The sequence below is a fragment of the Mesorhizobium alhagi CCNWXJ12-2 genome (assembly GCF_000236565.1).
Classification (GTDB): domain Bacteria; phylum Pseudomonadota; class Alphaproteobacteria; order Rhizobiales; family Rhizobiaceae; genus Allomesorhizobium; species Allomesorhizobium alhagi.
Genome location: NZ_AHAM01000073.1, coordinates 1 through 43,063 on the forward strand (window position 1 = coordinate 1; position 43,063 = coordinate 43,063).

The 43,063-nt window shown below is 64.1% G+C and carries 44 protein-coding genes and 1 tRNA gene; 23 read left to right on the forward strand and 22 right to left on the reverse strand.

Annotated features, from left to right (window positions below; all coding sequences use genetic code 11):
- Together ypfJ and MAXJ12_RS10010 are read left to right on the forward strand one after the other, a co-directional pair.
- Positions 1-826 (forward strand): KPN_02809 family neutral zinc metallopeptidase (gene ypfJ, locus MAXJ12_RS10005; protein WP_008835714.1); only part of this gene is annotated, 826 nt, incomplete at its 5' end.
- A gap of 259 nt (positions 827-1,085) precedes the next feature.
- A complete protein-coding gene (locus tag MAXJ12_RS10010) occupies positions 1,086-1,577 on the forward strand; it encodes a LysM peptidoglycan-binding domain-containing protein (protein WP_008835715.1) in 492 nt (163 codons plus the stop codon).
- A gap of 48 nt (positions 1,578-1,625) precedes the next feature.
- On the opposite strand, the gene MAXJ12_RS10015 is transcribed toward MAXJ12_RS10010, so the two are convergent.
- Together MAXJ12_RS10015 and carA are read right to left on the reverse strand one after the other, a co-directional pair.
- On the reverse strand, positions 1,626-2,426 hold the full coding sequence (locus tag MAXJ12_RS10015; RefSeq protein WP_008835716.1) for an SH3 domain-containing protein: 801 nt from the start codon (positions 2,424-2,426) through the stop codon (positions 1,626-1,628).
- Between the two features lie 114 nt (positions 2,427-2,540).
- Positions 2,541-3,743, reverse strand: a complete 1,203-nt coding sequence (carA, locus tag MAXJ12_RS10020; protein ID WP_008835717.1) for a glutamine-hydrolyzing carbamoyl-phosphate synthase small subunit — start codon at positions 3,741-3,743, stop codon at positions 2,541-2,543.
- 297 nt (positions 3,744-4,040) lie between these two features.
- Between carA and MAXJ12_RS10025 the strand changes: the two genes are divergently transcribed.
- Positions 4,041-4,490, forward strand: coding sequence for a GatB/YqeY domain-containing protein (locus MAXJ12_RS10025; protein WP_008835718.1), 450 nt, complete (start codon positions 4,041-4,043; stop codon positions 4,488-4,490).
- A gap of 106 nt (positions 4,491-4,596) precedes the next feature.
- Here the strand turns inward: MAXJ12_RS10025 and MAXJ12_RS10030 are convergent, their stop codons facing one another.
- Positions 4,597-5,460 carry a DMT family transporter gene (locus MAXJ12_RS10030; protein WP_008835719.1) on the reverse strand — a complete coding sequence of 288 codons (864 nt, stop codon included), beginning with the start codon at positions 5,458-5,460 and terminating at the stop codon, positions 4,597-4,599.
- Positions 5,461-5,568: 108 nt separating this feature from the next.
- Here MAXJ12_RS10030 and MAXJ12_RS10035 point away from each other — a divergent pair, with 108 nt between their 5' ends.
- The 3 genes from MAXJ12_RS10035 to MAXJ12_RS10045 all read left to right on the forward strand — a co-directional run bounded on the left by MAXJ12_RS10035 (position 5,569) and on the right by MAXJ12_RS10045 (position 8,211).
- Complete coding sequence (locus MAXJ12_RS10035; RefSeq protein WP_008835720.1) at positions 5,569-6,978, forward strand: aminotransferase-like domain-containing protein; 1,410 nt, start codon at positions 5,569-5,571, stop codon at positions 6,976-6,978.
- Between the two features lie 137 nt (positions 6,979-7,115).
- Positions 7,116-7,694, forward strand: coding sequence for an HPF/RaiA family ribosome-associated protein (locus tag MAXJ12_RS10040; protein WP_008835721.1), 579 nt, complete (start codon positions 7,116-7,118; stop codon positions 7,692-7,694).
- Between the two features lie 76 nt (positions 7,695-7,770).
- The gene (locus MAXJ12_RS10045; RefSeq protein WP_008835722.1) at positions 7,771-8,211 is read left to right on the forward strand and encodes a DUF2267 domain-containing protein; all 441 of its coding nucleotides are present in this window, start codon (positions 7,771-7,773) and stop codon (positions 8,209-8,211) included.
- A gap of 15 nt (positions 8,212-8,226) precedes the next feature.
- Here the strand turns inward: MAXJ12_RS10045 and MAXJ12_RS10050 are convergent, their stop codons facing one another.
- Genes MAXJ12_RS10050 through MAXJ12_RS10070 form a run of 5 tightly spaced genes read right to left on the reverse strand, consistent with a single transcriptional unit; the run spans position 8,227 to position 15,006 of the window.
- Complete coding sequence (locus MAXJ12_RS10050) at positions 8,227-9,702, reverse strand: FAD-dependent oxidoreductase (RefSeq protein ID WP_008835723.1); 1,476 nt, start codon at positions 9,700-9,702, stop codon at positions 8,227-8,229.
- On the reverse strand, positions 9,699-10,274 hold the full coding sequence (locus tag MAXJ12_RS10055; protein ID WP_008835724.1) for a hypothetical protein: 576 nt from the start codon (positions 10,272-10,274) through the stop codon (positions 9,699-9,701). The genes MAXJ12_RS10050 and MAXJ12_RS10055 overlap by 4 nt, the downstream gene beginning before the upstream one ends.
- A gap of 55 nt (positions 10,275-10,329) precedes the next feature.
- A complete protein-coding gene (locus MAXJ12_RS10060; RefSeq protein ID WP_008835725.1) occupies positions 10,330-11,232 on the reverse strand; it encodes a glycoside hydrolase family protein in 903 nt (300 codons plus the stop codon).
- A gap of 2 nt (positions 11,233-11,234) precedes the next feature.
- Positions 11,235-13,229, reverse strand: coding sequence for a protein-L-isoaspartate(D-aspartate) O-methyltransferase (locus MAXJ12_RS10065; protein WP_008835726.1), 1,995 nt, complete (start codon positions 13,227-13,229; stop codon positions 11,235-11,237).
- A gap of 16 nt (positions 13,230-13,245) precedes the next feature.
- Positions 13,246-15,006 carry a thiamine pyrophosphate-dependent enzyme gene (locus MAXJ12_RS10070; RefSeq protein WP_008835727.1) on the reverse strand — a complete coding sequence of 587 codons (1,761 nt, stop codon included), beginning with the start codon at positions 15,004-15,006 and terminating at the stop codon, positions 13,246-13,248.
- Between the two features lie 223 nt (positions 15,007-15,229).
- Between MAXJ12_RS10070 and MAXJ12_RS10075 the strand changes: the two genes are divergently transcribed.
- Positions 15,230-15,418: a hypothetical protein gene (locus tag MAXJ12_RS10075; protein ID WP_244421475.1), complete on the forward strand. Its 189-nt coding sequence runs from the start codon at positions 15,230-15,232 to the stop codon at positions 15,416-15,418.
- A gap of 14 nt (positions 15,419-15,432) precedes the next feature.
- Here MAXJ12_RS10075 and MAXJ12_RS10080 read toward each other — a convergent pair whose 3' ends face one another.
- From MAXJ12_RS10080 to MAXJ12_RS10095, 4 genes are all read right to left on the reverse strand, one after another.
- Positions 15,433-17,097 carry a Na/Pi cotransporter family protein gene (locus MAXJ12_RS10080; RefSeq protein WP_008835729.1) on the reverse strand — a complete coding sequence of 555 codons (1,665 nt, stop codon included), beginning with the start codon at positions 17,095-17,097 and terminating at the stop codon, positions 15,433-15,435.
- A gap of 177 nt (positions 17,098-17,274) precedes the next feature.
- Positions 17,275-17,559, reverse strand: a complete 285-nt coding sequence (locus MAXJ12_RS39985) for a type II toxin-antitoxin system RelE/ParE family toxin (RefSeq protein WP_008835730.1) — start codon at positions 17,557-17,559, stop codon at positions 17,275-17,277.
- Positions 17,556-17,783: a hypothetical protein gene (locus tag MAXJ12_RS10090; protein WP_008835731.1), complete on the reverse strand. Its 228-nt coding sequence runs from the start codon at positions 17,781-17,783 to the stop codon at positions 17,556-17,558. Before MAXJ12_RS10090 ends, MAXJ12_RS39985 begins: the two co-directional genes overlap by 4 nt.
- Positions 17,784-17,865: 82 nt before the next feature.
- A complete protein-coding gene (locus tag MAXJ12_RS10095; protein WP_008835732.1) occupies positions 17,866-19,050 on the reverse strand; it encodes an MFS transporter in 1,185 nt (394 codons plus the stop codon).
- Between the two features lie 195 nt (positions 19,051-19,245).
- Between MAXJ12_RS10095 and dnaG the strand changes: the two genes are divergently transcribed.
- From dnaG to MAXJ12_RS10130, 7 genes are all read left to right on the forward strand, one after another.
- The gene (gene dnaG, locus MAXJ12_RS10100; RefSeq protein WP_008835733.1) at positions 19,246-21,186 is read left to right on the forward strand and encodes a DNA primase; all 1,941 of its coding nucleotides are present in this window, start codon (positions 19,246-19,248) and stop codon (positions 21,184-21,186) included.
- 419 nt (positions 21,187-21,605) lie between these two features.
- Positions 21,606-23,642 carry an RNA polymerase sigma factor RpoD gene (gene rpoD / locus MAXJ12_RS10105; RefSeq protein WP_008835734.1) on the forward strand — a complete coding sequence of 679 codons (2,037 nt, stop codon included), beginning with the start codon at positions 21,606-21,608 and terminating at the stop codon, positions 23,640-23,642.
- Positions 23,643-23,760: 118 nt separating this feature from the next.
- On the forward strand, positions 23,761-24,150 hold the full coding sequence (locus MAXJ12_RS10110) for a thiol-disulfide oxidoreductase DCC family protein (protein ID WP_008835735.1): 390 nt from the start codon (positions 23,761-23,763) through the stop codon (positions 24,148-24,150).
- 31 nt (positions 24,151-24,181) lie between these two features.
- Positions 24,182-24,790, forward strand: coding sequence for a Uma2 family endonuclease (locus MAXJ12_RS10115; protein ID WP_008835736.1), 609 nt, complete (start codon positions 24,182-24,184; stop codon positions 24,788-24,790).
- A gap of 13 nt (positions 24,791-24,803) precedes the next feature.
- Entirely contained in the window at positions 24,804-25,226 is a 423-nt protein-coding gene (locus MAXJ12_RS10120) for a secondary thiamine-phosphate synthase enzyme YjbQ (RefSeq protein WP_008835737.1), read from the forward strand.
- A gap of 139 nt (positions 25,227-25,365) precedes the next feature.
- Positions 25,366-25,659, forward strand: coding sequence for a GYD domain-containing protein (locus MAXJ12_RS10125; RefSeq protein ID WP_008835738.1), 294 nt, complete (start codon positions 25,366-25,368; stop codon positions 25,657-25,659).
- 91 nt (positions 25,660-25,750) lie between these two features.
- Complete coding sequence (locus MAXJ12_RS10130; protein WP_008835739.1) at positions 25,751-26,041, forward strand: HlyU family transcriptional regulator; 291 nt, start codon at positions 25,751-25,753, stop codon at positions 26,039-26,041.
- Positions 26,042-26,062: 21 nt separating this feature from the next.
- On the opposite strand, the gene MAXJ12_RS10135 is transcribed toward MAXJ12_RS10130, so the two are convergent.
- A complete protein-coding gene (locus tag MAXJ12_RS10135) occupies positions 26,063-26,707 on the reverse strand; it encodes a TetR/AcrR family transcriptional regulator (RefSeq protein ID WP_008835740.1) in 645 nt (214 codons plus the stop codon).
- A gap of 68 nt (positions 26,708-26,775) precedes the next feature.
- On the opposite strand from MAXJ12_RS10135, the gene MAXJ12_RS10140 reads away from it, so the two are divergent.
- The 3 genes from MAXJ12_RS10140 to MAXJ12_RS10150 all read left to right on the forward strand — a co-directional run bounded on the left by MAXJ12_RS10140 (position 26,776) and on the right by MAXJ12_RS10150 (position 28,404).
- Complete coding sequence (locus MAXJ12_RS10140; protein ID WP_008835741.1) at positions 26,776-27,198, forward strand: VOC family protein; 423 nt, start codon at positions 26,776-26,778, stop codon at positions 27,196-27,198.
- A 105-nt stretch (positions 27,199-27,303) separates the two neighbouring features.
- Positions 27,304-27,507: a hypothetical protein gene (locus MAXJ12_RS10145; protein WP_139043852.1), complete on the forward strand. Its 204-nt coding sequence runs from the start codon at positions 27,304-27,306 to the stop codon at positions 27,505-27,507.
- A gap of 27 nt (positions 27,508-27,534) precedes the next feature.
- Complete coding sequence (locus tag MAXJ12_RS10150; RefSeq protein ID WP_008835743.1) at positions 27,535-28,404, forward strand: SDR family oxidoreductase; 870 nt, start codon at positions 27,535-27,537, stop codon at positions 28,402-28,404.
- 7 nt (positions 28,405-28,411) lie between these two features.
- Here the strand turns inward: MAXJ12_RS10150 and MAXJ12_RS10155 are convergent, their stop codons facing one another.
- A complete protein-coding gene (locus tag MAXJ12_RS10155) occupies positions 28,412-30,523 on the reverse strand; it encodes a DUF294 nucleotidyltransferase-like domain-containing protein (protein WP_008835744.1) in 2,112 nt (703 codons plus the stop codon).
- 230 nt (positions 30,524-30,753) lie between these two features.
- Entirely contained in the window at positions 30,754-31,896 is a 1,143-nt protein-coding gene (locus MAXJ12_RS39835) for an OmpA family protein (protein WP_008835745.1), read from the reverse strand.
- Positions 31,897-32,025: 129 nt separating this feature from the next.
- On the opposite strand from MAXJ12_RS39835, the gene MAXJ12_RS39840 reads away from it, so the two are divergent.
- The 3 genes from MAXJ12_RS39840 (at position 32,026) to MAXJ12_RS10170 (ending at position 33,882) form a co-directional block, all read left to right on the forward strand.
- Positions 32,026-32,640, forward strand: a complete 615-nt coding sequence (locus MAXJ12_RS39840; RefSeq protein WP_008835746.1) for a hypothetical protein — start codon at positions 32,026-32,028, stop codon at positions 32,638-32,640.
- Between the two features lie 206 nt (positions 32,641-32,846).
- Positions 32,847-33,293, forward strand: coding sequence for a YcgN family cysteine cluster protein (locus MAXJ12_RS10165; protein ID WP_040585680.1), 447 nt, complete (start codon positions 32,847-32,849; stop codon positions 33,291-33,293).
- Positions 33,294-33,483: 190 nt separating this feature from the next.
- Positions 33,484-33,882 (forward strand): hypothetical protein, encoded by a 399-nt coding sequence (locus tag MAXJ12_RS10170; protein ID WP_008835748.1) that lies wholly within the window; start codon positions 33,484-33,486, stop codon positions 33,880-33,882.
- A 68-nt stretch (positions 33,883-33,950) separates the two neighbouring features.
- On the opposite strand, the gene MAXJ12_RS10175 is transcribed toward MAXJ12_RS10170, so the two are convergent.
- Positions 33,951-34,661 carry an SIMPL domain-containing protein gene (locus MAXJ12_RS10175; protein WP_008835749.1) on the reverse strand — a complete coding sequence of 237 codons (711 nt, stop codon included), beginning with the start codon at positions 34,659-34,661 and terminating at the stop codon, positions 33,951-33,953.
- 136 nt (positions 34,662-34,797) lie between these two features.
- On the opposite strand from MAXJ12_RS10175, the gene MAXJ12_RS10180 reads away from it, so the two are divergent.
- A tRNA-Ile gene (locus MAXJ12_RS10180) sits at positions 34,798-34,873 on the forward strand.
- A 4-nt stretch (positions 34,874-34,877) separates the two neighbouring features.
- Here the strand turns inward: MAXJ12_RS10180 and MAXJ12_RS10185 are convergent.
- Together MAXJ12_RS10185 and MAXJ12_RS10190 are read right to left on the reverse strand one after the other, a co-directional pair.
- On the reverse strand, positions 34,878-36,119 hold the full coding sequence (locus MAXJ12_RS10185) for a tyrosine-type recombinase/integrase (protein ID WP_139043853.1): 1,242 nt from the start codon (positions 36,117-36,119) through the stop codon (positions 34,878-34,880).
- 674 nt (positions 36,120-36,793) lie between these two features.
- Positions 36,794-38,020: a tyrosine-type recombinase/integrase gene (locus tag MAXJ12_RS10190; protein WP_008835753.1), complete on the reverse strand. Its 1,227-nt coding sequence runs from the start codon at positions 38,018-38,020 to the stop codon at positions 36,794-36,796.
- A 182-nt stretch (positions 38,021-38,202) separates the two neighbouring features.
- On the opposite strand from MAXJ12_RS10190, the gene MAXJ12_RS10195 reads away from it, so the two are divergent.
- On the forward strand, positions 38,203-38,727 hold the full coding sequence (locus tag MAXJ12_RS10195) for a hypothetical protein (RefSeq protein WP_008835754.1): 525 nt from the start codon (positions 38,203-38,205) through the stop codon (positions 38,725-38,727).
- Here the strand turns inward: MAXJ12_RS10195 and MAXJ12_RS10200 are convergent.
- The 4 genes from MAXJ12_RS10200 to ppk2 form a co-directional block, all read right to left on the reverse strand.
- Complete coding sequence (locus tag MAXJ12_RS10200) at positions 38,699-39,130, reverse strand: VOC family protein (RefSeq protein WP_008835755.1); 432 nt, start codon at positions 39,128-39,130, stop codon at positions 38,699-38,701. The genes MAXJ12_RS10195 and MAXJ12_RS10200 overlap by 29 nt on opposite strands.
- Positions 39,131-39,228: 98 nt before the next feature.
- Positions 39,229-40,500, reverse strand: coding sequence for an RNA polymerase sigma factor (locus MAXJ12_RS10205; protein ID WP_162097486.1), 1,272 nt, complete (start codon positions 40,498-40,500; stop codon positions 39,229-39,231).
- Between the two features lie 5 nt (positions 40,501-40,505).
- The gene (locus MAXJ12_RS10210; protein ID WP_008835757.1) at positions 40,506-40,871 is read right to left on the reverse strand and encodes a YciI family protein; all 366 of its coding nucleotides are present in this window, start codon (positions 40,869-40,871) and stop codon (positions 40,506-40,508) included.
- Positions 40,872-40,943: 72 nt separating this feature from the next.
- Complete coding sequence (gene ppk2 / locus MAXJ12_RS10215) at positions 40,944-41,870, reverse strand: polyphosphate kinase 2 (RefSeq protein WP_008835758.1); 927 nt, start codon at positions 41,868-41,870, stop codon at positions 40,944-40,946.
- Positions 41,871-41,954: 84 nt separating this feature from the next.
- Here ppk2 and MAXJ12_RS10220 point away from each other — a divergent pair.
- A partial coding sequence (locus MAXJ12_RS10220) for a sensor histidine kinase (protein WP_040585665.1) occupies positions 41,955-43,063 on the forward strand: 1,109 nt, incomplete at its 3' end.

The window sequence follows — 43,063 nt, forward strand, 5'->3', positions numbered from 1 at the left end:
CGGCGGCGGATTGCGCATCCCGATCGGCCGCGGCGCCGGCGGCGGCGGCATTTCGGGCATAATCATCCTCATCGTGCTGTTTTTCGCGCTGCGCGCCTGTGGCATCGACCCACTCGAAATGCTTGCCGGCGGACCGCAGGGGCCGGGTGGCGGAGGCGGGCAGATCACAGAGACAAACACCCAGGCAAGCGACGAGATGACCCAGTTCGTCTCGACGGTGCTCGCCGAGACGGAGGATGTGTGGAACGGCATCTTCCAGGCGGAGGGGCTCGACTATACCGAGCCGACGCTGGTGCTGTTTTCGGGACAGGTGCGCTCGGCCTGCGGCTATGCCTCGGCGGCGTCCGGCCCGTTCTACTGTCCGGGCGACCGCAAGGTCTATATCGACCTCGCCTTCTATGACCAACTCGAGCGCCAGTTCGAGGCCGCCGGCGACTTCGCGCAGGCCTATGTGCTGGCGCACGAGGTCGGCCACCACATCCAGAACCTGACCGGCATACTGCCGAAGTTCAACGAGATGCGGCAGTCGATGAGCCAGGCCGAGGCCAACCAGATGTCGACGCGGGTGGAATTGCAGGCCGATTGCTTCGCCGGCATATGGGGGCACTATACCAACCAGAAGGGGTTGCTCGAACAGGGCGATCTCGAAGAGGCGCTGAACGCCGCCACGCAGATCGGCGACGACACGCTGCAGCGCCGCACACAGGGCTATGTCGTGCCCGAGAGCTTCAACCATGGCACGTCGGAGCAACGCGCGACCTGGTTCAATCGCGGCTTCCAGAGCGGCAAGCTGGCGGATTGCGACACATTCAACAACCCGATCTGAGGGTTTGGCGCAACGCCGAGGCTTCTCTCCTCTCCCGCTTTCCTACGGGAAGAAATCCGAGGCGGTGAGGGGCAGCACGAACTGTCCAATGCCGGCTCAGCCCCTCATCCGTCACTTCGTGACACCTTCTCCCCGTGAACGGGGAGAAGGAAGAGTGCGCCCACCGCCTTTTCTCGCGCCAATGTGATCTGCTTCACCGACATCGCTGCCCGCCCCTTGCATTCTATGCTCCCGCAGTCCCCGCAAGGAGCACACCGCCATGCCCAATGAAATCCAGCAGCCGAAACCGTTCGACCTCGTCGGCGATCCCGTACTGATATCCGGCATCGGCCAGGGGTTCGAGGCGACGCTCAACTGGCGCGTCCATGACGGGCATGACGAGCGCACCGGCTTCTTCACTGTCGGCGGCGGCACTGGCGAGCACGGCCAGTTCCAGGTTCAAGCGGCGATCGGCGCGGCTGCCTTCCAGCTCGACCGGCTGTTCGTCGAGGTATTCGAGGAGAGTGCGCAGGACGGTTCGGAGATCAACAAGGTGATCGTGCCGGTGATCTACGGTCCGCGCATCGTCCAAAACTATATCGGCTTCCGCATCCATGTGGTGAAGCCGGGCGATACGCTGTCGAAGATCTCCGAGGAGCACTATGGCAGCACGACCCAGTTCCAGCGCATCGTGCGCGCCAATCCGCTGGTGATCGACAATCCGAACCTGATCTTCCCGGGCCAGCAGCTGAAAGTGCCGATCGGCGCGTGACAGGCCTTTGCCGCGGATGGAATCCCCGCCGGCCCTCGGGCCGGGCCGTCAGGACTCGCGGATGAAGCGCTTGTAGATCCAGCCCTTCTTGCCGTCGAACACGACTTCGCACCAGGCCTTGCAGTCGAGAACGCTGACCGACGCCTTGGCCGGCACCACGGCGACGACCCTGGACTCGTCATTGGGACCGGAGCGCAGATTGACATATTTTGTCACGCGCGCCTCGCGACCCTCCTCGGCCTCTTCTTCCGCTTTGCCGGCTTCCTCGTCGCGGGGCTCGGGGAATGGAGCGGAGGCGGGGAGGGGAACCGTCGCGATCGCGGTCTCGTCGGCTGGGTCGTCATTCTCCGAGGCCGAGCCGTCGAACTGCCGCCCGGTCGCGTCGCCTTGTTCGGCGTAGGCCATTGCGGGCGCGGCTGACGGCGTCTTTTCCTGGCCCGGGAATTTCGGCGCGGATGTTGCCGCCGGTTTCAACGCGACCGTCGCGGCGCGCTGCGCCGGAGCGGCGGCTTGCAGGCCGGCAGGCGCGGCCTTGGCTTGAGCGGTGTCGTGCCGGAGCGGCGTGGCAGACTTTGGGGCGGCCTTCGCCGCCGCGAGCGCCGCCTCGGCCTTGTCGGCGGCGGCAGCCCTGATGGTTTCACGCACCGTGGCGGGGGCTTCCGCGGCGGCGCGCATCACGGCGCGTTCGGCAAGGTGGTCGACGAACATTGCGCTCAACGTACCGGCCGCGACCACGGAGGACACGGCGGCGGCGACGCCCGCCATTCTGCGGGCTTTGCGCCAATCCAGGCGCACCCGAAACAGCCGTTTCGGTACGCCGGCGGCGCCGAGTTTACGGAAATTTTTCACACTGAACCCTCTACGCATGCCCCCGCATGCCGAATCATGGCCTGCAAATGTGGCCAGTTCGGGTCAGAATTGTGCCTATCCCCTTGAAAGGGTGCGGGGTTTCGGCGCAGCCGCTCAACGTTCGGCCAGCGCCGGCTCGCCCTTCCTCTCGCGGATCAGATTGGCGAAGCGACGGAACAGGTAGTGCGAATCCTGCGGGCCGGGCGAGGCCTCGGGGTGATGCTGCACCGAGAACACCGGCTTGCCGGCAAGCGAGATGCCGCAATTGGAGCCGTCGAACAGCGAGACGTGGGTTTCCTCGACGCCTTCGGGCAGCGACTTCGAATCGACCGAGAAGCCGTGATTCATCGACACGATCTCGACCTTTCCGGTGGTATGGTCTTTCACCGGGTGATTGGCGCCGTGATGGCCCTGGTGCATCTTTTCGGTCGTGCCGCCGAGCGCCAGCGCCAGCATCTGGTGGCCTAGGCAGATGCCGAACACCGGCAGTTCGGTCTTCAGCAGATCCTTGATCACCGGCACGGCGTATTCGCCGGTGGCGGCCGGGTCGCCGGGACCGTTGGAGAGAAAGACGCCGTCCGGTTTCATGGCGAGGATCTCGTCGGCGCCGGTCCTGGCCGGCACGACGGTGACCTTGGCGCCAAGGCCGGCAAGCAGCCTCAGTATGTTGCGCTTGATGCCGTAGTCTATGGCGACGACGTGCATGGAAGGCTCGACCTGCTCGCCATAGCCTTCATCCCAGACCCAGGGCGTTTCCCGCCAGACCGACGACTGGCCGGAGGTGACTTCCTTCGCCAGGTCGAGGCCGACAAGGCCGGACCACGCCTTTGCCCTGGCCTTCAGGTCGTCGATGTCAAACCTGCCGTCGGGCGCGTGCGCGATGACGGCGTTGGGCGCACCCTTCTCCCGGATCAGCGCGGTCAGCGCGCGGGTGTCAACGCCCGAGATGGCGATGACGCCGCGCCGCTTCAGCCACTGGTCGAGATGGCCGGAGGCGCGGTAGCTCGACGGGTTGGTGACGTCGGCCTTGAACACGGCGCCGACAGCGCCGGCGCGCGCCGCCGGGTTCAGGTCCTCGATATCCTCGTCATTGGCGCCGATATTGCCGATATGCGGGAAGGTGAAGGTGACGATCTGGCCGGCATAGGACGGGTCGGTGAGGATTTCCTGATAGCCGGTAAGCGCCGTGTTGAAGCACACTTCAGCCACAGCGCTGCCCGTCGCGCCGAGCCCGCGCCCTTCGATGACGGTGCCGTCGGCGAGCACCAGAAGGGCGGTCGGCATTTCGGTTGCCCAGGGGGCGGTGGCGGCGGCCATAGCGGTGCTCCGTGTCGATCGGGTCAGGCAGGCTGCGCCCTTGAAAAGCGGCCCGCAAAAGGCCATATGGCGCAACGAAAAGCACGGGACGCCGCGATGGTCGCGAACTCCCCGTGCACGGCAAAACAGTTCATGCAAGGCGCGGAGAATAAGCGAAGCAGCCCGACCGGTCAATGACCACGGACGCGGTGAAGCCAAATAATTTCCTTTGGAAAACAGGAACTTGGCGGCTCACATTGCGTTTGCGTTGATCGGTCGCGGGCGTTATTGTCGCTCGCCGGTAAAGGAGATTCCGCCATGCGCGAGCAAATCGCCCAGGCACTCAAATCGTCGCTCAAAGCCCAGGACAAGCGGTCGACGTCGACGCTGCGCCTGATCAACGCGGCAATCCAGGATCGCGACATCGCCAATCGCGGCGCGGGCAAGGACCCCGTCAGCGACGAGGAGATCATGCAGATCCTGGCCAAGATGGTGAAGCAGCGCGAGGAATCGGCCAAGGCCTTCGAGGAAGGCAACAGGCTGGAACTCGCGGCGCAGGAGCGCGACGAGATCGCGATCATCCGCGGCTTCATGCCCAAGCAGCTCGGCGAGGACGCCGTGAAGCAGGCCTGCCAGCAGGTCATTCACGAGGTCGGCGCCGACGGCCTGCGGGACATGGGCCGCTGCATGAACGCGCTCAAGGAGAAGTTCCCGGGCAAGATGGACTTCGGCAAGGCCAGCGGCATCGTCAAGACGATGCTGCAGTAGGCGAGAGCCGACGGCCAGTGATGGTCATGTGAAGCCGGCCTGCAAGGGCCGGCTTTTTTTGCGTTTTCCGTCCGGTTGCTGCAAGCGCCGTTCCGGTCGCCGAACGTTACCTTGCGAACTTCCGCGCCCCGGCTACGCACAGGATAACGCCGACGGTGACCGCGAGCATGAGTCCGCTTACGGGTTCATGGAGCAGCGTCGCCGCCAAAGCGAGACCAAAGAACGGTTGAAGCAACTGCAACTGCCCCACGGCAGCGATGCCGCCCTGCGCCAGTCCGCGATACCAGAACACGAAGCCGATAAGCATGCTGAACAAGGATACGTAGGCAAGGCTGATCCAGGTCGGCGTACCCACGCCCGCAAATGACGGCGGTATCAGAAACCATGTGAGCGGCATCATGACGGGCAGCGACAGGACAAGCGCCCATGAGATGACCTGCCAACCTCCCAGCGAGCGCGACAATCTTGCGCCTTCGGCATAGCCGAGCCCGCAGGCAATGATGGCGGCAAGCATCAAGGCATCGCCTTGGGGTGAGGCTGACAGGCCCTGCATCAGCGCGAAGCCGACCACCAGCGAGCTGCCCAGCAGCGAGAACATCCAGAAAGCCGGGCGGGGATGTTCGCCGCCGCGTATCACGCCGAAGATAGCCGTCGCCAGCGGCAGCAATCCGATAAAGACGATGGAATGCGCCGAAGTGACGTATTGGAGCGCAAGCGCGGTAAGGAGCGGAAAGCCCACCACAACGCCCAATGCGACGATCATCAGTGGAACATGGTCGCCGCGAGCCGGGCGCTTCTCCTTGAAGGCAAGCAGCAGGAGGACGGCCAGGAGGCCGGCGATGGCGGCGCGGGCGACGGTGAGGAACACGGGGTCGAGTTCCATAACAGCAACCCGCGTCGCCGGCAGGGAGCCGCTGAAGATCAGGACGCCGATTAACCCGTTGATCCAACCTGCCGCTGTCCTGTCCATGCCCCGACCCTTCGATTTGCCGGCCCCTTATCTGCTCCGGCGGCTGGCGCAGCCAGTAACGGTTCGGTACAATTTAGCCGAACTGTTATGCTGAAAGGGGCAGTACGGATGGACGAACAGACGGCAGGAGGCACTCGTGTCGACATGGTCATGGCTACGATCCGGCAACGCATTGCCGGACGCAGCCTGACGCCGGGCGCAAGGCTGCCGTCGATCCGGAAATCCGCTTCGGCGCTGAAGGTTTCGCCTTCAACAGTCGTGGATGCTTACGAGCGGCTGGTTGCGGAGGGAGCGATCCGCTCACGTCCAGGCTCTGGATTCTACGTCGCCAACCAGACGGCTCCGCTGTCGCTCTCCGAGATCGGCCCCAAGGTCGACCGCGCCGTCGATCCTTTCTGGGTCTCGCGGCAATCGCTGGAATCAAGCGACGGCGTCTTGAAGCCCGGCTGCGGCTGGCTTCCTCCGTCATGGCTGCCGGAGGACAGCATCAGGAGGGCGCTTCGTGCACTCGCGCGCGCTGACGGTGCCGTGCTTGCCGACTACGGCTCCCCTTTGGGCCTGCCGGCACTGCGCCAGTTCCTGGCGCGGCGCATGGCCGAACGAGGCATCGAGTCTTCGCCCGACCAGATCATGCTGACGGAATCCGGCACGCAGGCAATGGATCTGCTGTGTCGCCTCTTGCTTGAGCCCGGCGACACCGTGCTCGTCGACGATCCTTGCTACTTCAACTTCCAGGCCCTGCTTCGCGCCCACCGCGCCAAGATCGTCAGCGTGCCTTATACGCCCGTCGGTCCGGACATCGAGCTATATGGACAGGCGCTCAACGAGCATCGTCCGCGGCTCTACATCACGAATTCCGCGATCCACAATCCAACCGGCGCGATCCTGTCTCCGGTTGTGGCTCACAAGGTGCTCAAGCTCGCGGATCAATTCGGGCTGACCATCATCGAAGATGATCTTTTCGCCGACTTCGAGCGCCTGCCGGCGCCGCGTCTTTCAGCCTTCGACGGGCTCGACCGCGTCGTCCTGATCGGCAGCTTCTCCAAGACGATTTCAGCGTCGGTGCGATGCGGGTTCGTGGCCGCGCGCCCGGAATGGATCGAAGGGCTCATCGATCTTAAGATCGCCACCTCGTTCGGCGGCGGGCGGCTGGGCGCCGAACTGGTTCTGGCCGTGCTCAGCGATGGCCGCTACCGAAAGCATATGGAGACCCTGCGCAGCCGTCTCGGCAGCGCCATGTCCGATGTTGCGGCCAGGTTGAAAGCCATCGCGATTGAACCCTGGCTGATGCCGGAGGCAGGCATGTTGCTGTGGTGCCGTCTTCCCGGTGACGTCGATGCAGCAGACCTTGCCCGGGCGGCGGTTGCCGAAAACGTGGTTCTGGCGCCGGGGAATGCATTCAGCGTGTCGCAGTCCGCCGGCAATTTCATGCGTTTCAACGTTTCTCAAACGCTGGACGACCGCATATTCGAGGTGTTGCGGCGGTCCCTCGATCGCGCCCGCAAATCCGGCTCGTGAGCGAAAGCCGCAGCGCAACGTCGGCTTCTGAAGCATTCGGACCGAACGGTCCAGCCCCCGAAAATTGCCGGAACGATCGTTCGGCAGGGACGTTGGCAGGTTGCCGCCCGCGCGGCCAGACAATAGCGAGAAAACCGATGCAAATCCCTCTCGAAATCGCCTTCCACAGAATAGACAAATCCGACGCCGCCGAAAGCGAGATCCGCGCCCGCGTGGACAAACTGGAAAAGCTCTATGGCGGGCTGGTGGGCTGTCGCGTGCGGGTCGACCAGCGCGCCGACAAGAACCGGACGCCGCCGGTGGTCCATATCGAGATGAGTGTGCCCGGCCACAAGGATCTGGTCGTCGCCTATGAACCCGAACGCCTGATGCAGAAGTTCCAGAACCCGGATCTGCGCAACGCCATCTCCGACGCCTTCGACGCCGCCGAACGGCAGATCGTCGAATTCAAGCGGCAGCGCGAGGGCGGCGCGACCGCGGATTATCATGACGGGACGAACCAGTTCCTCGGCCAGGTGGCCGAGATGCATCCCGAAGAGGACCACGGTTTCCTGATGACCAAGGAGGGCGGGCTGCTCTACTTCCACCGCAATAGTCTGCTCAGCGGCGATTTCGACAAGCTGAAGCGCGGCGACGAAGTCCATTACGTCGAGGATATGGGCGATACCGGGCCGACCGCCGCCAAGGTGCGTCCGGTGGAAACGCCTGAATCGTGATCGATTTTTGGGAACCATGGCCGTTCGGCCCTGTTTTTCAGGCACACAGGCAAGCGCAGGAAAACAGGAGGTAGCGATGAGCGCCACCGGATTGGACGTATTCGACAAGACGCTGCAGACCACGAATATCTGGCTCGACGAGATCATGGAGGAGATGGGCCCCGACCGCCAGCTTGCATGGCATATGCTCGGCTCGGTTCTCCGGGCAGTGCGGGACAGGGTCCAGCCCGACCTCGCGGCGCATCTGGGTTCGCAATTGCCGCTGCTCGTGCGCGGCGCCTATTTCGACCGCTACAAGCCATCTACGACGCCCGACAAGATCCGCTCGCTCGACGAGTTCCTCGGCAAGATCAAGGAAGACATGCAGTTCACCCGGCCGGTGGATTCGGAGGACGCGCTGCGCGTCGTCTGCCGGGTCATGGCCAAACATGTCGGGGAAGGGCAGGCCGCCAAGATATTCGAGGCGCTGCCGGCCGACATCAGGCGCGTGGCCGAGCCGCGCGAGAACGTGCACTGACAGCGCGGCGGCGGATCAGAGTTGCGCCGGCGGCAGCGGCTTGCGGGCGGGGCCGTGGATGACGGACCCGTCGGCGGCGAAGATCGAGCCGTGGCACGGGCAGTCCCAGCTCCGCTCGGCATTGTTCCAGGTCACGGTGCAGCCCTTGTGGGTGCAGGCCGCCGAAACGGCATGAAGCTCTCCTCTTTCGTCGCGCCAGGCGGCGATCTTTTCCTCGCCCCTGACGATCACGCCGCCTTCGCCGGGCGCGATATCTTCCACGCCTGCCACGATTGACTGGCTGTCGCCGTTCCGGTGGAAATCCTCAGGGTAAGGCCGTGTCGGGTCGTAGAGCTTTTGCCAATGGCTCGACCGGCCACGGATGAGTTCCGCGATCATCATGCCGGCGGCGGTGCCGTTGCTGATGCCCCAAGCGTTGAAGCCGGCGGCGATGTGGAAGCCGGGCGCTTTTTCGGGGTCCGGCGTGCCGGCATAAGGCACGCGGTCGGGCGTGTCGTAATCCTCGTTGCACCAGCGCCAGACGGCTTCGCCGACGGGGAGATTCGCCTTGGCCCAGTTGTCCAGTTCGACGAAACGCCTCGCAACATCGCCATCCTGGCCGGTGTTGAATTTCGGGCCGAGCGCCACAAGAAATGGGCCTTCGGCGTCGCGGCCCATGCGGATCGAGCGCGTCGGGTCGTCGATGCCGATGAACATGCCGTCGACGGCCAGCGGATCGTCTACGCGGAAGGCCATTGCGACATGGCTGCGCGGCTGGGTCCGGTTGGCCATGCCGACCGGGCTCTTGACGGTCATGTTGGTGGCTACGACCACGTGCTCGGCATGGACCGTGCCGTTGTCGGTGACGGCGCGCCAGCGGCTCGCCTCGCCGATATGCCGGACGCGGCTCCGCTCGAAGATGCGGCCGCCGCGGGCGGTGACGGCCTCGGCCAGGCCGGTCAGGTACATGGCCGGGTTGAACTGCGCCTGGTCGGGAAAGAGCAGCGCGCCGGCGGTGTCGAAGGGCAGCGGCGCGCGGTCGAGAATATCGGCGTCCAGGCCCAGCCGGCGCGCAGCCTCGGCTTCCGCCTCGATCTCGCCGCGTCGCGCGGGGCTCTGCGTATAGGTATAGGCAGACTTCTCTTCGAGGTCGCAGGCGATGTCGAAGGCGAGCGCCCATTCCCGGATCTGGGTGGCGCCGGCGCGGTTGGCGTCGGCATAATCCTGCGCGAGGTCGAAGCCGAGCGTGTCGATCAGGTGTCGGTAGATCAGCGCGTGCTGCGTCGTGATCTTGGCGGTCGAGCGGCCCGTCACCTGGCCGCCGACGCGAAGTCCTTCCAGCACCACGACCTCGCGGCCTTCCTCGCAAAGGCGAAGCGCCGTCGTGAGGCCGACGATGCCTGCCCCGACCACCAACGTTTCGGCATGGATGGAGCCTTCAAGCGCGGGATAGGCGGTTGGACGCGCTGTCGCCGTCCAGCAGCTTCCGGACTTGCCGGGGAGCTGGATCATGATGCCGCCCGGTTGTGCGCCTCGCCCTCGCGCTTCGCTTGTTCGAGATCCTCGTCGGACAGTACCCGCACGTCCGGGTCGGTCGAATCGTCGGCAGCGGGCGTGAAGCGAAGCTTTTCCATGTAGGGCGTGGGCTTCTTGCGCCGGAAATCCGCGAACTCCTTGGCGTAATAGTCCCGCGCCTGCTGCACGGATTTTGCGCCGGTCACGATGTCGTGCATCAGGTTTAGCGCAAGGAAATTCGCCTGCTCGTCGTGGCAGCGGGCCGACACCTCGCCGGCGGTGCGCTCGGCGATGATGCTGCCGTCGAATTCGGCGAGTTCGTCGAATTTTTCCGGCGGCACCCGGTAGTCGATGACGGATTCGACGGAATCGATGTGCGGCGCCGGAAAGTTGTGCTCGTAGAACGCTCTCGAGGCGACGATCCGCTTCCACGGGCCGGGCTTGTGCCAGGTCAGTTGCGTATCGGTGGCCTCGTCGGGCTCGCCATACTTGTCGATGACGAGTTGTGCCGCCTCACGGGATTCCTCGGGCCAGCCTGCGATGAGTTGCGAGGTTTGGTTTGCGGGCATGGGGCATCTCCCTGAACTGCCCGACCAACTGCGGCGGCTCCGGAATGTTCCGCCGTCAACCGGCGTTCGCCGAGATGAATGCGCCCGGCAGATGCGCCGTGCAGGTCATCACCCAGGTAATAGCCTCCCGGTCGTATTCGTCGCCAGAATGCCAATCCTCGAAGAAGGCGTGCAGGCGCTCGATACGCTCCGGCCAGACGCCGGTCGCCTGCAGGCCGAGCGAGACGCCGTAATTGGTGAAGGCGATCTTCGTGGCGCGCAGCCAGGGCGCGCGGCAGAAGTAGCCTGGCGGATCGACCCACATCGTGTCGAGCATTCCCAGCGACTGCTCCGTCTGCCCTTTGGCCCATGGCTCGCCGGGAAAAAAATGGGCGAGCCAGAGCATCATGCCGAGGCCGAGGTCCTGCTCGATTTCCAGCGTACGCCAGTCGCGCTCCATCAGGCCCTTCATATCGGCGATCTCCGGCGCGAGCGCGTCCTCGTCCAGCATGCGGTAGGAGATATAGCCGTCATAGGCGTCCATCGCGCCGAGCCCGTAGCCGGGATAGGGGCCGCTGAGATCCTCCTGCATCTTCCAGATCACGCCGCGGCCGGGGATCACGAATGCCGGGTGGATCTCGCGCGCCAGCGCGATGCCGCGCTGCCGGTATTCGGGCTTGATGTCGCCAAGCCGCGCCAGCGCGAACAGCCACATTGCGAGATAGTGAAAATACTGGCCGTCGCGGTCCGCCGCCTCGCCGATGCGCAGCCCGCGCGGACGGCCGAGGACGCGTTCGACATCTGCCGCCAGCCGCTCGGCCTCCTCGAGCCAGCGCTCCTCGCCGGTTTCATGGTAGAGCGAGATGTAGAGAACGACGCCGAAGGCGTCGGTCCAGAGATAGCGCAGGCCGTTCGGCCAGATGCGCTCGGCCCGCATCCAGTCAAGCTTGGCGAGGACGTAGTCGACGTCGCGCAGCATACCTAGAGGCCGAACGGATAGGTGTCGGGAACGCCGGGCTTGACGTGCTCCGGCCCGAGCGGCGTCACCGCCTGGGTTTCGTCGAACCAGACGAAGGCGTCGAACTGCTGCGGCAGCGAGGCGTCGGCATAATGGCTCATCAGCTCGGAATCGGGCCTGTAGATAACGCCGATGAAGCGCTCCAGCCGCGGTTCCAAAAGCCGTCGGCGCAGCGCCTCGTCACGGCCGAGATCGAGCAGGAAGCGCGCCACGCCGGCATCGTGGCAGAGCCGCTCGTAGCTGTCGCGGTGCGAGGGCCGGACCCGCTTAACCTCCATGTCGCCGTCCCAATCAGTGGCGGCGGCGACAGTGCCGGTGTGGGTGCCGAAGCCGATCAGCGCCGCCTGGTCGCCAAAGCGTTCGCGGCAGAGCTGGCCGATGTTCAACTCATCGCGCATCGCGCCCATGTCGGTATAGCGGGCGTCGCCGATGTGGGAGTTGTGCGCCCAGACCACTGCCTTGGACTGCGGCCCGCGAGCCTCGAGCAGGTGTTCCAGCGTCTCGAACATATGGGTATCGCGCAGGTTCCAGGATTCCGCGCCGCCATAATACATGATGCGGTAGTAGCGTTCGGCCGAGGCGACGAGACGCGCATTCTGCGCAGCGTCGAGGAAGCTCTCGCCGTCCTGCAAGGTGTATTCGAGCCGGCTTGCCAGAAGCTCCCGGCACTGGTCGATGACCGCCTGCTCGCATTTGCGGTAGCCGGCGGTGAGCACCGCGCGCCCGTAGGTGGACGGCTCCCTCTGCCAGGGCGTGAGGCAGCCGTAGCGCTCGCGGGCGACCGCGGCAGCTTCCGGATCGACCTTGTCGAGATAGGCCAGCACCGCGGCAATCGAGCCGCGCATATTGTAGATGTCGAGGCCGTAAAAGCCGGCCTGGCGCTCGGGGTCGGCCACGCCCTCATTGTGCTGGCGCATCCAGTCGGTGAAGGCTGCGACATCGGTGTTGCGCCACATCCAGGTGGGGAAGCGCTGGAAGGGGAGTTCGGCGCGCTCCCTGGCCGGCCGGTGGCGCACATAGCCGTCCACAGCGGCGGCGTCGGGCCAGTCCGCCTCGACGGCGACGATGGTGAAGCCGTGCTTCTCGATCAGATGGCGGGTGATGGCCGCGCGGGCGCGGTAGAATTCCGAGGTGCCGTGGCTCGCCTCGCCGAGCAGAACGACACGGCGATCGGCAAAGCGGTCGAAGAGCCGGCCGAAGGCCGGGTCGTCGAAGCCGGGCAGGCGTTCGGCTGCCGCCGCGATCATCTCCGGCAGGCTGCGCCCGGCGACATGGCCGGGCAGATGGTTGGTGGCGGAGCGGCTGCCGTTTTCCGCCCAGCCCTGTTCGCCGACGAGCGGTACGAACATGACCGCGCCGAGGTCCTCCTCCTCGAAGGTAGTGCCGCCGGTGCGGGTGATCTTCAGCAGTCGCTGGTTGCGCGGCTCCTCGCCGACCGGAATAATCAGCCTGCCGCCGACATCGAGCTGGTCCTTGAGCGCCTGCGGCGTCGAGGGGCCGGCGGCCGCGACCAGTATGGCGTCGAAGGGCGCGGCCTCGAGCCAACCCTTGGTGCCGTCGCCGACCCGCAGCTCGATATTGGCATAGCCCAGCCTGTCGAACCGCTGTGTCGCGGCTTCGGCAAGTGCGGCATGGCGCTCGATGGCGTGGACACTTTTGGCGATGCGGCTCATCACGGCGGCGGCGTAGCCGGAGCCGGCGCCGACTTCGAGCACCCTATCTCCAGGTTTCACTTCCGCCGCCTCGATCATCAGCGCGACGATGTAGGGCTGAGAGATGGTCTGGCCTTCGCCGATCGGCAGAGCCCCATCCTCATAGGCGAATTCCTCGAAGCCGGGTTCGACGAATTTTTCGCGCGGCACCTCGCGCATGGCGGCGAGCACGTTGCGGTCGCGCACGCCGCGACGGGCCAAGTGGACATCGACCATGCGGTCGCGCGCCTTCGACAGGTCAAGCATGGCTGCCTCCTCGAATTTACGAGCTTCCGGCCATCATCGAGCTAAGCGGCTCGTGACTGACGTTCTCTTCGATCTGTTCGTGCCCCGGCGTCTGGGGCAGCGCCTTGCGGAAGTTCTTTGCGTAGTCCGGCGGCATTTTCGGCGGCATCATCGGCTCGTAAGCGTCGACAACCGCCTCGATCACCACCGGGCCATCGGCCGCGAAGGCGGCGTCGAGTACGCCCTCAATCTCGTCCGGGCGGGTAACGCTGAGCCCGATCCCGCCCATCGCCTCGGCGGCCATCGCAAAGTCGATGGGCTGCAATTCGCAGCCGAACTGGGGATTGCCGAGGAACATCATCTGCTCCCAGGCGATCTGGTTGAGCATGCCGTTTTTCAGCACCAGCAACTTGAGCGGAATGCCGTAGCGCACGGCGGTCGAGAATTCGCCGAGCTGCATGGCGAAGCCGCCATCGCCCACGACGGAGAATATCGGTCTACCGGGAAATGCGATGCCGGCGGCAATCGCGTAGGGCAGACCGCAGGCCATCGAGGCCAGCGCTCCGGAGACGCCGAACTCCTGGCCGGCCCTCAGGTCGATGTGGCGGGCGGCGAGTTCGGTGTTCTGGCCGGAATCGGTCGTCAGGATCGCGTTGTCGGGCATGCGGCGCCCCAACGCCTTGACTATGACTTGGGGCTTCATCGGAACGTCGGTCCGGCTTTCCGACAGCGCCATCATTTCGCGCCAGCGCGCCATGCCGGCCTGCGCCTTTTCCAGGAAGCCGCGATCGGCCTTCTGTGTGAGCCTTTCGTTGAGGAGGCGCAGCGTCTGGGCCGCGTCGCCGACCAACCCGGCTTCCACGGGACAACGCAGACCGATGCGTTGCGCGTCGCGGTCGATCTGCACTATGCGCGCCTTGCCCGGCTCGGGGTAATATTCGATGTAGGGGAAGGTCGAGCCGACGATGAGCAGCGCGTCGCACTCCTTCAGCGCTTCCTGCGAGGGCAGGGTGCCGAGGATGCCGATGCCACCGGTGGTGTGCGGATGATCGTCCGGCAGCACCGCCTTGCCGAGCAGCGCCTTGGCGACCGGGGCGGCGAGCAGGTCGGCGGCGCGCTCCAGCTCCTGCCTGGCGCTCCGTGCGCCCTGTCCGGCGAGGATGGCGACCTTCTTCGCCGCATTGAGTATCTTCGCAGCGTTCTCAACCTGCCGTGCATCAGGCAGCCTGTCGCCCTCAAACCACTGGTCCGGCGTGTGCGACGGGCGGTTGCGCTTCGAGCGCCGGGATTCGTCGAGCGCCAGTTCCTGCACATCGCTGGCGATCGACAAATGCGCGACACCTCGCTCGGCCAACGCCGAACGGCAGGCAAGGCCGGCGAGGTTTTCCATATGCACCGCGTCGGAGACCTGCGCGTTGAAGACGGTCACGTCGTTGAAGACCCGCGTCAGATCTACATCCTGCTGGGTGAAGGTTTCGATCAGATCGTGGAACTGCATGCCGGTGACGGCGAGAACCGGCGCCTGGTCCAGCCTGGCGTCGTAAAGGCCGGTGAGCAGATGGGTTCCGCCAGGCCCGGAGGTCGCCAGGCATACTCCCAGCCTGCCGGTCCACTTGGCGTAGGCGCAGGCCATGAAGGCGGCGGATTCCTCATGCCGCACCTGGATAAAGCGGATGCGGTCCTGACGCGTCCGCAGCGCCTCCATGATGCCGTTTATGCCGTCTCCGGGAAGGCCGAAGACCACTTCGACATTCCATTTTATCAGGGTCTCAATGAGAATATCGGCAGCGTTCGGCATGACAGGATCCTTCGTGGATTGCGACGCGGAGGCTGCGCGCAAACGGGTTCTGCAATGGATCGCCGCCGCTGGTCGCCATGAGCTTGAATGCGGCAAAGGGCGAGAGGTTCACAAAATGGGAGAAAAACCGGCGACCGGCAGGTCCGTCGGCCCCCAGAATCGCGACGCTATCGTCGGAACGCTTTCGCGCTCCAGAGGTTTTGCGGGAAAGATGGAGGCTCAGATGCCAGACCGCGAAAAGCCGATCTCGAACAAGCGCGCCAGCGGCAGCGACAAGGCCGTTCACCCGAGCAAGGAGGGCGGCAGCCAACAGCAGAAGGCGCAGGAATGGGGCGGCGGCTCCAAGGCTTCCAAAGGCAAGGTCACGAGCGCCGACAAGCGCAACGAAAATTCGAGCGCCAAGGGCCGCTGATCGGGAATTTGAAGTCAGCCGGCCTTCAGCCGCGAGCCGCTGAGCAATCCCCGTTCTTCGAGCACGGGATAGGCCATCGAAGCCAGCAGCGAATTGATCTGCTTCAGGTCGCGTATGGTATCGAGATGGATCGAGCTGGTCTCGACGCTCTTTGCCGTGCCTTCGCGCAGGCGTTCGAAATGGCTCTGGCTGGAGCGCTTTTCGAGGTCACGCAGCCGGTCCTTCTCCCGCACCAACTGCCGCGCGGTTTCCGAATCGCGCGACACCAGCACGTTGAAGGCCAGCTTGGCATTGGCCACCACGGAGGTGTGGAAGGCGGTCAGCTCGCGCCAGCCCTGTTCGGTGAACTCCAGCCCGCGGTCGAACTTCTTCTGCACATGGACCAGCATGTTGCGCACGATAATGTCGCCGACCTGCTCGAGCTTGACACAGGCGCCGATAAGCTCCTGGCAGCGCAGCGCGTCGGCTTCGGAAAGCGTGCGGCTGGTCACCTTGGCCAGATAGAGCTTGATCGCCGCATGCTTGCGGTCGACGCGGTCGTCGAGCGCCGACAGGGCGTTAATCTTGTCCTGGTCGGCCTCGACATAGAGCTCGATGATGCGCTGGAGCATGATCTCCACAGTTTCGCAGACCCGCACCACCTCGCGGGTGGCGTTGGCGAGCGCCTGCGAGGGCGTGTCGAGCGCTGCCTCGTCGAGCGCGCTAAGCTCGGTGGCGGCGAGCGATGCCGGTTGGGCCTCCGGCGCGCCGAGCGCCACGATCCGCCCGGCCAGACGGTGGACGAGGCCGGCAAGCGGGATGCCGAGCAGCGCAAGCATAAGGTTGAACGCGATGTGGCCATGGATCAGCTGGTCGGGCACGGTAGCGCCCAGCCAATCGAGCGGCGGCGCAAAGAAGATAAGAACAAGGAGCGCGGCAAGCGCGCCCGTGCCGCGCATTATGAGATTGCCGAGCGGCACGATCCTGGCCTTGGGGATCGCCGCGCGCGATAGCATGACGGCGATGACGCCGCCGCCGAGATTGGCGCCCAGCACCAGCACGAGGCCGAGTTCGACGGGTATGAGGCCGCGCGCAGCCAGCGCAACGACCAGCAATATCGCCGCGACGCTGGAATGGAACAGCCAGGTCATGATGGCGGCAAGCAGGAACGCCGTGACCGGGTCGCTTGAGAGATAATTGACGACGACCGGCAGGATGGGGCTTTCGCGCAGCGGCTCGGACGCTTCGCCGATCATGCGCAGCGACAGGATCAGAAGGCCTACGCCGACGAGTATGCGGCCGAACTGGCGCCAGTCACGGCGCTCGGTGGCCATGAACATGGCGGTCCCGGCGGCGAGGCAGAGCGGCACCAGCAGCGACAGGTCGAAGCTCAGCAGCTTGACGACCAGCGCGGAGCCGACATCGGCGCCGAGCACGGCGAGCAGGCCGGACGTGCCGCCGACGATGCCCGCGCCGCTGAACGAGCCGACCAGCAGGGCAACGGCGGTGGCGCTCTGCAGGCAGATGGCAAGCGCTGCGCCGGCGAGGATGGCCAGCACCGGATTGCGCAGCACAGAGCGCAGGCGATGGCGCAGCACGTCGCCATAGGCGCGCTCGACGCCGGTGCGCACCATGCGCGTGGCGAACAGCAGCAGCGCCACCGCGCCCGCAAGGTGCAGGAGAACGACGGACCCGCTCATGCCGGGCAGCCGGCGCGCTGTGCATGGAAATTGAAGCGCAAGATCATCTCATCCAATCGGCGAATCGCGGCGTTGTTCCGTCGGCCGTGAAGCTTAGCCGGTTAATGTAATCCGCGTCCATTGCGCGAAGCTGTTCCCTGCCGACGCGGCGTGCCGGAGACGGGACTGGGATATGATTCACTTCAGTTCAAACGGCCTACGCGCCGTGTGTCGGATGTGGATTATCTGGATTTCACCCTGCACGATGCGGTAGAAGACTTTGTACGGATAACGTCCTATCATGCATACGCGAATGTCAGGGCGGCTTGTCGCTTTGCCGGAATACGGCTGCGACGCCAATTGATCGGTCGCGCGGTTTATCCGCGACAGAACGTTACGCGCGCCCTCAGGCGACTGCTTCGCCAAGTATGAGAGAATTGATTCGAGATCGGTATACGCTCGCGAAGTATAGCGCAGTTTCATGCGCCAAAGCGCCGGGACATTTCCCTGAGATCACCGTCGGTGACGAATTCGCCGCGGTCTGCTTGACCCAAACCTTCTTCGACAGCAGCCAACTCGTCTTCGTCAAGTTCATAAATCCCGGTGCGGCGCGCTTCAATGACGCGCGCAAAATCCGCGAGTTCCGCCTGTTCCTCGGGGGTCCAGGTCTCGGCCGCATGCAGCAGGTTCTTCAGAGTCGCATTCATGGCTGTAATCTAGCACATTCAGGATGGACGCGCCACGTTGCGGGCGTTGCGGACACGGGAGATGCTGCCCAGGGGCCGCAGTTCAGGTCGCCGGCGCGGTCAGTGGCGGCCTGGCTCCGTTGCGCCGCTCGGATGTATAGGAGGCGAAGGCCACGGCGGTTGCCACGATCATGGCGAGCACGCCCAGGAGGGGCAAGCTGCGATAGCTCATGCCGCTCGCGAGCAGCATGGAGCCGACGGAGGCGGCGAGCGCGATGCCGATGTTGAAGCCAGCCGGGATAAGCGACGAGGCGAGGTTGGGCGCGTCCGCCGTCCAGCCCAGGATGCGGGTCTGGATCGGCGTGCCGATGGCGAAATTGATACCTCCCCACAGAGTGATGACTGCGACCATGGGGAGCGGGTAGGGGCTGACCAGATACATCGCTGCGAGTACGACCCCCTGCAGCGCGAACATGGCAATGAGCGATGGCATCAGCTTCCAGCCGGCGAGCCTGCCGCCGATGAACACGCCCGCCGTGGCGCCGACGCCGTTGAGCAGCAGCACCCAGGGGATCATGTCGGCCCCGATGCCGGTGACCTCGCGCAGCATGGGAGCGATATAGGTGAAGGGCACGAACTGGCCGATCATCAGCATCAGCATGAGGATCAGCGAGGTCCAGACCTGCTGGCGGCCGAGCACCTGCACTTCGCGCAGAAAGCCAGCCGGCCGGGCCGAGCGTCCATTCGCCCGCGGAAGCAGTGCAATCATTGCGGCCGTGGCGAGCAGTCCGAGCGCTAACATTGCCCAGAAGGTCGCGCGCCAACCGAAGAGATTGCCGATAGCCGTACCGGCCGGCACGCCGACGATGTTGGAGACAGTCAGGCCCGCCAGGATGAGCGCGACGGCCATACCGCGTCGTTCCTCCTTCACGAGACCGACGGCGACTACCATCGCGACCCCGAAATAGGCGCCGTGCGCAATCGCCACCGCGATGCGGATGAGAAGCATTTCTGCGAATCCCGGCGCCAATGCGCAAGCGAGTTGGCCGGCGGTGAAGGCGCCGGCGAGGCCGATCAGCAGCGTCTTGCGGGAAAGGCGCGCCGTAGCGATGGTGAGAAGCGGACCGCCGAGCGCGATGCCGAGTGCGTAGCCGGAGACAAGGTAGCCAGCCGTCGGAATGGACACGTCGAGGCCCTCCGCCACCTGCGGCAGCACGCCGGCAATGACGAACTCGGTCGTGCCGAAGGCAAAGGCGGCGATGAAAAGGGCAACCAGCGGCAGGGACATAGCGGGCACGCAACTTAGAGGTTAGGCCTCAAATCATGCGTGAATGGCTCCATGCAAGCCAGATTTTGTGAGGCCGGCTTCAGCTTTTCTTATACGCGGGTCGCAGAGCACCTGTGAATCGCGGGAATGCCGGAAATGGCTGTTCGCTTTGCACGCCTGCTCAGCCTATATATCGGAAAGAGAGATCCACATCCCATGCGCTTTCCGCCTTCCTTCCTCGACGAGATTCGCGACCGCGTGCCGATTTCATCGGTCATCGGCGCGCGCGTCTCGTGGGACCGCAGGAAGACGAACGCGGCGCGTGGCGACTACTGGGCCTGCTGTCCGTTTCACGGCGAAAAATCGCCGAGCTTCCACTGCGAGGACAAGAAGGGCCGCTATCACTGCTTCGGCTGCGGGGTTTCGGGCGACCATTTCAAGTTTCTCACCGAACTCGACGGGATGGGCTTTCCTGAGGCGGTCGAGAAGATAGCCGAACTGGCCGGCGTGCCGATGCCGGCGCGCGACGAGGCGGCGGAACGGCGCGAGAAGCAGCGCGCCAGCCTGACCGATGTCATGGAAATGGCGACGGTCTTCTTCCAGGAGCGGCTGCAATCGTCGGACGGCGCCAAAGCCCGCGCGTATCTGCGCGAGCGCGGCCTGGCTTCGGCCACGCAGCAGGCCTTCCGCCTCGGCTATGCCCCCGACAGCCGCAACGCGCTCAAGGAATTCCTGGCCGGCAAAGGCGTCGAGAAGGCGCAGATGGAAGCCTGCGGCCTGACTGTGTTCGAGGACGTTCCGGTCTCCTACGATCGCTTCCGCGACCGCATCATGTTTCCGATCGAGGATTCCCGCGGCAAGGTCATCGCCTTCGGCGGGCGGGCGCTGTCGCCGGAAATCTCGGCCAAGTACCTGAACTCGCCCGACACCGAGCTCTTCCACAAGGGCAATGTGCTCTACAATTTCGCCCGCGCCCGGAAGGGCATGGGCAAGGACGGCACGGTGATCGCCGTCGAAGGCTATATGGACGTGATCGCGCTGGCGCAGGCCGGCTTCGACAACGCCGTGGCGCCCCTCGGCACCGCGCTGACTGAGAACCAGCTCGAACTTCTGTGGCGCATGACCGGCGAGCCGGTGCTGTGCTTTGACGGCGACCAGGCCGGCTTTCGGGCGGCGTGGCGCGCCGCCGACATGGTGCTGCCGGCGGTTCAGGCGGGACGCACGGCGCGTTTTGCACTGCTGCCGGAGGGCAAGGATCCTGACGATCTGGTCAAGGCCGACGGGCCGGAGGCGTTCAGGGCCGTGCTTTCGGAGGCGCGGCCGCTGTCGGATCTTCTGTGGATGCGCGAGACTTCGGGTGGGGTGTTCGACACGCCCGAGCGGCGCGCCGAACTCGAAAAGACGCTGCGCGAACTCACTTCGCGCATCAAGGACGAGAGCGTCCGCTATCACTACGCGCAGGACATGCGCGAGCGGGTGCTGGCCTTTTTCGGCGCGCAGCGGAGCCGGCAACAGCCAAGGCACGGCGAGCGGGACAGGAATTTCAGCAAGGGCCAGGGCGGCCAATGGGGGAGGGGCGGCGCTGGCCCGGCGGCGGGACGGCTGGCGGTGTCGGACAGCCTGGCGCGTTCGGCTATGGTCAAGCGCGCCGGCGGCGTCATGCCGCTGCGCGAAACGGCGATCGTCGCGGCGCTGGTCAATCATCCAGCGCTGATCGACGAGAATTTCGACCATGTCGAAACGCTCGACCTTTCGCATCCGGACCTGCGGCTGCTGCACAGCGCGCTGATCGATGCGGTGGCGCACGGCGTGACCGACGATAGCTCTGCGATCATCGCAAGGATAGGCGAGGCGGGGCTGGCGGATGCCTGGCAGCGGGCGATGGCGCTGGTCCGGCGGGCGCGGCTGTGGCCGGTGATGGAGGAGGCGGCGATAGAGGATGCCCGCGACGCCTTCGCGCAGGCGCTGCACTTGCACCGTAGCGCGAGTACCTTACATAAGGAACTGAAAGTGGCGGAGACGGCACTGGCGACAGATCCGACAGACGAAAACTATCGCCACCTTGTCGAAATCCAGGCCCAGTTCCACGACGTTCAGGCGACCGAAGCGCTTATCGAGGGTTTCGGCATTTCGTCCGGGCGTGTGGACCGGGCCTAGCATGATCCCGAAACCGAAGGTCCGCGCTGCGAAAAGCTGCAGGCTTTCGGAAAAGATCATGCGGCAAAATAATGACTGGAGTCCCGTTCCGGCTTGTCTGAACGGAACAGGCTCCAAGAAACATGGCAATTGATTCGCTTTTTTAACGCGAATCATGCGACAGCCGCTTGACCTTCCGCCGGAATGGCGGAATCAGGACGATTCGAAAAGTTAACCTGCGGGCACAATCCGCACCCAACATCGACGGAACGGAGCTGATAGGCTGGACGGGAAAAAATCCCGCCACAGATATCATCAGTAATCGGGGACCAGACGCAAGGGCGGCGGCTTTTCATAGCGGTCGAACAGTTGCGGTCGGTTTGCCGGTTCAACAGTTTCAGCGCTCCGCACGATCCGGCCGCTTGGAGATAATAAGAAGCATGGCGAAACCAGAGAAGGAAGAGGTCGAGACCGAACGCGAAGCTGCCACCGACGGCCCTTTGCTCGACCTTTCCGATGACGCTGTCAAGAAGATGATCAAGGCCGCCAAGAAGCGCGGCTATGTGACCATGGACGAGTTGAACTCGGTGCTGCCGTCGGAGGAAGTGACCTCGGAGCAGATCGAGGACACCATGTCCATGCTGTCGGACATGGGCATCAACGTCGTCGAGGACGATGAGACCGGCGAAGAGGCCGAAGGCGAGCCGACGGCCGCCGATGCCGAGGAAGACGCCAACGAGCTTGCCGAGCAGACCGGCACGGCGGTCGCCGCCACCACGACCAAGAAAGAGCCGACCGACCGCACCGACGACCCGGTGCGCATGTATCTGCGCGAGATGGGCTCGGTCGAGCTTCTGTCGCGCGAGGGCGAAATCGCCATCGCCAAGCGCATCGAGGCCGGCCGCGAGACGATGATCGCGGGCCTGTGCGAAAGCCCGCTGACCTTCCAGGCCATCATCATCTGGCGCGACGAGCTCAACGAAGCCAAGATCCTGCTGCGCGAAATCATCGACCTCGAGGCGACCTATGCCGGGCCTGAAGCCAAGCAGGCGCCGACGCCCGAGCGCCAGGAAGAGCTTGAGCGGCCCAAGACACCAGAGCACAGCCAGCGCCGGCCTTCCGTGCGCGAGGACGACGACATCACCAATGTCAGCGGCGATATGCGCGGGCTGGCGGAAGACGAAGACGAAGACGAGGACGAGGCCTCGCTGTCGCTGGCCGCCATGGAGGCGGAACTGCGGCCGCAGGTCATGGAAACGCTCGACGTTATCGCCGACACCTACAAGAAGCTGCGCAAACTGCAGGACCAGCAGGTCGAGAACCGGCTTGCCGCCGCCGGCACGCTGTCGCCGAGCCAGGACCGCCGCCTGAAGGAGCTGAAGGACCAGCTGATCACGGCGGTGAAGTCGCTGTCGCTCAACAATGCGCGCATCGAATCGCTGGTCGAGCAACTCTACGACATCAACAAGCGCCTGGTGCAGAACGAGGGCAAGCTTTTGCGCCTCGCGGAAAGCTACGGCGTGCGCCGCGAGAGCTTCCTGCAGGAATACCAGGGCTCGGAACTCGACCCCAACTGGATCAAGTCGATCTCCAACCTCTCCGCGCGCGGCTGGAAGGAATTCACCAGGAACGAGAAGGACGCGATCCGCGACCTGCGCTCGGAAATCCAGAACCTCGCCACCGAGACGGCGATCTCGATCGCGGAATTCCGCAAGATCGTGAACCAGGTCCAGAAGGGCGAGCGCGAAGCGGCGATCGCCAAGAAGGAGATGGTCGAGGCCAATCTGCGCCTCGTGATCTCGATCGCGAAGAAATACACCAACCGCGGCCTGCAGTTCCTCGACCTGATCCAGGAAGGCAATATCGGCCTGATGAAGGCGGTGGACAAATTCGAATATCGCCGCGGCTACAAGTTCTCGACCTACGCCACCTGGTGGATCCGGCAGGCGATCACTCGCTCGATCGCCGACCAGGCCCGCACCATCCGCATTCCGGTGCACATGATCGAGACGATCAACAAGATCGTCAGGACCTCGCGCCAGATGCTGCACGAGATCGGCCGCGAGCCGACGCCGGAGGAACTGGCCGAGAAGCTCGCAATGCCGCTCGAAAAAGTGCGCAAGGTGCTGAAGATCGCCAAGGAGCCGATCTCGCTCGAAACCCCGGTCGGCGACGAGGAGGATTCGCATCTCGGCGATTTCATCGAGGACAAGATGGCGATCCTGCCGATCGACGCGGCGATCCAGGCCAATCTGCGCGAGACGACGACGCGCGTGCTTGCCTCGCTCACCCCGCGCGAGGAGCGCGTGCTCAGGATGCGCTTCGGCATCGGCATGAACACCGACCACACGCTGGAGGAAGTCGGCCAACAGTTCTCGGTGACACGCGAGCGCATCCGTCAGATCGAGGCCAAGGCGCTGAGGAAGCTGAAGCATCCGAGCCGGTCCAGGAAGCTGCGGAGCTTCCTGGACAGCTAACGGGATCTCGGCACCGCCGGGTCGCATGCAGTCAATTGAAAAAAAGCGGGGGCCGAAACAGCTCTCGCTTTTTTCATGCCCTTGAACAGGTCGTCGCGAGGGGCGCAGGAATCATGGAATGATCAACACCTCCGCGCCGGCGCTGACTGTCTGGTACAATACTCGCTGCCCGGTCTGCGACGCCGGCATCAGCAGGCAGAAGCGGCGGCTGATCGGGGCGGTCAAGGCCGGACGGATTGCATTCCGCGACATCAATCTCGAGCCCGCTGCGCTGGCCGCGCATGGCGCTTCGCTGGAAAACATCCGCCGCCGGCTGCACGCCATCGATGCGGATGGAAACCTGCTGGTCGGGGCGGACGTGGCCATTGCCATATGGCGCCTGATGCCGGGCGAGGGGTGGCTCGCCTCCCTGGCCGGCAATCCGCTGCTTTTGCCGGCAACGCGCTTCGCTTATGACCGCTTCGCCGATCTTCTCTACGCCTGGAACCGCCGAAAAGGCCGCTGGTGAGGCGATACGATATTTGTGCTAGGCTGAATTCATGAACGAGCACACCGCCCCGCTCCAGCCCATGCCGCTTACGACGCAGGCTGCCGAAGGCCTGCCGCGCCGGCCGTGGACGGTTGCGGAAATCGAGGCGATGGTGGCGGCCGGCATCATCGAAGAGGACGAGCGATTCGAGCTGATCGGTGGGGAGGTTGTGCCGATGTCGCCCAAGGGTGCGCGCCATGAACTGGTGAAGGCAGAGCTTAACGAGTATTTCCAAAGGCTCGGCTTGACTGATCTTCGTATCGTGCCGGAGACCACGCTGCGGCTTGACGAGAAGGCGTTTCTCGAACCGGATTTCTGCGTATTCCCGCGCTCCATCGCCCCCGGCGACATGCGCGGGCCGGACGTGCTGCTCGCGGTCGAGGTCGCCGACACCAGCCTTGCCTACGATCGCGGCCGCAAGATCAGCGTCTATGCCGCTTTCGGCATTCCGGAAGTCTGGGTGATCGACGCCAACAGCGTCGTCACCTACGTCTATCGCCAGTTGGGCGCGGAGGGCTACCGCACTGTGCTCGAAATCGGGCCGGCGGAAGAGATTGCCGCCACTCGCGCCGAGGCCGTAAGCTATTGCCTGAGCCGCCTCGGCCTCAACCCCGCATAAGTTTGGCGAGCGCTTGCCTCAGTCGACGCTCACAATTTCGACCTCCGGTCCCGGCCTCTACGAGTTCACCGACCGGGCCAAGACATTCGTTCGGGAGGCCGGCGTCGAGACTGGGCTGCTCACGGTCTTCGTGCGGCATACGTCCTGTTCGCTGCTGATCCAGGAAAACGCCGATCCGGACGTGCGGCGCGATCTCGACGCATTCTTCCGCCGCCTGGTTCCGCCGTCCGACGATCCGTCAATGCGCTGGGTGGTCCACACGACGGAGGGGCCGGACGACATGCCGGCTCACATCAAGGCGGCGCTCACCGCCGTTTCGCTGTCTGTTCCGGTCACCTCCGGGCGGCTGGCGCTCGGCACATGGCAGGGGCTTTATCTCTTTGAGCATCGCGAAAGCCCGCATCGGCGCGAGATCGTGCTGCATCTCGGCGGATGATTGAGCGCGGGCGGCGCCAGCTTCCTTGCCGGCCGGCCTGAGCGGGTTCATACTGTCCGGGCAGGCGGAATGGGGCGACAATCCCGGCGCCGCGCGCCCCACGCCCAACCCCGCGCCTGTGCGCCGGAGGAGGTGTTTCATGACCACTTACATCATGCTGGTGAATTGGACGGAACAGGGCGTGAAGAACGTGCGCGACTCGCCGAAACGCCTCGACGCCGCGAGAAAGTCGCTGGCCGACATGGGCGGCTCTTTCAGGGAGTTCTACCTCACCATGGGTGAATACGACATGGTGGCCGTGTGCGAGGCGCCGGACGATGCGGTGGCGGCGCGGTTCGCGCTACAGCTCGGCATGGGCGGCAATGTGCGCACCCGCACCTTGAAGGCGTTTCCGGAAGCCGCCTACCGCGAGATCATCAATTCGCTCGGCTGAACCGCGTGATCTTTCCTCGCCCCGGCCGGGCAGGTCTCGACCTCCCCGGCCGAACGGGGTACGCTCGACTGCAAAACGGAGCAGGTGAAGCATGTCCTTCCTGAAGCGGCTTTTCGGCGGTGGTGATAAGGTGGCTGACGCTTCGGCTCCGGTCGTCGCCCGCCAGGTCGAGCACAAGGGATTCCTGGTCAGCGCCACACCCTACAAGGCTGATGGGCAGTACCAGACCTGCGGCATCGTCTCGAAGGAAATCGGCGGCGTGCAGAAGGAGCACAAATTCATCCGCGCCGACCGCTTTGCCTCGCTCGACGATGCAGTCGAGGTGTCGCTGAAGAAGGGCATCCAACTGGTCGACGAGCAGGGCGACAAGGTTTTTAGCTAAGCATTCCGATAGTGGCTTGGGTCAGCCTCCGAGCGGTCCACGAATCCGGGGCCGGTTTTCGGCGGGGTCATGTCCTTCCGTCATCAATCCGTCGATCAGAGCCTCGAGCGACTTCAGATAATCCCGCGCCGACGCGCCCGTTTCTATGGCGAGTGCGGCGCGGTCGAAGGCTGCCGAGAGCAGGGCGGTCACCGCGGCGACCGGCAGCTTCTTCATCGCGCCCGAGCGCACCGCCATGGCGATGCCTTCGCGCAGCGTGCGCGTACCGTGGCGGCTGTCGATCCCGTCCATCGTCTCGCGGCCGAGTATGGCCGGCCCATCGAGGAGTAGCAGACGGGTGCGGCCCGAAACGGCCATGGCGTTGAAAAAAGCCAGGCCGCCGGTGAGCAGGGCGTCGCGGGGACCGAGCGTGTCGGGCGTTGCCATCTCGATCTCTTCGGCAACGGCGGCGGCTTCTTCTTCCACCACGGCATGGAACAAAGCACGCTTGTCGGCGAAATGGTGATAGAGCGCGCCGCGCGTGACGCCGGCGGAAGCAACGATTTCCGGGGTTGAGGTGTCGCCATAACCCTTTTCAACGAAGAGTTTCTTTGCCGCTGCGAGCAGGTCGCCGCGCGTGGCTTCTGTGCGCTCGCGGTTGGAGCGGCGTGTTGAATCCTGTTGCATACATGCAGCCTGTATGTTAATTGGAGATACATGCAAACTGTATGTATGTTCGAAGGAGATTGGAAGCCATGAAAACCACCAGCTACTATCCCGTGCTGATGACAGACGATGTCGCCGGTACCGCCGACTTCTATGTCAGGCATTTCCGCTTCGCGCGCGTGTTCGACGGCGGCTGGTACGTCCATCTGCAGTCGTCCGAGGACAAACGCGTCAACCTCGCTATCATGGACGGAAGCCACGAAACTATCCCTGAGGCGGGCAGGGGACGTGTGTCGGGCCTGATCCTCAACTTCGAAGTCAAGGACCCGGATGCCGAGTATGAGCGAGCCAAGGCGGCGGGCCTGCCGATCTTGCACACGCTGCGCGACGAGGCTTTCGGCCAGCGCCATTTCATCACCGCCGACCCCAACGGCGTGCTGATCGACATCATCAAGCCGATCCCGCCGAGCGCCGAATTTTCGGCGCAGTATCTGGAGGGAACGCCAGGCTGACGCCATGGCGGGCAAGGCGTTTTCGCCATCGACAGAATCCGCGAAAAGGACGAATTGTTGGTCCCTGCTGGCATTTCGGAGAAGAATGCTAGAGAGGTGATGTCCATGTGCTTTGTCCGAAAGATCCCGACCTGCCTTGCAGCAGCCCTGATTGCGATGGCCTTGTCCGGCTGCGCCATGGGTGGCGGCGTATTCGGCACGACCATTGCCGATGGGACTGCGACGACCAGGGTGAAGACCGGTTCGGTGGGAGTGGGGGTGTCGGGCGTCAAGGCAGGCTCGACAGACACGATCGTGACGACTAACTGAATGCCGGCGTAAGGAGAGGGACCAACCATGTCGCTGAAGAACAAGACGCTTTTCATCTCGGGCGGCTCGCGCGGCATCGGGCTGGCGATCGCGCTTCGCGCGGCGCGCGACGGCGCCAATGTGACCATTGCCGCCAAGACGGCGGAGCCGCATCCGAAGCTGCCCGGCACGATCTACACGGCGGCCGACGAGATCGAGGCGGTGGGCGGCAAGGCGCTGCCGGTGCTATGCGACATTCGGGAGGAGGAGCAGGTAGTGCAAGCCGTCGAGAAGACCGTCGAAAAATTCGGCGGCATCGACATCTGCATCAACAATGCCAGCGCCATCCAGCTCACCGGCACGCTTCAGACGGACATGAAGCGCTATGATCTGATGCACCAGATCAACACGCGTGGCACGTTCCTCGTATCGAAAATGTGCATTCCTTACCTTAAGTTAGCGGAAAATCCTCACATTCTGAATCTGGCACCGCCACTCGATATGAGCGCGAAATGGTTCAAGAATCACGTCGCCTACACGATGGCCAAGTTCGGCATGTCGATGTGCACGCTCGGCATGGCCGAGGAGTTCCGGAAGGATGGCATCGCGGTCAATTCGCTGTGGCCGCTGACGGCGATCGACACGGCTGCGGTGCGCAATCTGCTCGGCGGCGAGGCCGTCGCTTCGATGAGCCGCTCGCCCGAAATCATGGCCGACGCCGCGCACGCGATCCTGACGAAGCCGTCGCGCGAGACCACCGGTAATTTCTTCATCGACGAACTTGTTCTGAAAGAACAAGGCGTTACGGACTTTTCTGGATATGCGCCCGGAGCCAAGGGGCCGCTGGCGGGAGATTTCTTTGTACCCGACGAGGTGTTTGAAAAGACCGACACCAAGGTGGCGCGGACGTTCGGTTAGGCAGTTGTCACCCGAACATCAGGTCGCGGACGAGGTCGGAAGCGGGCTGCAGCGCCTTCAGCGCCGCTTTCAGTTCGGTCCGTTGCGCCTTGTCGAGTTTTACCAGCTCAACGCGGTTTGATACCGGCAGCCCGGCATAGAGATCGCGGGTCTGCTGGGCGAGCAATAGCGCCAGAAGGACGCTGTGGGCAGACACCATGGCGGTCATGTCCTGGTCGCCGCCAATATCGAGCCCGATCAGGCCTTCGAGGCGTTCGCGCGTGCTACGTGCGCGGATGCCGTGGCGGATCGCCAGCGTGCGGGCCATGGCCACCACCGGGAACAGGCCGTGCAGCTTCAGGTCGATGCGGCCGTCTTCGAGCTGGAGGCCGCCGAACAGTGTGAACGGATTTCCGGGCGCGACTTGCTCGCCAAGCAGCTTGGCGAAATCGGGGCGGGTATGGCCGAGCTCGTAGGCATGGGCGAAAAGCGCCTCGCCGAGCGCGAGATCTCCGTGGACCGGTCTCAGATCGAAGAAGATGTCGACATTGAGCAGATCCTGCGGCCGCGAGCGGCCGATCCAGTCGGCTACGCGCTCCTTCCAATGGCCGAGCGAGCCGCGCCACAGGGCATTCTTCGCCATCACCCCGCCCTTGCAGTAGGGCACGCCCGACTGGTCGAGCAGGTCGGCGATTTTTTCGCCGAGCCGCGCGAACCAGCGATCCACCGGTCCGTCCGGATCGCCTTCGGCAAAGACGATGGCGTTGTCCTGGTCGGCAGCGAGCAAGCTCTCGCCGCGGCCGCCCGAACCGAGCACGAGCACCGCAAAGGGGCAGGGCGGTGGCCCGTGGCCTTCGCGCGCCATCTCCGCCTCGGCGAGGATTGCCGCGCGACGGGTCATGGCGCAAAGCTCCTCACTGACGATTTCGGCTATGGCCCGCGCGTCGATCCCTTCGGCAATCAGCGCGTCGGCGACGCCGGGCAGCATCGCCCACGCAGCCGCCATTTCCGCGGGGGAGGCGGCGTGCTCGATCGTGTCGTCGAGATTGATCGCAGCACTCGCCCGCAGCTTCAGCAGGTCGCGCGCCGAAACGACGCCCGCCAACCTGCCGTCTTCATGGCGCACGGCGAGATGGCGGATCCCCAGGCGGTCCATGCGGCCGACGGCACGGTAGGCGAAGGCCTGCTCCCGGATCGAAGCCAACGGGCGCGAGGCGATACCGTCGACGGGCGTTGCGAGCGCTTGTTCGCTGTCGGAGGCCAGGAGGCGCATCACGTCGCGCTCGGTGACGATGCCGTAGGCATCAAGCGGTTGGCCGGGTTCGGCCGGATCAGCCACGAACAGCGAGCTTATCCTGCGCGCGATCATCAGCGCGATGGCGTCCATCACGCTGATGGACGGCACCACGACGACCGGCGGGGAACTCATCAGTTCGCCGACACGGTGGCGATAGGCGAACGGGTCGACGGAGCGGAACGAAGGCGGCGCCGGCCTGGAGACCGGATCGGCCCAGCCGGCGCGATGGCCGGTTTCGCGCTCGGCTCTCTGCTCCATGCAGGCGCGCTCGGCCTCGGCAAGCGTCCGTATGCCGCGTTCCTGGAGCTTTGGCAGCAGCGCCACGAAAATCTCCGCCGCCGCCCTGGCGTCGCCCAGCGCCGAATGCCGGTCCTCGATAACGATGCCGAGCCGGGCGGCGATAGCGTCGAGCGACAGGTCGGTCTGGCCGGGTTGCACAAGCCGCGCCAGCAGCCTGACGCAGAGCGAGCGCGGCTTTTTCCAAGAGAGCCCGGCGCGTGTGGCCTCACGCTCCAGCATCGACAGGTCGAAACCTATGGCGTGGCCGATAATGATGCCGTTTTCAACGAAAGCCTGCACGGCCGTCCAGGCGGAGGCAAAGGCAGGCGCGTTGCGCACTATGGCATTGGTGATGCCATGGATGCGGGTCGAAGCCGAGGGAATGGCGATCTCCGGATCGACCAGCATTTCGATCTGCCGGCCGTCGAGGATGCGGCCGCGCGAGATCGCGATGGCGCCGATCTGGACAATGCGCGCCTTGGCGGTGTCGAGCCCGGTGGTCTCGGTGTCGAGGGCGACGGCGTCGAGCGCGATAAGCGGCGTTGCCCCGGTCGCTGGTTTCATCCGCACCCCTCCCGGCTCACTGAATAGAGCCGCGAGCCGCGCGCCGCAACGTGGCATTTACCGGGGGATAACGGGCAGGCTTGAATGAAAAACCCGGCCGGTGGGGACCGGCCGGGTTCTTTTGCCATTGTCCCGCTGGAGGCGGGACGGGGCAGGGAAGCTTGCATCTGTGAGGGAGAATCCCGCGATTCAATGGCCGGAGCCACCAAATCGCGAAATTGTGATCTCCTTTACTGCGCGCTCGCCACCGGCGCCACCAGTGGGGTGATGCGGCGGATGGCGACACGACGATTCTCGCGCTCAGGTCCCTCGGTGTTCACCTTGAGGTACTGTTCGCCATAACCCTGCGGCGCCAGGTTCTCCGGCGGAATGCCGAACGAACCTGATAGAGCCGTCGCGACTGCTTCGGCGCGGCGATCCGAAAGCGCCAGATTGGCGACATCGGTGCCGACAGCATCTGTGTGGCCCTCGATCAGGAAGGTTTCGGCCGGGTTCTGCTCGAGCAGCCGTTCCATGGCCTGCGCAACGCCTTCGAGGTCGGCGATCTCGCTTTCGGCGATTTCCGCCGAGCCGAACTCAAAGTTAATCGTGTCGAGGTCGACGCGCCGCACCTTGTCGCGAATGCGGGCCGAGCGCTTTACCTCGGCGATCGAATAGGTGCGTTCGACCCTTTCGACCGGCGGCTGTTCGAGGAAGGTGTAATACGCCTCCGGATCCTCAACGGCCTCGGCGTCGAGAATGTACTCCTCCTCCGGGATCGTGAGACGGAGCGGTGGCAGGTCCGCGCCCGGATCGCGCCATTCCAGCACCCGGTCGTAGTCGCGCTCGTCGACATAGACCAGCACGACCTCCCGGTCGTCGGGCGTGAATTTCGAGCGGCGGAGGATATCGCCGTAGCGGTTGCGGATAGTGACCACCCGCGTACCGTCCGGCCGCACGATCACTTCGCGGGTGCGGCCGCGCGGGAGTTCCTCGTAATAGACCTCCCGTGCGTCGACCACGAGGCGTTCGCGATCCGGGCTCTCGACATAGATGTTGTTGTTGAACTCGACGATATAACGATCCCCGACTTCTCGAACGATCTCCACATCCTCACGCCGTTCCTCGCGGAAATCGCGGGGACGCTCGATGCGCTGGCCTTCCTCGACGGTGATCGACTCGATCCGTTCCGGACGTGCCTCTTCGGCTTGGGCCTCTTCGTCGCTTTCGGGCGGCGGAGCCGCCTCGGCGGGCTGCTCAGCAGGCGCTGGCTGCTCGCCTTCCGGCGCAGTCTCTGCCGGCTGCTCGCCCTCGGCAGGCGCTTCGCCCTCGGGAGCAGGTTCGGCAGGTGCTTCGCCTTCTGCCGGAGGCGCTTCCTTCTGGCTGTCGAGCACCGGGGCTTCAGTGCCTTCCGCCGGCTGCTCGCCTTCGGCAGGCGTTTCAGCGGGTTCGGCCGGCTCAGCAGGCTGCTCGCCTTCAGCAGGTGGCTCGGCCGGTTCGGCAGGCTCAGCCGGCTCAGCGGGTTGCTCGCCTTCAGCAGGTGGCTCAGCCGGTTCGGCAGGCTCAGCCGGTTCAGCGGGTTGCTCGCCTTCAGCAGGTGGTTCGGCCGGTTCCGCAGGCTCAGCCGGTTCAGCGGGCTCAGCAGGCTCGGCGGGTGGCTCGCCTTCAGCAGGCGGTTCGGCGGGCTCCGCAGGCTCGGCCGGTTCAGCAGGCTCAGCCGGCTGGGCGGGTTCGGAAGGCTCAGCAGGCTCCGCAGGTTCGGTCGGTTCCTCAGGTTCAGCGGGAGCAGCTTCGGGTTCCGGTTCAGGAGTTGGCTCGGGCTCCGGCGCAGGTTCTGGCTCGGGTTCAGGCGCGGGTTCTGGTTCTGGTTCGGGCTCTGGTTCTGGCTCCGGCTCTGGTGCAGGCTCGGGTTCTTCGGCCGGGGCCTCCTGGGCCTCCCCTTCCTGCTCGCGCCGCTGCCGAAGCAGGCGTTGTTCCTCGGTCTCTTCGGCCTGGGCAAAGATCATATTATTCGCGGACAACGCATTTTGCGCCCTAGGCTGGAAAGCAGTTTGCACGCCGTCGTTCAACGGCACGGCGCCCAACGGGGCGGATGCCATCAGCAGGCCGACTGCGGTTCCTGCCAGAAACCGTGGTGAGCGTTTCATCGACAAATTCTCCTGTGGGGTCCCATCCCGGACACAACATCAATCACGCAACTTTGTTCCGCGCCGGCCCGGAACCGGGCAGCCAGGCGGCTATTGCCGGGCGGCAAGGCGTCGGGATCGCGGCGATACCGTGGTCGGGTCGGAAAACGCAGTTGCAGGCGCTTGACCTGCCCGTGTGGGCGGGCCACATGCCTGCGATGGACGAGCCGTTCTGGAAAACCAAGACGCTGGAGGAAATGAGCCTCGCCGAGTGGGAATCGCTCTGCGACGGTTGCGGCAAATGCTGCCTTTCCAAACTCGAGGACGAGGATACCGGCGAGATCTACTGGACCACGGTCGGCTGCCGCTTGTTCAACGCGCAGACCTGCCGCTGCTCCGACTATGCCAACCGGCTTGCCCGCGTTCCCGACTGCGTCGGGCTCACGCCCGCAAATGTGCGCACCATCTCCTGGCTCCCGCAAAGCTGCGCCTATCGGCTGGTGGCGGAGGGCAGGGATCTCTACTGGTGGCACCGGCTTGTGTCGGGAAGCGACGAGACGGTCCACGAGGCCGGCATCTCCATGCGCGGGCGCACCACCGCCCGCGAGGACGAACTGACCGATCCCGAAGATTTTTTCGAGCATATGGTCGAGGACGAGCCTTAAGCTGCATCCTGACCTGAATCGCGACTCGCCTTGTCTCTGCCGCGTGTCGAGCCGAAAACCCTTTATTCCCAAAAAATTGCGACATGAACCGCGTATGAACAGCCAGTTCGTGGCCGGTTCAGCTTGGCTGGCGCACTGTCGTCTCATCGCTTCGGCGAAGACAGATCACGCGTCAGCAAAGGAGAACATAATGTTCAAGACGCTCAAGACCGCGGGCCTTTCGGCTCTCATCGCTCTCGGCACGCTCGCGGCCATTCCGGCTACGTCGGCGCAGGCCGAAGGCCTCTATCTCAATTTCGGCGGCAATGGCGATGCGCGCTTCGGCGTCTATGTCGGCGACGACGATCGCCGGTGGCATCGCCGTGACCGTTATGATCGCCATGATCGCCGCGGCCGCTGGGAGCGCCGCCATGTCCGCCGCCAGTGCACGGCCAACCGCGCACTGAACAAGGCCGAACGCATGGGCATCCGTCGCGCACGCATTGTCGATATCAACCGTCGCTCGATCACGGTCAGGGGTCGCAAATGGGGCGACCGCGTCACCGTGGACTTCGGCCGCGCGCCCAACTGCCCGGTTATCGGCTGGTAATCGGCCGATAGACAAAACCCCGGAGGCGTTCGCCTCCGGGGTTTTTTTCTTTTGCAGTTGTACGCCGCTTATTTCAGTTCGAAGACAACGTTGACGTGGACATGGTAAGCGTTTTCGCCAGCTTCGATTGGAACTGCTGCGTCGCGCATTTCGGCCTTGGCCATATAGGGTATCGGCGGCGGCTGCATGACAGCCTGATCCGAGATCTCGATGATGCGCCCGAGATTTACGCCGGCGGCTTCGCTGAGCGTCCGGGCCTTCTGCATGGCGTCGGCGACCGCAAGCTTGCGCGCCTCGGTCAGGGCCTTTTCCGGATCGTCATTGGTGAACGATATGCCGCCGCCCTGATTGACGCCGAGCGACACCGATTTGTCGAGGATCTCGCCGGTCTTGGACAGGTCGCGGACGCGCACCGACAACGTGTTGGTGACCTGATAGGCGACGAGCTCCGCCTCCTGGCTGCCGTCCGGCTTGTTGCTGTAATTGTAGCGCGGCGCGATCTGGATGCCGGCGGTCTGGAGATCGCGTTCCTCGACGCCCGCCGCCTTCATCGCGGCGATCACCGCAGCCATGGCGTCATTGTTGGCGTCGAGCGCCGCGCGTGCAGTCTTGGCCTCGCGCATGACGCTGAGCGACAGCAGCGCCAGATCGGGCGCGATCGCGCTTTCGCCTTCCCCCGTCACCATTATCCGCGGCGGCGGCTGCGTGTCGGCCCGAGCCGCAGCAGCCGGAAGCGCGATCGCGGCGGCCAGCGCCAGCGGCAAAAATCGTTTCGTCATCAAAAACTCCGTATGAGATGTGTTGCCTGGACTGCGCCGATTATTGCCGCGATTATGGGTGGATTGCGGCGGCAGAGCGCGCGTTTTCGCGAAAGCCTTGTGCACGCAGGCAAAACTGACTAATTCAGCCCTCGGCGGGCCTGTAGCTCAATGGTCAGAGCCGGCGGCTCATAACCGCTTGGTTGGGGGTTCGAGTCCCTCCGGGCCCACCACCACCTACCTCGGTTCTTTGATTTTTAACGATTTTCTGGCCGAATTTGTCCCACTCAAATCAACCCCCTCAGAAAGTGGGACAATTTTGTTCTCGTTTCGGTCAATGACGAGTAGGTGGCGAGCAGCCTTGGCCACCTTCCGGCGGCGCGCTTTACGGATGTAAAGATCTGGCTGCTGATATGTCGTCCAGCCATAAATCGCCTTGAGCTGTTCATGCGTCGCGCCGTTCTCAGCTGCAATGGTCGCACCGGCCTTTCTCAGCCCGTGTGCGCTGCAGTGCGGCAATCCAGCCTCATCGCACCATTGGCGCATTTTGTTCCCGAGACCGTTCCCCGAGAACGGGCTGCCATATTCGTTGACCAAGAAGATCATTTGGTCGACCGGTGTCGCATTTAGTTCCTCCTCAAGCTCAGGAAGCAGCGGGAGCTCGACCATAACGGATTCACTATTACGACTTGTCTTTCCTGGCTTGATTCTGATCCATTTCTCCCATTCGCCGGTTTCATCGTTATGAACCAGCGTGATCTGCTGTCGGCCGAAAATAGCAACATCAGAAAGCCGCAGGCCCGTGAACATAAAGATCGCCAGCGCACGCCTGGCCGTTGTGCCGCGGACATGACGTTTTTCGTACCGGACGATTTCCGATACCTCCCAAGTATGCCAGCCGTCCCCACTCTTCAGCCGCTTGATGCCGCGAGCAGGGTTGGAATCGACCAACTCGGCTTCCTTTGCCCATTCGAACATTGCACTGATGGCCTTTACCATATTGTTTGCGGCACCAAGGGCGTCGAGCCTGGTGTCCCTGATCTCCTTAACATGAGACCGTTTCATACCGGCGAACGGCAGCGATCCTTTAGTGGGATACTGTGGATCGCGGTCACCTTCGAGCGGATGAGGCAATTCGCACACGCGCTCCAGAATTGCTCGTCGGCGCGCCATAGTGTCTTCAGTGATCTCCGCGCCGCCACGACGGTAGTACTCCTGGCAAAGCCATAGCAATGTTCCTTTTTTCGCTGGCTCCGAAGGCTTGGAGACGGATCGGACGTTGGGAAGAGTGCCGGGCCGAACATAGGCGACCCCCGCACGCGCACAGCGCAGCTCCTCGAGAAACTCATGGCTGCCGATAGGTTCACGGAGCCGGACCTTCCTCCGACCGGGTACGCGAAAATAGTACCGATCATTGCCGTGGCGATCAGTGTCCTTGACGACGCCCTTAAGATCGACCTTCACAGGCTCATCCGTCATTTTTGAGGTCTTCGATCCCAAGGATTGTCTGGTGGCAAAGCTTCGTCAAGCGTTGATGCTTTTTCTGCTTGCCGGTGAGGGAGCTCTCGAAACGCCAATACAACCTCCTCGACGTCCCAAATGATGCGTCCCTTGCTTGGGATTCGTGGCTGCGGCATTCGGCCGTCCCGGACCATTTCATCAAAAGTCGTTGGGCTTACGCCGATGAACGCCGCAGCCTGCTCCCGATTGATTCCTACTGGCGGAAGCGAAGGAGGCAACACGCTCTGCGCACGTGGCATGGGTTTTAGCTCTCCAGCTAAAACCCACCGCGTTGAACGCGCGTCTTTGGGCCCCTTCTTTCGTTGGGCGCAGCTGTCATGTCCTGGCTCTGATGCTGGCAAGCCTCGTCCTCAAATCTCCAGACCTAAAATTGCTCAAAACACCGGATTCTCTTTCAACCTTTGTGTACGACGACGCATATCTTTTTCTTTTACGCGATCGGTACCCGAGTTGAATCAGGCGGCGACTTGGAGTGAAAAAGCCCGTCGAACAGCAAATTTGGGGCCAGGGGCCGCGCGCCCCTCGTTCTCGAACTTGGCGATGAATTCGACCATCTGGTGCAGCGCCTTGCAGACTGAAGCCGTCGGGCACGGTGTCAGTCACCCCGCGAGACGGACAAAGGAGCCGGCCTGCTACCTTCCGTTGATGGCGCCCTGCAAATGCGCCTGCCAGGCTATCAAGGCGGCTTCAACGCGGTGGTCCAGGTTCGGACGGCTGTAATGCCGGATCAGCGTACGCGTGTCCCTTGTGCCGCGCTGATGGCCGATTACGGCTGCGATTGTCTCGAGCGCGATGCCCAGTTCATCCATGCCGGAAACTACCGTGCGGCGAAGGTCATGTGTCGTGAAGTGCGCAATCGGTCGGTCGCGGTGATTGAGCGCCAAGCCTATGTCGTCGGCGCGGAGCGCCCGCTTACGATCGAGCGTGCGGAACAGTGCACCTTTCGGCCTCGCCCTCCAGGCCGTCTCGGCGATTTCCTTCGCAACCCCGGCCAGCGGCGTGACGCGCTCGCGCTTGTTCTTACTGCGGCTCGCCGGAAGCCGCCAAATCAACCGCTCGCCGTCGTGCGCTAGTTCACTCGCCTCCATGCCGGCAACCTCGCCAACTCGTGCTCCCAAGAGCAACTGTAGCCTGAGTACGGCAATGGCGTCCGGCGGCATGCCGTCCGCGCCATTGTCGAGCCATTGCCAGAAAGTGCGGATTTCGTCGGCGGAAAGAACGCGGTTCCTTGTGTCGCCAAGCCCATAACTCGATGTTCCGGCGACCGGGTTCGCGTTCACGTAGCCCTTGCTGACGCCCCATGCAAACATTGCGCCAACGGTCTGGCGGCGCTTCTCGGCCTCGCGAGGGTACGTGTCGGCAACGTCGTCCAGTATGCGGGAAATGTCGGCCCGCCTGAGATTGTCGGCTGTGCTGTCAAGTTTCGTTGCCAGCGCCCGCCTCAGGCGGCGATCTATGTCATCAGCGGTGCGAAGCGGGCCACCTTTCCGGTGCGCGGATTTCGTGTGCTTGGCATACAGGGAAATCAGCTCCTCGATCGTGAAGGCGTCTTTGCGCGCCTGCCGCTCGGCCTGTTCCTCGGCCAGCAAATGGCGCCCGTCACGCGCTGCCTTCACGATCGAGGCGGCGCGCTCGCGGGCGGAAGCAAGATTCATCCCGTTGCGGCCTTCTGGATCGCACCGGCCAAGCGACACGCTCTTGCTACCCTCGCCCTTGATGCGGAAGGCGACGTTCCAGGTCATCACGCCCGACGGCGCGACGCGGATGCGCAACCCATCAGTCTTGGCGTCACTGACGTAGTAGGGCGCAGCCTTGGGTTTCAGGGCTGCGATTGCGACGGCGGTAAGCTGCTTCCTCATGATGAGTTTCCTGGCCACGATTTGTAGCTAGGGTTATCCCGTAGCAACACTATAGCAACAATTTTCGTTGCTGCTGGCGAACCACCCCGAACGATACTTTACGCTAAGTGTAGGAAAACGCTAGATTATGTGAAGGAATTCGAATGATCTCAAACGATGGCGAACGCTAGATCAAGGGCTGGATGCAGACCTGGCTGGTCCATATGCGCAATCCGCGGCGGCTGGCGGGCGAACTCGATCCCAAGTCCTTCTGGGTGGGGCAGATATTATTCGCTGGAATGGTTGCGTCAGCGCTCGCCCATCCCATCCTGCTGGTCACGCTTGCATGGCTGACGATGCATATTGCAGTCGGCGGCACGCTGAGCACCTGGCAGTCCAGCCTGCTCTGGATCGATTCCGTCAACATCGCTCTCGGATACGCATCGTTCATGGCGCTCGGATCGATGGGAATGGAGAAAGGCGAAAAAGAAGGGCTGTGGAAGGTCTATCTGTTCACGCCCGTTTACTGGGCGATGCTGTCATACGCCGCCTGGTGGGCTCTTTTCCAGCTTTTCCGGCGTCCGCACCATTGGGACAAGACGCCCCATCGCAGCGCCGGCCCCAGAATCGTGGTGAGGGGCGAGGCGCATTCGCTTGCCGTGGCACCCGGCCGGCTGGCAAGCGGACCGGCCAGAATTCCTAAGCCGGCGCGACCATCGCCCAGGTGACGCCGAACGGATCGCGAAGCTGCCCGTAGCGGTCGCCCCAGAACATCACCTGCACCGGCAGGATGACTTCCGCGCCGGCCTTCACTGCGCGGTCGAACCAGGCGTCGATGTCGTCGACCATCAGATGCATCGTGACGCCTTGCGGCTCTTTCAGCGGATGGCCGTATTCCGGGTACGCATCGCAGAGCATGACCGAGCTGCCATTGATGTAGAGGTGGAGATGCATCGTGCGGCCCTGCTCGTCGACCGGATGCCGGGCCACCTCCGTGGCGCCGAAGGCGCGTTCGTAGAACTCGGCGGCTTTTGTGGCGCCGCCGACAGTGAGATAAGCCACCACGCCGCCCAGGACGGCGGGGGTTTCCTGTGCTTCGGGGGTTGCGGTTGCCGCTGCTGAAGTCGCCATGTCGTTCCTCCTGTTCTCGTGAAGTCCCGGATGCGGGATGTTCCAAGGACGAACGGGGGAGCGGCGAACCGACAACGCGCCGAAATTTTCTGTACGGTTCAGACGCCGGATTTGGCGAGCGTGGCTTCGGTCGAGCCGCTGTCCTTCATGAGGCGGTCGAGATGCATCCGGATATGGGCGGCCTCCGCCGCGGTATTGGCCTTCGCGATCGCATGGCCGAAGGCCTCGCGGGCTTCATCGGCGCGGCCGAGCTGCATGAGCAGCGCGCCCTTCACCCCGAAAAAGTGGAAATAGCCCGAGAGCCTCGGCGCGAGCGGCTCGATCATCTCCAGCGCGGCAGCCGGCCCGCGTACCTTGGCGACCGCGACAGCCCGGTTGAGGGTCACCACCGGCGACGGCTGCAATTCTTCGAGCGCGGCATAGAGCAGGTCGATCTGAGCCCAGTCCGTCTCCTCGGGGCGGGCGGCCCGCGCGTGCAGCGCCGCTATCGCCGCCTGAATTTGATAGGGACCACGCTGCCTGTGGCGAATTGCCTTGTCGATCAGCGCCAAGCCCTCGGCGATCAGCTTGCGGTTCCACAGCCCTCGATCCTGCTCTTCGAGCAGCACGACCGAGCCGTCGGCGTCGAAGCGCGCCGGAGTGCGGGAATGCTGCAGCAGGAGGAGCGCGGTCAGCCCCATGATCTCCGGCTCGGTCTGGAACAGGCGCAGCAGCAATCTGGCCAGCCGGATCGCCTCGTCGCAGAGCGGCGCGCGCATCGGCGCGGAATCGCCGCTAGCCGAATAGCCCTCGTTGAAGACTAGGTAGATCATGGCCGCCACCGCCGCGAGCCGCTCGGCCCGTTCCGGCGCGCCCGGCGTTTCGAACGGAACGTCGGCCTGCGCGATGCGGGCCTTGGCCCTGGTGATGCGCTGCTCCATCGCGCTTTCGCCGACCAGGAAGGCGCGAGCGATCTGCTTGACCGAAAGGCCCGAGACTATGCGCAGCGCCAGCGCGATCTGCTGCGTCTGCGGCAGGTCGGGATGGCAGCAGATGAACAAAAGGCGCAGCACGTCGTCGCGGTAGTCCGAGCCGTCGAGCCGCTCCGCCAGGTCGCTCTCGGCGTCGTTCAGGTCCGAGACCAGTTCCTCGGCGGGTAGCGGCTCCTGCTTGCTACGCTTCCTGACGGAATCGATCGCGGCGTTGCGCCCGACGAAGATCAGCCAGGCGGTCGGATCGCGCGGCGGGCCATTCTTTGGCCAGGTCTTCAGCGCCCGCAGACACGCATCCTGAAACGCCTCTTCGGCAGTGTCGAGGTCACGAAAATAACGCAGCAGCGCGCCGATCGCTTGAGGACGTGCGGCCGTCAGGGCCGCGTTTATCCAGACCATGTCGCTCACGTCACCCCGCTTCCTGGAAGGAAAAGGGAAATCGGCCGCAACTCGTAGGCGCCGCCGGGATTGGCACGCGCCAGGTCGCGGGCGACTTCCAGCCCCGCCTCGAGCCCCTCGACGTCAACCACGTAGAAACCGAGCAGTTGCTCCTTAGTCTCGGCATAAGGGCCGTCGATCACCAGGTCCTGATTCTTGACCAGAGTGGTCGCCGCGGTCGTCGGCAGCAGGCGCAGCGAAGGGCCGAGCCGCCTTTCCTTCAACAGCTTCTGGTGGACTACGTCGAGCTTGGCCATCACCGCGTCGTCCTCCTCCTTGGTCCAGGAAGTGACGACGTCTTCGGAGTTGTAGCAGAGGATCGCGTAGAGCATGGTTTTCCTTCCTGTCTCAAGGACGAACGGGATCATTCGATCCCGACATAGTGGCGGATTTTTTCTTGGGATTTAACTCTTCAGGAAATCCGGGCCCTCGCCGATGATCTTCGGGTCGGGTTTGCCGACGATTTCGAGGTCGCGGCCCGCATAGGGCAGGCTGCTCAGGATGCGCCGGATGGCGGCTATGCGCGCACGCCTCTTGTCGTTCGAGCGCACGACGATCCAGGGTGCGTGGGAACTGTGAGTCCGCTCCAGCATCAGGTCGCGCATCTCGCTATAGGCATCCCATTTCGTCATACCGGCAACGTCCATCGGCGAGAACTTCCAGCATGTCAGCGGGCTGTGGCGGCGGTCGTGGAACCGCTTCAGCTGCATCTCGCGGCCAAGATCCAGCCAGAACTTGAAGAAGTGGATGCCCTCGTCGACGATCATGCGCTCGAAACGCGGCGTCTCCTCGAGGAAAGTCGCGTGCTGCTCGGGGGTGCAGAAGCCCATGACCGGCTCGACGCCGGCGCGGTTGTACCAGGAGCGGTCGAATGTCACCATTTCGCCCTTAGTCGGAAAATGAGCGACGTAGCGCTGGTAGTACCATTGACCCTGTTCGGTCTCGGTGGGCTTCGGCAATGCGACATCGCGGGCGGTGCGCGGGTTCATGTATTCGCGGACGGCCTTGATCACGCCGCCCTTGCCGGCCGCATCGCGTCCTTCGAACAGGATGAGCACGCGCTTGCCGGTGGCCTGCATCCAGGATTGCAGCTTCACCAGTTCGATCTGCAGGCGCTCCAGCGTTTCGTCGTACTCCTTGCGCGGCATCTTTTCGTCATAGGGAAAGCCGCCGGAGGTCAGCGTCCGCTTTTTCAGCCAGTCGGGAAGCTCCGGATTGTCGATGTCGAACGTTCGTTCTTCGCCACCGGCCTTGAGCTTCAGGAGCGGCGGAGCGTTCGCCGGTGCGACGGATGGAGACTGTTCAATCTTGCGGGCATTGTCATTTTTCATCGCCACACCTTCCTCGTTGCGCGGCTCATGCTATTGGGTGGTCATTGCCCGGTCAAACGGCCGGTGGCAGCTCGGGAAGTGCGGATGGCCGAAGCGAAAAGGGAACGTCAGGGGCGACGATGGGGCCGTCTCGTTGTGGGCCGGCTCAGCCAGAACCGGTGGATGCTGGCCGCCGGCATCGTGGCGGTCCTTGCCGTCTATTCGATCGCCGAGGAATCGACATTCTTCGTCCTCGTCTGCATAGCGGCGCTGTTCGTGGCGGCTGCGGTGGCGCCGCGGCGCACAGGCCGCCAGCGCCGTGCCGAAGCAGCGGCGGTGGGCGAACGTTCAGCGCTGGAGAGGCTTTCAGGCGAAAACCTCGCGGCGGCGGTGGCCGATCCGCTGATCCTGTTCGACGGCGCGGGCACCGTCGTCCACGCCAACGATGCGGCGCTCGACGCCTTCGCCGCCGTGGGCCCGGGAATTTCGCTGCAATTGAAATTCCGCGCGCCCGAAATGCAGGAGCTGATCGCAGCGACGCTTGCCGGCAACGGCTCGCCGCAGGTCGCCGGCTATGTCGAGCGCGTTCCGATCGAGCGCGTCTACCGCGTCACCGGCTCGGCGATCGGCAGGGGTACAGGTCTTTACGTGCTGGTGTTCAAGGACCAGAGCGAGGCCCGCCGCATCGACCGCATGCGCGCCGATTTCATCGCCAACGCCAGCCACGAGCTGCGCACGCCGCTTGCCTCGATCGCCGGCTTCGTCGAAACCCTGCGCGGGCCCGCCAGAAACGACGCCGCGGCGCGCGACCACTTTCTCCAGATCATGCAGAACCAGACCTCGCGCATGGCGCGGCTGATCGACGATTTGCTGTCGCTGTCTCGGCTGGAGATGAAGCCTTACCTGAAACCTGGGGCCAAGATCGATTTGCGGACCGTCGTGCAAAGCGTGGTCGATTCTCTCAATCCGCTCGCCAGGGAGTCGGGCGTGAAGATCGAGACCGACATGCCGGACCACGCAGTCGAGGTGCCAGGCGACCGCGACGAACTGTTCCAGGTGTTCGAGAACCTGCTCGAAAACGCCTGCAAATACGGCCAGTCCGGCGGCCGCGTGACCGTGTCGATAGGAAATGTCGAGACGGGACCGCAGCGTGAGGTCGCGGTCACCATTCGCGATTTCGGGCCGGGCATCCCGGAAGAGCACATCCACCGTAT

What these genes read in the sequence shown, in the direction of transcription:
- MAXJ12_RS10040 (WP_008835721.1), top strand. Translation starts at nt 7,116, where the DNA reads ATGCAAATCCCTCTCGAAATCGCCTTCCACAGAATAGACAAATCCGAC.
- MAXJ12_RS10010 (WP_008835715.1), top strand. Translation starts at nt 1,086, where the DNA reads ATGCCCAATGAAATCCAGCAGCCGAAACCGTTCGACCTCGTCGGCGAT.
- MAXJ12_RS10150 (WP_008835743.1), top strand. Translation starts at nt 27,535, where the DNA reads ATGTCGCTGAAGAACAAGACGCTTTTCATCTCGGGCGGCTCGCGCGGC.
- MAXJ12_RS10045 (WP_008835722.1), top strand. Translation starts at nt 7,771, where the DNA reads ATGAGCGCCACCGGATTGGACGTATTCGACAAGACGCTGCAGACCACG.
- MAXJ12_RS10125 (WP_008835738.1), top strand. Translation starts at nt 25,366, where the DNA reads ATGACCACTTACATCATGCTGGTGAATTGGACGGAACAGGGCGTGAAG.
- MAXJ12_RS10175 (WP_008835749.1), bottom strand. Translation starts at nt 34,661, where the DNA reads ATGACGAAACGATTTTTGCCGCTGGCGCTGGCCGCCGCGATCGCGCTT.
- MAXJ12_RS10200 (WP_008835755.1), bottom strand. Translation starts at nt 39,130, where the DNA reads ATGGCGACTTCAGCAGCGGCAACCGCAACCCCCGAAGCACAGGAAACC.
- MAXJ12_RS10075 (WP_244421475.1), top strand. Translation starts at nt 15,230, where the DNA reads ATGCCAGACCGCGAAAAGCCGATCTCGAACAAGCGCGCCAGCGGCAGC.
- MAXJ12_RS10135 (WP_008835740.1), bottom strand. Translation starts at nt 26,707, where the DNA reads ATGCAACAGGATTCAACACGCCGCTCCAACCGCGAGCGCACAGAAGCC.
- MAXJ12_RS10190 (WP_008835753.1), bottom strand. Translation starts at nt 38,020, where the DNA reads ATGAGGAAGCAGCTTACCGCCGTCGCAATCGCAGCCCTGAAACCCAAG.
- MAXJ12_RS39985 (WP_008835730.1), bottom strand. Translation starts at nt 17,559, where the DNA reads ATGAAACTGCGCTATACTTCGCGAGCGTATACCGATCTCGAATCAATT.
- MAXJ12_RS10195 (WP_008835754.1), top strand. Translation starts at nt 38,203, where the DNA reads ATGCAGACCTGGCTGGTCCATATGCGCAATCCGCGGCGGCTGGCGGGC.
- MAXJ12_RS10165 (WP_040585680.1), top strand. Translation starts at nt 32,847, where the DNA reads ATGGACGAGCCGTTCTGGAAAACCAAGACGCTGGAGGAAATGAGCCTC.
- MAXJ12_RS10210 (WP_008835757.1), bottom strand. Translation starts at nt 40,871, where the DNA reads ATGCTCTACGCGATCCTCTGCTACAACTCCGAAGACGTCGTCACTTCC.
- MAXJ12_RS10065 (WP_008835726.1), bottom strand. Translation starts at nt 13,229, where the DNA reads ATGCTTGACCTGTCGAAGGCGCGCGACCGCATGGTCGATGTCCACTTG.
- carA (WP_008835717.1), bottom strand. Translation starts at nt 3,743, where the DNA reads ATGGCCGCCGCCACCGCCCCCTGGGCAACCGAAATGCCGACCGCCCTT.
- dnaG (WP_008835733.1), top strand. Translation starts at nt 19,246, where the DNA reads ATGCGCTTTCCGCCTTCCTTCCTCGACGAGATTCGCGACCGCGTGCCG.
- MAXJ12_RS10140 (WP_008835741.1), top strand. Translation starts at nt 26,776, where the DNA reads ATGAAAACCACCAGCTACTATCCCGTGCTGATGACAGACGATGTCGCC.
- MAXJ12_RS10185 (WP_139043853.1), bottom strand. Translation starts at nt 36,119, where the DNA reads ATGACGGATGAGCCTGTGAAGGTCGATCTTAAGGGCGTCGTCAAGGAC.
- MAXJ12_RS10080 (WP_008835729.1), bottom strand. Translation starts at nt 17,097, where the DNA reads ATGAGCGGGTCCGTCGTTCTCCTGCACCTTGCGGGCGCGGTGGCGCTG.
- MAXJ12_RS10070 (WP_008835727.1), bottom strand. Translation starts at nt 15,006, where the DNA reads ATGCCGAACGCTGCCGATATTCTCATTGAGACCCTGATAAAATGGAAT.
- MAXJ12_RS10155 (WP_008835744.1), bottom strand. Translation starts at nt 30,523, where the DNA reads ATGAAACCAGCGACCGGGGCAACGCCGCTTATCGCGCTCGACGCCGTC.
- MAXJ12_RS10115 (WP_008835736.1), top strand. Translation starts at nt 24,182, where the DNA reads ATGAACGAGCACACCGCCCCGCTCCAGCCCATGCCGCTTACGACGCAG.
- MAXJ12_RS10025 (WP_008835718.1), top strand. Translation starts at nt 4,041, where the DNA reads ATGCGCGAGCAAATCGCCCAGGCACTCAAATCGTCGCTCAAAGCCCAG.
- MAXJ12_RS10110 (WP_008835735.1), top strand. Translation starts at nt 23,761, where the DNA reads ATGATCAACACCTCCGCGCCGGCGCTGACTGTCTGGTACAATACTCGC.
- MAXJ12_RS10035 (WP_008835720.1), top strand. Translation starts at nt 5,569, where the DNA reads ATGGACGAACAGACGGCAGGAGGCACTCGTGTCGACATGGTCATGGCT.
- MAXJ12_RS10145 (WP_139043852.1), top strand. Translation starts at nt 27,304, where the DNA reads ATGTGCTTTGTCCGAAAGATCCCGACCTGCCTTGCAGCAGCCCTGATT.
- MAXJ12_RS10170 (WP_008835748.1), top strand. Translation starts at nt 33,484, where the DNA reads ATGTTCAAGACGCTCAAGACCGCGGGCCTTTCGGCTCTCATCGCTCTC.
- rpoD (WP_008835734.1), top strand. Translation starts at nt 21,606, where the DNA reads ATGGCGAAACCAGAGAAGGAAGAGGTCGAGACCGAACGCGAAGCTGCC.
- MAXJ12_RS10030 (WP_008835719.1), bottom strand. Translation starts at nt 5,460, where the DNA reads ATGGACAGGACAGCGGCAGGTTGGATCAACGGGTTAATCGGCGTCCTG.
- MAXJ12_RS10090 (WP_008835731.1), bottom strand. Translation starts at nt 17,783, where the DNA reads ATGAATGCGACTCTGAAGAACCTGCTGCATGCGGCCGAGACCTGGACC.
- MAXJ12_RS10130 (WP_008835739.1), top strand. Translation starts at nt 25,751, where the DNA reads ATGTCCTTCCTGAAGCGGCTTTTCGGCGGTGGTGATAAGGTGGCTGAC.
- MAXJ12_RS10095 (WP_008835732.1), bottom strand. Translation starts at nt 19,050, where the DNA reads ATGTCCCTGCCGCTGGTTGCCCTTTTCATCGCCGCCTTTGCCTTCGGC.
- MAXJ12_RS10060 (WP_008835725.1), bottom strand. Translation starts at nt 11,232, where the DNA reads ATGCTGCGCGACGTCGACTACGTCCTCGCCAAGCTTGACTGGATGCGG.
- MAXJ12_RS10205 (WP_162097486.1), bottom strand. Translation starts at nt 40,500, where the DNA reads ATGGTCTGGATAAACGCGGCCCTGACGGCCGCACGTCCTCAAGCGATC.
- MAXJ12_RS10050 (WP_008835723.1), bottom strand. Translation starts at nt 9,702, where the DNA reads ATGATCCAGCTCCCCGGCAAGTCCGGAAGCTGCTGGACGGCGACAGCG.
- MAXJ12_RS10055 (WP_008835724.1), bottom strand. Translation starts at nt 10,274, where the DNA reads ATGCCCGCAAACCAAACCTCGCAACTCATCGCAGGCTGGCCCGAGGAA.
- ppk2 (WP_008835758.1), bottom strand. Translation starts at nt 41,870, where the DNA reads ATGAAAAATGACAATGCCCGCAAGATTGAACAGTCTCCATCCGTCGCA.